47 protein-coding genes are annotated in these 47,094 nt (G+C 64.3%); 7 read left to right on the plus strand and 40 right to left on the minus strand.

From position 1 onward, the window contains the following. The first annotated feature begins 49 nt into the window (after positions 1 to 49). Complete coding sequence (locus RSO01_RS47595; RefSeq protein ID WP_170303453.1) at positions 50 to 220, plus strand: hypothetical protein; 171 nt, start codon at positions 50 to 52, stop codon at positions 218 to 220. A gap of 64 nt (positions 221 to 284) precedes the next feature. Here the strand turns inward: RSO01_RS47595 and RSO01_RS47600 are convergent, their stop codons facing one another. The 7 genes from RSO01_RS47600 to RSO01_RS29940 all read right to left on the minus strand — a co-directional run bounded on the left by RSO01_RS47600 (position 285) and on the right by RSO01_RS29940 (position 5,426). Continuing rightward, on the minus strand, positions 285 to 452 hold the full coding sequence (locus RSO01_RS47600; protein ID WP_170303454.1) for a hypothetical protein: 168 nt from the start codon (positions 450 to 452) through the stop codon (positions 285 to 287). Positions 453 to 923: 471 nt separating this feature from the next. Then, on the minus strand, positions 924 to 1,793 hold the full coding sequence (locus tag RSO01_RS29915; RefSeq protein ID WP_147154228.1) for a helix-turn-helix transcriptional regulator: 870 nt from the start codon (positions 1,791 to 1,793) through the stop codon (positions 924 to 926). A 382-nt stretch (positions 1,794 to 2,175) separates the two neighbouring features. Then, positions 2,176 to 2,808 carry a class I SAM-dependent methyltransferase gene (locus tag RSO01_RS29920; protein WP_147154229.1) on the minus strand — a complete coding sequence of 211 codons (633 nt, stop codon included), beginning with the start codon at positions 2,806 to 2,808 and terminating at the stop codon, positions 2,176 to 2,178. Positions 2,809 to 2,915: 107 nt separating this feature from the next. Then, positions 2,916 to 3,329, minus strand: coding sequence for a nuclear transport factor 2 family protein (locus tag RSO01_RS29925; RefSeq protein ID WP_147154230.1), 414 nt, complete (start codon positions 3,327 to 3,329; stop codon positions 2,916 to 2,918). Positions 3,330 to 3,373: 44 nt separating this feature from the next. Then, the gene (locus RSO01_RS29930) at positions 3,374 to 3,967 is read right to left on the minus strand and encodes a malonic semialdehyde reductase (RefSeq protein ID WP_147154231.1); all 594 of its coding nucleotides are present in this window, start codon (positions 3,965 to 3,967) and stop codon (positions 3,374 to 3,376) included. Between the two features lie 63 nt (positions 3,968 to 4,030). Further along, positions 4,031 to 4,630, minus strand: coding sequence for an NADPH-dependent F420 reductase (locus RSO01_RS29935; RefSeq protein ID WP_147154232.1), 600 nt, complete (start codon positions 4,628 to 4,630; stop codon positions 4,031 to 4,033). Positions 4,631 to 4,691: 61 nt separating this feature from the next. Further along, positions 4,692 to 5,426 carry an SDR family NAD(P)-dependent oxidoreductase gene (locus RSO01_RS29940; protein WP_147154233.1) on the minus strand — a complete coding sequence of 245 codons (735 nt, stop codon included), beginning with the start codon at positions 5,424 to 5,426 and terminating at the stop codon, positions 4,692 to 4,694. A 456-nt stretch (positions 5,427 to 5,882) separates the two neighbouring features. On the opposite strand from RSO01_RS29940, the gene RSO01_RS29950 reads away from it, so the two are divergent. Continuing rightward, positions 5,883 to 7,688, plus strand: coding sequence for a glycoside hydrolase family 15 protein (locus tag RSO01_RS29950; RefSeq protein ID WP_147154234.1), 1,806 nt, complete (start codon positions 5,883 to 5,885; stop codon positions 7,686 to 7,688). Between the two features lie 423 nt (positions 7,689 to 8,111). Here the strand turns inward: RSO01_RS29950 and RSO01_RS29955 are convergent, their stop codons facing one another. The 6 genes from RSO01_RS29955 to RSO01_RS29980 form a co-directional block, all read right to left on the minus strand. Next, positions 8,112 to 8,420 carry a DUF3987 domain-containing protein gene (locus RSO01_RS29955; RefSeq protein WP_147154235.1) on the minus strand — a complete coding sequence of 103 codons (309 nt, stop codon included), beginning with the start codon at positions 8,418 to 8,420 and terminating at the stop codon, positions 8,112 to 8,114. Between the two features lie 82 nt (positions 8,421 to 8,502). Next, a complete protein-coding gene (locus RSO01_RS29960; protein ID WP_147154236.1) occupies positions 8,503 to 10,149 on the minus strand; it encodes a gamma-glutamyltransferase family protein in 1,647 nt (548 codons plus the stop codon). An 82-nt stretch (positions 10,150 to 10,231) separates the two neighbouring features. Beyond that, a complete protein-coding gene (locus tag RSO01_RS29965; RefSeq protein WP_218037498.1) occupies positions 10,232 to 11,359 on the minus strand; it encodes an NAD(P)/FAD-dependent oxidoreductase in 1,128 nt (375 codons plus the stop codon). A 49-nt stretch (positions 11,360 to 11,408) separates the two neighbouring features. Beyond that, positions 11,409 to 12,215 carry an amidohydrolase family protein gene (locus RSO01_RS29970; RefSeq protein WP_147154238.1) on the minus strand — a complete coding sequence of 269 codons (807 nt, stop codon included), beginning with the start codon at positions 12,213 to 12,215 and terminating at the stop codon, positions 11,409 to 11,411. 9 nt (positions 12,216 to 12,224) lie between these two features. Then, the gene (locus RSO01_RS29975) at positions 12,225 to 13,427 is read right to left on the minus strand and encodes an aminotransferase class I/II-fold pyridoxal phosphate-dependent enzyme (protein WP_147154239.1); all 1,203 of its coding nucleotides are present in this window, start codon (positions 13,425 to 13,427) and stop codon (positions 12,225 to 12,227) included. Between the two features lie 2 nt (positions 13,428 to 13,429). Then, entirely contained in the window at positions 13,430 to 14,407 is a 978-nt protein-coding gene (locus RSO01_RS29980) for a Bug family tripartite tricarboxylate transporter substrate binding protein (protein WP_246158923.1), read from the minus strand. Between the two features lie 304 nt (positions 14,408 to 14,711). Between RSO01_RS29980 and RSO01_RS29985 the strand changes: the two genes are divergently transcribed. Then, complete coding sequence (locus RSO01_RS29985) at positions 14,712 to 15,635, plus strand: LysR family transcriptional regulator (RefSeq protein WP_147154241.1); 924 nt, start codon at positions 14,712 to 14,714, stop codon at positions 15,633 to 15,635. Positions 15,636 to 15,667: 32 nt separating this feature from the next. Here RSO01_RS29985 and RSO01_RS29990 read toward each other — a convergent pair whose 3' ends face one another. The 4 genes from RSO01_RS29990 to RSO01_RS30005 form a co-directional block, all read right to left on the minus strand. Further along, a complete protein-coding gene (locus RSO01_RS29990; protein WP_147154242.1) occupies positions 15,668 to 16,285 on the minus strand; it encodes an RraA family protein in 618 nt (205 codons plus the stop codon). A gap of 50 nt (positions 16,286 to 16,335) precedes the next feature. Continuing rightward, the gene (locus tag RSO01_RS29995) at positions 16,336 to 18,174 is read right to left on the minus strand and encodes a TRAP transporter large permease (RefSeq protein ID WP_246158924.1); all 1,839 of its coding nucleotides are present in this window, start codon (positions 18,172 to 18,174) and stop codon (positions 16,336 to 16,338) included. A gap of 44 nt (positions 18,175 to 18,218) precedes the next feature. Then, positions 18,219 to 19,235, minus strand: coding sequence for a TRAP transporter substrate-binding protein (locus RSO01_RS30000; protein ID WP_147154244.1), 1,017 nt, complete (start codon positions 19,233 to 19,235; stop codon positions 18,219 to 18,221). Positions 19,236 to 19,484: 249 nt separating this feature from the next. After that, positions 19,485 to 19,949, minus strand: coding sequence for a M16 family metallopeptidase (locus tag RSO01_RS30005; protein WP_147154245.1), 465 nt, complete (start codon positions 19,947 to 19,949; stop codon positions 19,485 to 19,487). Between the two features lie 511 nt (positions 19,950 to 20,460). On the opposite strand from RSO01_RS30005, the gene RSO01_RS30010 reads away from it, so the two are divergent. Then, positions 20,461 to 21,042 (plus strand): hypothetical protein, encoded by a 582-nt coding sequence (locus RSO01_RS30010; RefSeq protein ID WP_147154246.1) that lies wholly within the window; start codon positions 20,461 to 20,463, stop codon positions 21,040 to 21,042. Positions 21,043 to 21,054: 12 nt separating this feature from the next. Here RSO01_RS30010 and RSO01_RS30015 read toward each other — a convergent pair whose 3' ends face one another. From RSO01_RS30015 to RSO01_RS30045, 8 genes are all read right to left on the minus strand, one after another. Then, positions 21,055 to 21,546 carry a DsrE family protein gene (locus RSO01_RS30015; protein WP_147154247.1) on the minus strand — a complete coding sequence of 164 codons (492 nt, stop codon included), beginning with the start codon at positions 21,544 to 21,546 and terminating at the stop codon, positions 21,055 to 21,057. Then, entirely contained in the window at positions 21,543 to 22,883 is a 1,341-nt protein-coding gene (locus RSO01_RS30020; protein WP_147154248.1) for a hypothetical protein, read from the minus strand. The genes RSO01_RS30015 and RSO01_RS30020 overlap by 4 nt, the downstream gene beginning before the upstream one ends. After that, entirely contained in the window at positions 22,880 to 23,908 is a 1,029-nt protein-coding gene (locus RSO01_RS30025) for a TAXI family TRAP transporter solute-binding subunit (protein WP_147154249.1), read from the minus strand. Before RSO01_RS30025 ends, RSO01_RS30020 begins: the two co-directional genes overlap by 4 nt. A gap of 12 nt (positions 23,909 to 23,920) precedes the next feature. Next, positions 23,921 to 24,097: a hypothetical protein gene (locus RSO01_RS47605; protein WP_170303455.1), complete on the minus strand. Its 177-nt coding sequence runs from the start codon at positions 24,095 to 24,097 to the stop codon at positions 23,921 to 23,923. 38 nt (positions 24,098 to 24,135) lie between these two features. Next, complete coding sequence (locus tag RSO01_RS30030) at positions 24,136 to 25,491, minus strand: HlyD family type I secretion periplasmic adaptor subunit (RefSeq protein ID WP_147154250.1); 1,356 nt, start codon at positions 25,489 to 25,491, stop codon at positions 24,136 to 24,138. Further along, positions 25,488 to 27,317, minus strand: a complete 1,830-nt coding sequence (locus RSO01_RS30035; RefSeq protein ID WP_147154251.1) for a type I secretion system permease/ATPase — start codon at positions 27,315 to 27,317, stop codon at positions 25,488 to 25,490. Before RSO01_RS30035 ends, RSO01_RS30030 begins: the two co-directional genes overlap by 4 nt. Before the next feature lie 369 nt (positions 27,318 to 27,686). Then, complete coding sequence (locus RSO01_RS30040) at positions 27,687 to 27,935, minus strand: hypothetical protein (RefSeq protein ID WP_147154252.1); 249 nt, start codon at positions 27,933 to 27,935, stop codon at positions 27,687 to 27,689. A 721-nt stretch (positions 27,936 to 28,656) separates the two neighbouring features. After that, positions 28,657 to 29,196: a hypothetical protein gene (locus RSO01_RS30045; RefSeq protein WP_147154253.1), complete on the minus strand. Its 540-nt coding sequence runs from the start codon at positions 29,194 to 29,196 to the stop codon at positions 28,657 to 28,659. Between the two features lie 500 nt (positions 29,197 to 29,696). Between RSO01_RS30045 and RSO01_RS30050 the strand changes: the two genes are divergently transcribed. Then, on the plus strand, positions 29,697 to 30,446 hold the full coding sequence (locus tag RSO01_RS30050; protein ID WP_218037499.1) for a response regulator transcription factor: 750 nt from the start codon (positions 29,697 to 29,699) through the stop codon (positions 30,444 to 30,446). A gap of 332 nt (positions 30,447 to 30,778) precedes the next feature. Here the strand turns inward: RSO01_RS30050 and RSO01_RS30055 are convergent, their stop codons facing one another. The 13 genes from RSO01_RS30055 to RSO01_RS30110 form a co-directional block, all read right to left on the minus strand. Next, the gene (locus RSO01_RS30055) at positions 30,779 to 32,047 is read right to left on the minus strand and encodes a M16 family metallopeptidase (protein ID WP_147154255.1); all 1,269 of its coding nucleotides are present in this window, start codon (positions 32,045 to 32,047) and stop codon (positions 30,779 to 30,781) included. Positions 32,048 to 32,054: 7 nt separating this feature from the next. After that, positions 32,055 to 33,494 (minus strand): threonine synthase, encoded by a 1,440-nt coding sequence (gene thrC / locus RSO01_RS30060; protein WP_147154256.1) that lies wholly within the window; start codon positions 33,492 to 33,494, stop codon positions 32,055 to 32,057. Between the two features lie 37 nt (positions 33,495 to 33,531). Next, on the minus strand, positions 33,532 to 33,783 hold the full coding sequence (locus tag RSO01_RS30065; RefSeq protein WP_147154257.1) for a DUF1272 domain-containing protein: 252 nt from the start codon (positions 33,781 to 33,783) through the stop codon (positions 33,532 to 33,534). 9 nt (positions 33,784 to 33,792) lie between these two features. Continuing rightward, on the minus strand, positions 33,793 to 35,295 hold the full coding sequence (locus RSO01_RS30070; protein WP_147154258.1) for a carboxypeptidase M32: 1,503 nt from the start codon (positions 35,293 to 35,295) through the stop codon (positions 33,793 to 33,795). Continuing rightward, on the minus strand, positions 35,292 to 36,050 hold the full coding sequence (locus RSO01_RS30075) for an SURF1 family protein (protein ID WP_147154259.1): 759 nt from the start codon (positions 36,048 to 36,050) through the stop codon (positions 35,292 to 35,294). Before RSO01_RS30075 ends, RSO01_RS30070 begins: the two co-directional genes overlap by 4 nt. Positions 36,051 to 36,060: 10 nt before the next feature. Next, positions 36,061 to 36,423 (minus strand): DUF983 domain-containing protein, encoded by a 363-nt coding sequence (locus RSO01_RS30080; RefSeq protein ID WP_147154260.1) that lies wholly within the window; start codon positions 36,421 to 36,423, stop codon positions 36,061 to 36,063. Between the two features lie 67 nt (positions 36,424 to 36,490). After that, positions 36,491 to 37,363 carry a cytochrome c oxidase subunit 3 gene (locus RSO01_RS30085; RefSeq protein ID WP_147154261.1) on the minus strand — a complete coding sequence of 291 codons (873 nt, stop codon included), beginning with the start codon at positions 37,361 to 37,363 and terminating at the stop codon, positions 36,491 to 36,493. A 2-nt stretch (positions 37,364 to 37,365) separates the two neighbouring features. After that, positions 37,366 to 37,965 (minus strand): cytochrome c oxidase assembly protein, encoded by a 600-nt coding sequence (locus RSO01_RS30090; RefSeq protein WP_147154262.1) that lies wholly within the window; start codon positions 37,963 to 37,965, stop codon positions 37,366 to 37,368. After that, positions 37,962 to 38,099, minus strand: coding sequence for a cytochrome c oxidase system small membrane protein (locus RSO01_RS47610; protein ID WP_170303456.1), 138 nt, complete (start codon positions 38,097 to 38,099; stop codon positions 37,962 to 37,964). Before RSO01_RS47610 ends, RSO01_RS30090 begins: the two co-directional genes overlap by 4 nt. A 5-nt stretch (positions 38,100 to 38,104) precedes the next feature. Beyond that, on the minus strand, positions 38,105 to 39,034 hold the full coding sequence (locus RSO01_RS30095) for a heme o synthase (RefSeq protein WP_147154263.1): 930 nt from the start codon (positions 39,032 to 39,034) through the stop codon (positions 38,105 to 38,107). 62 nt (positions 39,035 to 39,096) lie between these two features. Continuing rightward, complete coding sequence (gene ctaD / locus RSO01_RS30100; protein WP_147154264.1) at positions 39,097 to 40,734, minus strand: cytochrome c oxidase subunit I; 1,638 nt, start codon at positions 40,732 to 40,734, stop codon at positions 39,097 to 39,099. Between the two features lie 24 nt (positions 40,735 to 40,758). Next, complete coding sequence (gene coxB / locus RSO01_RS30105; RefSeq protein ID WP_147154265.1) at positions 40,759 to 41,619, minus strand: cytochrome c oxidase subunit II; 861 nt, start codon at positions 41,617 to 41,619, stop codon at positions 40,759 to 40,761. Between the two features lie 145 nt (positions 41,620 to 41,764). After that, positions 41,765 to 43,330, minus strand: coding sequence for an ATPase, T2SS/T4P/T4SS family (locus RSO01_RS30110; RefSeq protein WP_147154266.1), 1,566 nt, complete (start codon positions 43,328 to 43,330; stop codon positions 41,765 to 41,767). Positions 43,331 to 43,519: 189 nt separating this feature from the next. Here RSO01_RS30110 and RSO01_RS30115 point away from each other — a divergent pair, with 189 nt between their 5' ends. Then, positions 43,520 to 44,068, plus strand: coding sequence for a peptidylprolyl isomerase (locus tag RSO01_RS30115; RefSeq protein ID WP_373867963.1), 549 nt, complete (start codon positions 43,520 to 43,522; stop codon positions 44,066 to 44,068). Between the two features lie 108 nt (positions 44,069 to 44,176). Here the strand turns inward: RSO01_RS30115 and RSO01_RS30120 are convergent, their stop codons facing one another. Both RSO01_RS30120 and RSO01_RS30125 read right to left on the minus strand, forming a co-directional pair. Beyond that, complete coding sequence (locus RSO01_RS30120) at positions 44,177 to 44,557, minus strand: nuclear transport factor 2 family protein (RefSeq protein ID WP_147154267.1); 381 nt, start codon at positions 44,555 to 44,557, stop codon at positions 44,177 to 44,179. A gap of 16 nt (positions 44,558 to 44,573) precedes the next feature. Beyond that, on the minus strand, positions 44,574 to 45,563 hold the full coding sequence (locus tag RSO01_RS30125; protein ID WP_147154268.1) for a zinc-dependent alcohol dehydrogenase family protein: 990 nt from the start codon (positions 45,561 to 45,563) through the stop codon (positions 44,574 to 44,576). A gap of 82 nt (positions 45,564 to 45,645) precedes the next feature. Here RSO01_RS30125 and RSO01_RS30130 point away from each other — a divergent pair, with 82 nt between their 5' ends. After that, positions 45,646 to 47,082, plus strand: coding sequence for a circularly permuted type 2 ATP-grasp protein (locus RSO01_RS30130; protein ID WP_147154269.1), 1,437 nt, complete (start codon positions 45,646 to 45,648; stop codon positions 47,080 to 47,082). Positions 47,083 to 47,094: the final 12 nt, after the last annotated feature.

Here is a 47,094-nt window from a genome sequence, read left to right on the forward strand (position 1 = left end):
CTGTGCAGAGCTACTAGCAGATGGCACGCGTCGTTCCAGGATGGCTACGATGAGTTGTCCAAGAACGCGGAGGGCCGGCGCCAAGTGCGAGACGCTGGAGCTGGTGCGGGGCTACTACAAGATCCGCGAAGGCCGCGTGCGCAAGCGCATCTTCGAGATGGTCAAGGCGGTGGGTGCGGCCAGTCACGCCGAGGTCCTGAGCGGCCGGAATAAGCGATAGGTCCGGCGGGCTTCCAGCTAGTCTAGCAGCAGTTCGGTAGTCGCATTTGTGCGGTGCCCTTTTGTCAGGCGTGCCGCTGATCGTTAATGCCTTGAAACCAAAGGATTATGCCGAAGAACCCCAATCCCTCGGCGAGCACCTCAAGAAACGCCGCCGCGAAGTGGGTCTCCTCCAGCGGGAGGTCGGCGAGCGGATGGCCGACCACACCAAATCCGACGGAAATTCTCAACACCACCGAAACCTTACGCAGCTCTTACCCGGTATTGGGGTCATATCGTCGAATTAATCTGAATTGTTCCACTATCCGGTTAGGTCTTTGAGCGAAATAGTCCTTCAGCCTCTCAACGACATGGTGGCCAAACCAAACTGCGAGCAGTTCGAGATTTTCGACTTCTTCAAGGCGCGCAGGCTTCGATTCTCCCGATCGATAAAGGAACAACTGATTTGAACCGACTGGCTGATGACGATATGCGAGCCACTTCAGGCAGCAAGGTATCATTCCGCTCGATATCTTCGCGGAGCACGTGCTGACGGCGATCACCGGCCACTGACAACACGCGACCTGCTGAACCGTTTTAGATCTATGACCTTCGCACCTCTGGATGGACTGGCCGGTCGCAGAAGACCGGGCGCTGCGTCCGGCAAGATCGGGCAGTCAGAGTTTCAGAATCCCCCAGCCTTCTTCCCGTGGCCGAGCAGCTGATCAGCGCAGGAGAGCAGCCTGGAATGCACCAGGCGTCACGCCCATCGTTCGCCTGAATGTGGCGATGAAGTGCGCTGGCGTCGCAAAGCCAACACCGTCGGACACCTCGGCAACTGACTTCCCGGGCTTTTTCAGCAGCGTAATCCCCCGCTCGAGCCTACGGAGAACGATGTGCCGATGCGGTGTCACGCCGGTTTGTTGGCGGAACGCGCGGATGAAGTGGTTGACGCTCAAGCTTGCAGCGCCGGCCAATTGACTCAAGGTAAGCGATGGGGCGGTCGCGTCCTCTAGTGCGGCGGTGATCATGTCATTGACACGACGATGAGCCGCGCGAGCAAGACCTCCGCGCGCTGGCTGCGCAGACCGGGGATCGCCGCGGACCAACAGGCGGGCCGCGACGCGCCGGACACCGGATTCGAGCAGCAGTAAATCGTCCGGGTCTCCTCGTGTCGCTGAAACGAAAAGCTGCATCGCAGCCGCCTGTAGTTCGCTGTCATGCGAGTTAAAGAGCGGCAAACAGTTAAATGGCGCTTCCAGCGCGGTTTCGAGAAAGGATTCGCGGAGAAATAGCTGCAGGACGTCGGCTTCCCCTCGTACGGAGATCTGATTTCGCTGGTGCGCAGGCGTCACCGAAACACTCCCAACCGCAGCAACATGCGCGCGCGGCGCCGAGTCCCCGATCCTGTGGCGGACGGGCACGCCGTCTTGCAGGTTTACTACGACGCTAACGATATCGGATGCGCCGATGTCGAAATCCCCGCCGCTGTGGCGCCATCGGGCGATCATTGCGCTCGGCGAAGCTTTCTCCCCTATGGAATGCATGAACACTGGCGGACCAACCGCGGCGATCGTTTCGGCGACGGGTTTCATTTGTCATGTCCGAGGTGGTGGTTAGTCGCGCCGCAAGTCTAGACAGCATCCTAAGCGCGAGTCTGTTCGCTATTGACCACTGCAATGACGCCGGTACGGCGCGTTCGCTCGCCAACGAGCAGCAGCGACCAGACTGCTTCTGGCGGGGCTTCGATCTCAATCGTATCTTGCGCGAACACTCTCAGGCGCGGGCGCCGCAATCCGCCAATTCGCCTCGCGCCGCTATGAAGTTTAAGCGGCCTTCGCCGCCTTCGTCGCGCGGGCCCAACAGACGAGTTCATCCCAAGCCGACATCCTGGGGGCAAGCAGGTTGCCTCGATGTCTTCGAGCGGCTTGTTTGCACCCGTTGGGGAGGACGCCATGACGTCGTTGCCGGCACCTGTCAGGGCTTTACGAACCGATAGGCGAAGCGATCTGTCTCGCCCTTGATCGAAGGGTCGAACACTTTGATCAAGTGCGGATCGTCCTTGTTCGCGAGCATGCTGCTTTCCGACTCCAGCACGAGGCCGGCCGCCTCCACCTCCTCGCGGACGGATGCAGGGTCGATCCGATGCAGCGACTGGGCGTCGCCCGCGCCCGCCCCTGCGGCGGCGGCGTGGTCGACGATGACGTAGGACCCACCGGGTTTCAGCCGCCCGTAGACGGCCCGATTGAAGTGGGCCGCCGTCGCACCCTTCTTCTGCACCAGCGCGGTGTGGAGATCGTGGTAGAACAGGTGCAGCCACAGGACGTCTGCAGGTTGCGTGGCCTCCGGCATCGCGACGAGGTCCGCTGAGACGGCTTCGACGTTCTCTCGGCCCGGCTCCTTCGCGAGAGTCCGCATGCGGCCGACCTGATCGGGCTTTAAGTCGGCGATTTCGGTCGGCACGAAGCTGAAGACCCGCCCTTTGGGTCCCACGACGTCGGAGAACAGGCGCGTCCAGTCGCCGTCGCCCGGGTAAACGTCAATGACAGTGGAGCCCGCCTCTACACGTGCGAACCGGATCAACTCGGATAGCTTGGCTTGGTCGTACATCGGGATCTCCGTTACGGTTGGGCATTCGACGAGAGCGCGGCGTGCGGGGCGGCGATCCGCGGCTCGTTCACCGTCGACCCCGGACCGATCACCGCAGACGGCCAGCGCTATGGCCTGGCCGCGTCCACCTGCGCGGCCCGCGCCAATGCCTGCGTGTCGATAAACTCCCGGATGTGGGCCAGCTTGCCGTCCCGGATGGTAATGTCGAAGACGAAATGGTCCTCGAACGCCTTGTTCGTGGCTGTGATCTTCCCCTTGGCAAAGCCGATGACCAGAACCCGATCTCCCTGCGCTACATATTCGGGGGGCTCTGGATAGGAAAACGGCACCTCCTCGGAAGCCTTCTGAAATGCAGCCGCCACCCCGGCGCGCCCGCGGTGCGTACCGGCCAACGGCCAATCCTCGCCCGGAATGATCCACTCGATGTCTTCGGCGACCAGCGCCACCAGCCCCTCCTTGTCGCCGCGGCCGATGGCGGCAAAGAAGTCCTTCACAGTCTGGACGTTGTCTTGAGTACTCATAACAACTTCTCCTTTCCTCGGATCGTGTCCGATCTACTCCATTGTCAGGCCCAACGACCGGCCTCCTCAAAACCAAGGCGAGGATTGCGCGGGAACACGGAAGCTGGATCGCCGTAGCCAATGCTGCAGATAAAGTTCGAGTGGATTCGCGTGCCAGAGAAGAACGCCTTATCCACGCCTGCGTTGTCGAAGCCCGACATGGGGCCGCAGTCCAGCCCCAACGCCCGCGCAGCGACGATGAGGTAAGCGCCCTGCAGCGTTCCGTTCCGCATCGCCGTCACCTCGGCCATCCCCGGCGCCGCAAAGTACTGCTGCATGACCTCGGCAGCGTGAGGCAAAAGCTTTGGGAGCTCGGCGGCGAAATCCAAATCGTGGCCAATGACGATCGTGACAGGGGCCTTCAGAATTTTCGGCCTGTTCGCTTCCGCAGCCAGTCCGGCGAGCCTTGCCTTTCCATCGGCGCTTCGCACCCAAACGAAACGCGCGGGGCTGCAGTTCGCAGATGTCGGCCCCCATTTCATAAGGTCATAGATCTCGCGCACCGTAGCGTCCTCCACGGGACGATCGGCCCAGCCGTTAAACGTACGAGCGGACCGAAAGATCTGATCGAGCGAGTGGTCGGGTAACGCGGCGGTCATGGATAGATCACTTTCATAAGATGCAGATCAGGTGCTTGCGGCGACATCAGCGATCACGATTCATCAGTCGAACTTGACCAGGTCCTGAAAGACCAGCCGACCCCAACTTATTCCGAACGACTGCACAAGCAGCCCGCCTTCGGACAGTCCGCCAAGTGTGATCGGCGCGAAACCAAGTCTTTCCGCGAGCGCAGCAATCTCGGCTGCAGCGTCTTCATGGTCGCTCGCCAGGAAGATGGCTCTCTTGCCACCGTGCACGGCCGGATCTTGGTCAAGGACAGCAGCGAGCAAATGGTTGAAGCCTTTGACCACTTTTGCGCCCGCGAAGGCCTGCGCGACGAACCTGGAAGAAGGCTGTCCTCTCAGTTCCTCAGGGAACACGCCGTGGGCATTGGTCACATCGACGATAGTCTTGCCGTGCCAATTGGGGAGCGCTTTCGCGACATCCGGATGGGACTCGTAACGGACAACCAAGAAGATGATGTCCGCCTTAACCGCTTCCGCCAGGGTCTTGGGAATGATCTGAGGTCCGATAGCGGCCGCATCGGCCGCCATGCTTTCCGGTTCGCGCGTGGTTGCAACGGATACTTCGATGCCATTACGGGCAAACGCCTTGGCCAGAGCCTTACCGGTAATACCGAAGCCGACAATGGCGTAGCTCATAAACTCTTCCTCGAAGTAATCGCGGAACAATCGAATGTCGCGCCCGGCCGGGCATGGCGCGTCACAGTTGCGCCAGGCCGCCGTCGACGGCGACCTCGCTGGCCGTCATGAAGCTGCTGTCCGACGAGGCGAGAAAGGCAGCAGCGGCCGCGATCTCCGCCGGATCGGCCATGCGCTGGAGCGGAGTCATCGCGCCGTAGGCCTTCTGGCCCTGCTCGCCCAGCGCTTCCTTCGCGAGTTCGGTCGCCGTCACCCCGGGCGACAGCACGTTTACCCGGATGCCGGTGCCCTTCAGGTCTCCCGCCCAGGTCCGCGCAAGGTTGCGCACGGCCGCCTTGCTCGCGCTGTAGGCGGTGAATGCCGGGGCGCCCGTGGTGCCGGCGCTCGATCCGGTCAGGATGATCGAACCGCCCTGGCCCATCAGCGGCAACGCCTTCTGGACCGTGAAGATCGTACCCTTCACATTGACGTCGAAGGTTTCGTCAATGTGCTCGGCGGTGATCTGGCCGAGCGGAAGCGGGCTTCCCACCCCGGCATTGGCGAAGACGATGTCGAGGGTTCCGCGCTCGCCCTTCACCGCCGCGTAAAGCCGGTCGAGGTCGGCCTCGTCGGAGACCGAGCCCTTCACCGCGCGGGCATTGGGCCCGAGCCCGGCCACGGCGGCGTCGAGCGCTTCCTGCCGGCGGCCGAAGATGAAGACGAAGGCGCCCTCCTCGATGAAGCGCTTAGCCGCGGCGAGGCCGATGCCGGTAGCGCCACCGGTGATCACGGCGGTCTTTCCATTCAGTCTGGTCACGACGTGCATCCTTTGTTGGCGTTATTCCCTTAGCGTGTGGATCACTAGATCGTATAAGTTCCAACCCTGATCCGCTTCCGCGCGCCACCAGTGATGCCGCCTTCAGAACGTGTGCGATGTGGCTCCGTTCCTAAAACCAAAAGCGAAGGGTGATTTCGCGATACTGCTGCCGTCGACCTCGGCAGCACATCGGCGCATGGTTCTGCTGGAAGCTCGGGCTCCGACCTAGAACCTGAGCCTCAACAAACGTTTGATCCGCGGCAGGGGTTTGGCGCAACTTTTGATTGGAAACACGCAGCGATCGTGGCCTGCTGCTGCAACTTCCGCCGGCGGTTCGTCAGTGATCGCAGCGAAAGAAAGCAGGTCTTGCTGGCCTGGCGCCTGCCAGCGACCCCATAGACAGGCTTAGTCGCTACCGATGCAGCCACTTGCGGCGGAAAGCTTCGAGGAAATCGGGTGCCCGCAGCGATTGAAGACTACGCCTTGATCGGCGATTGCGAGACCTCGGCGCTCGTCGGCCGGGATGGTTCGATCGACTGGCTATGCTGGCCGACTTTCGATTCCGCCGCCTGCTTCTCGGCGCTGCTCGGCGACGAGAACAACGGTCGTTGGATTATTTGCCCGTCCGACGAAGTTGTCTTGACCTCGCGACACTATCGCCGGGACACGCTCGTTCTCGAAACTGCATTTGAGACCGCGGAGGGCTCTGCGACGCTGATCGATTTCATGCCGCCGCGCGGCGACGCGTCTCACGTCGTCCGGATCGTGCGCGGGGATCGCGGGCGCGTGCGGTTTCGGACGCAGGTGATCCTTCGCTTCGGGTTCGGTCTCGATATTCCATGGGTTCGACGGGACGACAAAGGTGCACTGCTCGCGATTTGCGGATCCGACATGACAGTGATGCGAACACCCGTCGACCTGCGCGGGAAAGACATGACAACAGTCGCGGACTTCGAGGTCTCTGAGGGCGATTCCGTTCCTTTCGTGATGAGCTATGGGCCATCCCATCTTGCCCTCCCGGCTTCAATCGACGCGATGGATGCCCTTTCCGACACGGAGGCCTTCTGGATTGACTGGTCGGCCCGCTCAAACTATCGCGGCCAAAGCCGCGATCTGATCATGAGGTCCCTGATCACACTGAAGGCTCTCACTTTTGCGCCTACGGGCGGAATGGTCGCCGCCCCCACGACGTCCCTGCCGGAGAAGCTGGGCGGCACTCGCAACTGGGATTATCGGTTCTGCTGGCTGCGCGACGCGACCTGCACGCTGCTGGCTTTCCAGAACTCCGGATACACGGATGAGGCGCTCGCTTGGTACAGGTGGCTGTTGCGGTCCGTCGCCGGCACACCGGCGAGTATGCAGATAATGTACGGCATTGCTGGCGCCCGTCGGTTGCCGGAGTGGCAAGCAGACTGGCTCGCGGGATATGAGGGTGCCAAACCGGTCAGGATCGGTAACGCTGCACACGAACAACTGCAGCTCGACGTCTATGGTGAACTGCTCGACTCGTTCTATCAGGCGCGTGTCGCCGGCCTGAGCCTGGATGACGGCACCTGGGCCGTCGAGTGCCAGGTGCTGAAGCATCTAAGCGAGATCTGGGGCAGAGCGGATAGCGGGATCTGGGAGCGGCGTGGCCCACCACAGCATTATGTATCGTCGAAGGTGATGAGCTGGGTCGCCTTCGACCGCGGCATCAAGAGCGCCGAGAAGTTCGGCTTAAAAGCTCCGTTAAACGAATGGCGCACCGTTCGGGATAAAATTCATGAGGACGTCTGCACGAACGGCTTCGATCCCGGTCTCAATGCGTTCACGGTGTCTTATGGCACGGCGTTCCTCGATGCCAGCATTTTGCTGATGCCGGTCGTCGGCTTCCTGCCCGCGAACGATCCGCGCGTGATCGGCACGCTGAAGGCGGTCGAGCGTCATCTCTTGGTTGACGGGTTCGTCATGCGCCATGATCGTCGCGACCCTCATTACGGTGGCGAGCATTCCGTCGAGGGCGCTTTCCTCGCGTGCAGTTTATGGCTCGCGGACGCCTGGCTGCTGGCAGGCGACATCGACAAAGCCAGAAGGTTGTTTGATCGCGTCGTCGGGGTCGCCAACGACGTCGGTCTGTTGGCCGAAGAGTATGACGTTGGCGCGGCCCGCCAGGTCGGCAATTTTCCGCAGGCGTTGACGCATATCGCGCTGATCAATACGGCGCAAAATCTGGCCGAAGCCAACCGACAAACGGTCGCCACGCAGCGCGCACACGCTGGATAATTCACACCATTTCTTAGACGCCAGCTGGCCCGTCGGCCAATCGTGCGGCCAGGAAGTCGGTCACCGGGGCCGAAGCTGACCCGGCTAGCATCTGTTGGTAACCTGATCGACCTCTTTCCGGGTCACGTCCCCGTAACGCCAAGATACAAGAACCGTGAAGACGTCGGTGAGTTCATCTAGGCTTCATTTGCGGCGCCGCACGAAGCGGGCCTAGCGGATCTTCGAGATGGTCAAGGCGGTGGACGCCAGCCATGCCAGGGTACTAGGCGGGCCGCCGAGGACGCAAAACCCGGCGCGCTTCCGGTTGATCACAGTGTGGCAGTCACATTTGTGCGGCGCCATTTTGTCAGGGCGTATCGCTCGCCGTTAAGGCCAGGAAACCAAAGGATTATTTCGAAACACTCCAGTCCTTGGGCCAGCATCTCAAGAGGCGCCGCTCGACGCCTCCCCCACCGCCGCCAGCCACAGCACCAGCGGCTCGTCCCAGGCCGGCGTCACGCGGACCCGCACGCCGGCACCGCACATCGCCGCGACGCCTGCCAGCACTGACTGCACGACGTAGTCCGCCGGCGCGCCGGTCGCCCGCTCGGTGTCGGTGGTCCAGTCGCGCCAAGGGTTCGGCAGCAGCGCCAGCGGAACGACCGGCACGGGGCCACGGCGACGATCGAGGATGCTGAGGTCGGGGTCGCGCCAGTTGTCTTTCGACTTTCGCGCCTCGACTGGTCGAGACACTTCCCTGCGGATCGAGGATGCATTCAGCCATGGTGATCGAGCTGCAGCTTTACCCGCTTCGCCAGGCTGCCGTCTAAGCGAGCTACCAGCCGAGCGCGTAGCCGGGTCGCCTCGGATCGGCTCCACCGACCAGAATGCCGGTTTTCATGTCTTTGACGATCGTGCAGACGGCGCCAGCCCGCCAGGACCAGTCGGGCCAGTCGACCACGTCATGTCCAAGCTCTCGAAGGCTGGCGCGGACCTCCGCGGGTATGCGTCCCTCGACCTGCACGCGGCGAGGAAAATAGTCGTGCGGTTCGAAGCTGTCCGGGAAAGAGTACGAAGCGAATCGCGGCGCTTCGACGGCCGTCTGCGGATCCATGCCCCACAGGACGACGTTCAGGAACACCTGCAGCATCATCTGCTGCTGGATGTCGCCGCCCGGCGTCCCGAATGGCATGGCCAATTCCCCCTTCTTGATCGCCAACGCGGGCGCCGGCGTAAGCCGGGGACGTTTGCCAGGCGCCACCGAGCTCGGATGATCCGGCTGCGTCCAACTCTGCGAGCCTCGGGTCGACAGGCACAATCCTGTGCCCGGAATGATCGGGCCGTCGAAGGTCGTATCGGACGGCGACGACGAGAAGACGTTACCTTCTGCGTCGACCACGCAGATGTACGTCGTATCCTTGGGGACCTGCGGTGCCCCGCTCGCTCCGCGCGGGGCCTCGCCGGGCGGCGGCATGCCTGGCCATGCACGCTCACTGTCGATCAGCCGGCGCCGTTCAGTAGCATAAGCGCGCGACAGAAGATGCTCCAGCGGCACGGTCACATGGCACGGGTCACCGTAGTATTTCTCCCGGTCCGAAAATCCGAGCTTGATCGCCTCTATCAGGAAATGGACGTAAGCCGCAGAGTTGTGCCCCAACGCCTTCAACGCGTCGGCATCGATCAGCCGAAGGATTTGCAACAGCACGGGACCCTGGCACCAGGGGCCGCAGGCGAAGACGTCGATGCCATTCCAGTCGACGGTGGTCGCCCGTTCGATCTCCGACTGGAAGTCCGCCAGGTCCTCGTGGCGAAGCCAGCCGCCCTGAGAAAGATGATAGTCGATGAAGCTCGCCGCGAGATCGCCGCGGTAGAAGGCATCCCGGGCGGCCTGCAGACCGGCCAGCCTCCCCTTTGTCGAAGCGGCCTGTTCTTCGTCCGCCATGTATTGCAGCGACCGGCCGAGATCCTTGTTCTGGAACATCTCACCAACCTGCGGGACGCGGCCGTTCGGCAGGTAGAGCGCCGTGTTCGAGGGCCATCGGCTGTAGTCCGCGCGGAAGAGTTGCAGGACTTCAGCCAAGAGCGGGTAGACGGGGAAGCCCTCCGAGGCGAACCGTATGGCCGAGCGCGCCGCCTCGCCGAAGGACCACGTCCCGAATCGCGCCAGGGCCGTGATCCAGGCATCCGGCGCGGCCGGCACGACCGTGCGCAGGATGCCCGGCGGGATCTTTCCCTCGAACTCCTCGATGAACACCCGGGGATCGGTGAGTTTCGGCCAATGGCCAAGTCCCGCGATCGTGAAGACAGTGTCGGATTTCTTCTCGTAGATGACGATGGGCGCCACGCCGGCCGCACTCACCAGATCCGGCTTGAGCACGCCGAGGGCGATTCCGGCTGCGCAACCGGCATCGATCGCGTTGCCGCCAGCCTCTAGCACGCAGAACGCGGCGTGGGACGCCGCGTAGTGCTCGGTCACCACCATATGCCGGGTGCCCCTGATGGCGGGCCGGTAGGACGACAGATCTCCGAGGGCTTTGGGCTTCGTAGTCAGTTTCGTTCCCAATTCATCGAGTCACCTCCCCCAGATCGACGTTGGATCGTCCGGCGGCCCAGCCCGTGACCGTGTCCGCATCGCATTCCCCGACGATGGCCCGCGCAAGGCCGTCCGTGATCAAGGGCTGAAGCTTGAAACCGTGACCCGAGCATGCGCTCACGACCCAACCTGAGGCGCCGATTGGCCGAACGACGAATTGCTCCTTGTCCTCGACGGTGTAGTAGCATGCCTTGCGTTCGAGTTCCGCGTAGCGCTCGAAGCCGAGGAAGGCGCGGCGGACTGACCGCCGGACGGGCTCCAGGTCATCGTCGCTGGCGAGGCGGGGGGCATCCGGATCTCCCTCGCGGGTGAAATTGTGATTGCCGACCTTCATGCGCGTTCCGAAACGTGGCGGCAACGCATAGCACCGAGACTCCTCGCTGAGATCGGCAATGACCGGCGCCCGGCTCCACGCCTCTGCGAGCTCCGGCGGGGGTGCCAGGTAAGCCACCGCTTGCCGAGACGGCGTGACCATGCGCTTCAGCATCGGGATGAGGCGGTCGACCCAGGGACCCGCGGTCACCGCGACCACATCGGCGCCGATGGTCTCCCCGCCGACCGTGATGGTCGCGCGATCGGGGTCGACGGAATCGACCTTCGAATAGGCATGCAGACCCACGCCGCGCTGGCTGAGGAGGACGATCAGGTCGGACATGATTCGATTGGGAAAGAGCATGCCGGCGCCTTCCGTCTCGAGCACGTGCGTCAGCCCCTCCGGATTGATCATCGGAAAGCGGCCGGGGACGTCGGCAATCGGCACCTCCTTGTACGGCACCGCCAGCTGGTTCAACGACGCCAGCGACGGCTCCAGCCAGGGCGTTCCACCGCGCATGAAGTAGACGATGCCGACAGGCTCGTAATGCCGCCGCCCCAGATCGCGGAACAAGGTTTCCCAGATCTGGAAGGCCTTCGGCATCAAGTTGGCGTAACCGGTCATGCTGCCGTACGCGTGGCGGGTGGTGCGATGTTCGTCGAACGACGACGCAATCGGGTTGGGAATGGGCCCCTGCTCGTACACGGAAACGGCATGGCCGCGCCGGGACAGTGCCCAGGCGAGCGTCAGACCTGCGATACCGGCGCCGACAACGATGACTTTCAACGGAACACCTCTCACCATCGCACACCTCCCCTTTCGAAAGGGTCGGCCGTCACTTGAAGCCATAAAGCTGCGCCGGGTTCTCTACGAGAATCCTGTCGAGGATCTTTTCGACGCCGACGAAAGAGCAGAACGCCAAGAACATCGCGACGGTATCGGGCTGGTCCTTCTCCGTCGCGTGCGGCCAGTCCGAACCCCACACCAGCCGTTCCGGCATCGCTTCGACGAACGCCGCCACCGTCCGGGCAAACCGGTCGCTTTGCGTGCCCTTCGTATCCGGCTCCAGATACGGCGACGACAACTTCACCCATGCCCGGCCCCGCTCCACGATCTTCGCGATCGTCGCGAAGGCGTCGGCGTCTTCTCCCTTCGGATCGCGAATCCGGCAGATGTGCTCGAAGACGATCGGCGTCGGCAAAGACTCCAGGATCCCAGCCATCTCTACAATCTGGCTCGGGCCGGCATAGACCTGGACGTGCCAGCCGAAGCCGGCGATGCGGCGGGCAATGGGCGCCATGTCCTCGATTTTCCAGGGACCTCCCTGGATGCAGTTGAACCGGGCCGCCACGAAGCCCGCCTTGTTCAACTCAGAGATTTCGGCGTTGCTGGAGTCCTTCGTCAGGACCGCCGTTGCTCTGGCCGGAATGCCGAGGGAGACGATCGCGTCGCGTGAACAGCTATTGTCCGAGCCATAGATGGAAGGGCCTGCCACGACGCAGCGCGCAATACCGATTCTTTCCCGGACCTTCGTGTAGCCCCCCACCAAAGCATCCGGCGGATTCAACGCCGCGCCCGACCACAGGGGGTAGCGATGGTCGAGGATATGCATGTGGCAGTCACAGATGTCGCGCATCGCCATCCCATTCCGTCAGTGAAGCCGCTTGCAGGCTTCGACGATGCGCAGACAGCCTTCCTCGATCGCCTCGAGCGAGTTGGCGAACGACAGGCGGAGATAGGGCGACAACCCATAGGGCGTTCCATCGAGCACGGCCACGCCGTGATCGAGCAGGTACATCGCCACATCGGTGTCCGTCTCCAAAATCTTGCCCGCCGGCGTTCTGCGGCCGATGAGTCCCGCTACCGACGGATAGAGATAGAAGGCGCCCTCGGGCTTGGTGAGGCGAAGGCCCGGCGCCTGTCCCAGCAGCGCCATCATGCGATCACGCTTCTGCTCGTAGTCCCTGACCGCCTGCCGCACGTGCGTCTGGTCACCATCGAGGGCGGCAATGGCTGCGGTCTGGCTGATGGACGACGCGCAGGAGGTGCTCTGGCCCAGGAGCTTGGCGATCGCGGCAATCAGCGCAGCCGGCCCCGCGGCGTAGCCGATGCGCCAGCCGGTCATCGCGTAGCCTTTCGACATGCCGTTGACGAGCAGCGTGCGCGAGGCCAGGGACGGATCGACCTGCACCGGATTGAGGGAGACATTGCCGTCGAAGGTCAGGTACTCATAGATCTCGTCGACCATCACGCCGACATGAGGATGGCGCGCCAGCACTCGCGCGATCTCGCCCATCTCGTCACGGCTGTAGACGGCACCCGACGGATTGTTCGGCGAATTGAGAACCAGCCACCTGGTGCGGGGCGTGATGGCTTTTTCCAGCCCGTCGCCGCGAAGCTTGAAGCCGACATTCTCGCCGCATTCGACAAGGATGGGCTTCCCGCCGTTCAAGCGCACGATCTCCGGGTAGGAGACCCAGTGGGGCGCCGGAATGATGACTTCATCCTGTTCGCTCAAGGTCGCCGCGAAGGCCTCGAAGATGAGCTGCTTGGCGCCACACCCGACAACGATCCGGTCGATGCCGTATTGGAGGTGATTGTCCCTCTCCAGTTTCCGGCTGATGGCCTGGCGAAGGGCGGGCTTGCCCCAGGCCGGCGTGTAGTGGGTATCGCCCGCCTTCATCGCCTCGATGGCGGCCGCGACGATGTGCGGCGCCGTATCGATGCACGGTTCGCCGATCGTGAAGTCGACGACCTTGATGCCGGCTGCCGCCAGCCGGACGACCTTCTCCTGCGCCTCGATACTGGCCGAGGCCTTGAGACGGGTGACGCGCTCGGCAAGCACAAACGACATGATTACATTTCCACCTTGATACCGGCCTTCGTGATGACTTCACCCCACTTTGCCACTTCGTCGACGAAGAACTTTGCCGCTTGCGCGGGGGTTGAGCCGACCGGCACCAAGCCCATTTCCGAAAACTGCTTGGTCAGCTCCGGGCTCTTGACTGCTTTTTGGACCTCGGCCGAAAGACGTTGAATGATCTCCGCAGGCGTTCCTGCAGGCGCCAGGAACATCACCCAACTGGAGGACTCGATCGCCGGTCCACCCGCTTCGACGATGGTCGGAATCTCCTCTACGCCTGGAGCTCGATCCTTCGAGATCATGGCCAGCGCCCGAATTCGCCCGGCCCGTACGTTTGAAAGCGCATTGCTCGGTCCGTCGACGAGCACCTGGATATTTCCTGCAGCCAGATCCGCGATGGCCGGGGCGGAACCCTTGTAGGAAATGTTCTCCATCTGGATGCCGGTGGCTTGCTTCAACATTTCCGCCGTCAACTGTCCCGCGGAGCCGACGCCTGTCTCGCCATAAGATAGTTTCCCCGGGTTGGCTCTCGCGTAACTGATCAGCTCAGCGACGTTCTTCACGGGCAGTGAATTCGTGACCAGAAGCATGGTGGGCGTGGTGGCAATCAGCGACACCGGACTGAAGCTCAGTTGATGGTCGAACTTGAGCTTACCCGCGTAGAGCGTCTTGTTGATGGCATGAGCGGCCACCACGGTGATGAATGTGTAGCCATCGGGCCGCGCATGCGCGACCAGTTCGGTCCCGATCAGCCCGTTGGCGCCAGGGCGACTATCAACGACGAAAGGCTGACCGAGGTCGAATTTGCTGAGCACCAGACGCGTGAGAGAGTCGGCGAAACCGCCGGGCGCATAGGGAATGATCCAACGGATTGGCTTGTCGGGCCACGTTCCAGCACCGGCATTGCGAGCGCCGGACGCTACACCGACGGCAAGCGCTCCTCGAATCGCCGTACGTCGATCTAGCTTCATCACGAACGATACTCCGCTTTACTGTTTCTTGCCGACGCCAGAGAACTCGATGACCGGCGGCAGCGGATCGGGGACCTCGACGTTGCTGCGCACCGCGCCGAGAACGTACCACTCGCCGAACGCGGGGTTCCGATGGAGAACTCGGCGGGGCGCCGGGCGAGGTACCGGCTGGCCGGCACTCGACAGGCGCCGCCCAGATCGTCGCGATCAGGCATGATCGAAACAATATGGATCGGCATCTCTGCACAAAAGAGATAGTTTGTTATAGGATTCCATCTCTTTTCTGCATGTCATACGGTTCAGGATGATCACGTTGAAACAACTCGAGGCGCTGCTCTGGATCGTCGAGCTCGGCACCTTCGAACGCGCGGCGGCCAAGCTGAGCACATCGCAGTCGGCAATCTCGAAGCGCATGCACGAGCTTGAAGCATCGACTGGTATCGCGATCTTCGACAGGCGCGAGCGCAAGGCGCAGCTGACCGACGAAGGCGATCAGGTCCTCGTCCTGGCGCGCCAGATGCTGGCTTTGCAGGATCAGATCGTCACGCTCAAAGGCGGCGAGAATTCACCCTTCCGCAAGCTCAGATTGGGCGTGACGGAACTCACGGCTTTTACGTGGCTGCCGAGCCTCGTGTCGGCCATTCGCGTCAACTACCCGAACGTGACGCTGGAGCCGCAAGTCGATTCGACGCGGGCCCTCTGCGAGAGCCTCGCCGACGACAAGATCGATATCATCGCCGTGCCCGGGACGTTGTTCGATTCCGCGTTCACCTCGGTACCGCTGGCCAAAGTCACCAACGTGTGGATGGCACGACCCGGGCTCGTGAAAAGAAAACGCTCCTTCAGGCTCACCGACTTGTACGAGTACACGATTCTCATGCAAGGGCGACGGTCAGGGTCGGGTTTGTTTCTCAGCAAATGGATGGAGGCGCGCGGCGTGTTCTTTCCACATTCCATTTCAACCGATAGCCTCCCCGCCCTGGCTGGCCTGGCTGTCGCGGGGCTTGGCGTCGGCTATCTGCCGCGCCAGTGTTTTCAACCCCTCTTTTCCAAGAGGATGCTCACCATTTTGCCCGTCAAGCCGGCGTTGCCATCCGTTCCATACTCTGCCGTGTATAGACACGACAGGCCATCGGCTCTGACGTCAACGATCGCCGAGCTCATGCGGGCCGTCTGCGACTTCGATCGTGAGTCGCCTGCCGAGCCGCTGAACTCGATCAAGCCCTGACCGGCATCGCCTTAACGTTCAGCCGACCGGCTTCAGGAATAAGCGCCAACGTAGGTTCCGTTTGCGACGCTTCGGATCATGTCCGCTTCCTTTTCGGCTTGCTTCTTCGTTGCGGCGAGGAGGTCCCCGGCGATGTCCGGCGAGAACGCGACGATCCCATCGGCGTCCCCTACGATGATATCGCCCGGATTGACCATCATTCCGCCAACGCCGACCGGCACGTTGATTGCGCCCGGCCCGTTCTTATAGGGACCCAGGTGAATTGAAGAGCGGGCGAAAACAGGAAAGTCTCCCACGGAAATCTGTTCGACGTCCCGAATCGCCCCGTCGATGACAAAGCCGGAGGCGCCGCGAGATTTCGCGATGGCGGCCATGATCTCGCCGATCAAGGCCCTGCCGTCGAAGCCGCCGCCATCGACAACGATGACAGCCCCCGGAAACACCTCGTCGAGGGCTTTGTGGATGAAAAGATTGTCTCCCACGGCGGTCCGAACGGTCAGCGCACGGCCAACCAGCCTCGTCCTCTTCGAGAATGGCCGGATGCCGACAGCTCCGATAGCGCGATCGAGATTATCGCTTATGTTGGCCACCGAGCATGTCCCCAAGGCTTCGATTATCTCTGAGACATTGGCTTCGACCCGGAATGTCATTTGTCGACTTCCTCACTTGATCGGGTAAGCAGGGGTGGCGGTGCGGGACGTCACAGGAAGCCGATCGACAGCCAGGGGAAGAGCACGATCAGCACGACGCCGACCAGTAGCGCGGCGAGGTAGACCCAAACGCGGCCTAGGGCGAGGTCGGGATCGACCTTGCCGATGGCACAGGCCACGTAGAAGCCGACGCCGAGCGGCGGCGCGAACAGGCCGAGGCTCATCGACAGGATGGCGACCATTGCATAGTGCACCTCGTTGACGCCGACCTGTCGGGCGATCGGGAACAGCAGCGGCCCGAACAGGACGATGGCCGGAATGCCCTCCAGCACCGAGCCCAGGATCGCAAAGGCGACTACCGACACCGCCAGGAAGCCGAGCGCACCGCCCGGCATGCGGGTCATCACCTCGGCGAGCTGCCGCGAGAAGCCGGACTGGGTGAGCGCCCAGCCCATCGCGGTGGCAGCGCCGATGATCAGCAGGATGGCGCCGGTCAGGGCAGCGGTCTCGACTAGAAGCGGATACATCGTGCGCAGCGGGAAGGTGCGGTAGACCAGGATGCCGATGATCGCGGTGTAGACGATGCCGATAGTCGAAACTTCGGTGGCCGTCGCCACGCCTTCGACCACTGCGGTGCGGATGACGACGGGCAGGATCAGGGCCGGGATGGCGACCACGAAGGCCTTGCCGATGGCGCGGGCGCCTGGACGCCCTACGGCGGACAGGTCTTCGCGGCGCGAGCGGAAGTAGGCGACGACGGCCAACAGGAGCGCCAGCAGGAGGGCCGGCAGCAGGCCTCCGGTGAAAAGCGCGGCGATCGAAACGCCGGTGACCGAGCCGATGGTGATCAGCACCAGGCTGGGCGGGATCGTCTCCGACATCGCGCCGGAGGCCGAAAGCAACGCCACCAACTCACCGGGATGGGCACCGCGCTTCTTCATTTCGGGGAACAGGACCGGCGCGACCGCGGCCATGTCCGCGGCCTTGGCGCCGGAGATGCCCGAGACGAGGTACATGGCGGCCAGCAAGACGTAGCTCAGGCCGCCGCGCACATGGCCGAGCAGCGAGGCGAGGAAGCTCACCATGGCGCGCGCCATGCCGGTCACCTCGATCAGCAGGCCGAGGAAAACGAACAGGGGCACGGAGAGCAGGATGAGGTGGGACATCCCCTCCTCCATGCGGCTCACGACTACCGTGAGCGGCACCGAGGTCATGAGCGCAAGGTAGCTCAGCGTGGCGATGCCGAAGCCGAAGGCGATGGGCACGCCGATGGCGATGCAGACGGCGGTTAACCCGCAGAAGAACACTAGCAGATTGAAGTTGCCCATCGCCAGCAGTAGTGGCTGCAGCAACCACAGGCCGCCGGCTGCTACGGCGCCGACTGCCGCCACCGCGAACAGCCGGGAGGGCCGCGCCTGCTCGGCCATACGCAGGAGGACGACCGCCATCATGAGGACGGCGCAGACGACGATCGCGCTGGTGCGCCAGCTGTTGGCGACCTCGAGCGCGGGCGTGGTGATGAAGCGTTCGGCGGCGGCATACTCGGCGGCTGGCACGATGATCAGCGCGACGAACAAAGCGATGACGAGCGAGCCTGCGGCTTCGAGCCAGGCGCGCATTGCCGGCGGAGCAAGATTGACGAACAGGGTGAGGCGCATGTGGGCGCCGCGGCGCAAGGCGATGGTCGAGCCCAGCATGGCGAGCCAGAGGAACAGGATCGCAGCCAACTCGTCCGACCAGATGACCGGCTGGTGGAAGACATAGCGGGCGACCACGCCGGCGAACAGCAGCGCGGTCTGGACGAAGATCAGGATGGCAGCCGGGACCTCGGTAATCAGCGCCAGGACGCGATCGGCGCGGGAGCACCAGGCTTTGATTCCCGCCGGAATCTCCTCATTCCGATCGACAGTCGCCGCCGCCGTCGCGCGCTCCGTCAGGATAGCTCACCCGAATATTTCTCGAGGAGGTGCCAGGCCTCGTTGCCGAACTTCTCGTGCCACTCGGCGTAGAACTTGGCCTTGGCCAGGGCGGCGCGGAACGAGGCAATGTCGGGTTTGTTGAAGACCAGGCCCTTCTTCTCGAGATCGGCCTGCAGGCTCTGGTTGAGGCGCAGGTTCTCCTTGCGTTGGTCGAGCGCGGCACGGTTGATGTTGCGCGCCACGATCTCCTGCAGGTCCTTGGGCATGCGATCGAAGGCGCGGGTATTTGCGAGGCACAAGTAGCCGTCCCACATGTGGTTGGTGAGCGAGCAGAATTTCTGCACCTCGTAGAGCTTGGCGGTATCGATCGAGACCAGCGGCGTCTCCTGGCCGTCGACCACCTTGGTCTGCAGCGCCGAGTAGACCTCACTGAAGTTGATGGCGGCGGGCGCCGCGCCAAAGGCCTTGAACATCGAGGTCCAGAGCGGACTGACCGGCACGCGGATCTTGAAGCCCGACAGGTCGGCTGCCGAAGCGATGGGCTTGGTGCCGCTGGTGATCTGGCGGAAGCCGCCGTCCCAGATCTTGTCCATGGGCGTGAGGTTGCGCTGGCGGATCTCCCGCCGCACCAGTGCGCCGAGGTCACCATCCATCGCCGCCCAAGCGGTCTCCGAATCCTTGAAGGCGAAGCCCAGCCCGGTGATCGCCGCCACGCTCACCAGCGACGACAGGATCAGGGGCGAGCTGGTGAAGAACTCGAGCGCACCAGAGCGCAGTTGCGATAGCATGTCGGTGTCGCCGCCGAGCGCGCTGTTGGCGAAGACGCTGATCTCCACCCGGCCGTTGGTCTCCGCCTTGATGCGTTCCACCGCCTGCTGGAAGCCGACCGTGACCGGATGATTTGCCGGAACCTGGTTGCCGTACTTGAACGTGAACTCAGCGGCGCGTGACTTGAGAGGAAACAGGGCGACCACGGGCGCCGCGAGGCCGGCATTGGCGAGCTTCAAGAGTCTGCGACGCGTCGCTTTCATGGACCATTTCCTCATGGGTTCCCCTGAAGAAGCGGAACGCACAGACGATATGGAACGGTGTCTCTGCATAAAAGAGATAGTTTGTCATAATATTCCATCTCTTCTTCGCATGTTTCGCAAAGAGATCGAAGCGCGTGGTTTTCGCGGAACGACGCGTCCGGCGGCAGTTGCGCCCCTTCGGGACTACGCTGTCGTACCTTGTCGCAGGCGCCGCACCCTTGACTGCCTCCATCAGACAGTCCGGCACGACTACGCCGCGAGACGGGCGGCGATCTTGTCCAGGGATTCGAGTTCGTCGATCGGCCCGAGCGCGGCGAGCGTGAGCTCGCCCTGCAGGAGCCGGCGCACGACCCGCTGCACGGCCGCCTGATCGACCGCCTCGATGCGGGTCACGATCTCGGCATAGGGAATCGGCCGGCCATGGATGATGAGGTGACGGGCCGCCTGCTCCGAGCGCGCGCCGCTCGATTCCAGTGCCATCAGCGTGCCGGCCTTGATCTGGTTGCGCGCGCGCACCAGCTCGGCCTCGCTGAGCGTATCGGCGACGCCGGCGAATTCCTCGCACACCGCCGGCGCCAGCTCGCCGAGATCGTCCTCGCCCGTGCCGGCATAGATGCCGAACAGGCCGCCGTCGGCATAGGCGGTGTTGAAGCAGTGGATGCCGTAGACCAGCCTCCGCTCCTCGCGGATGCGCTGGAACAGGCGCGAGGACATGCCGCCAGGGGAACCGCATCATTATAGACGCGGATATACCCGGCCAGTTGGGCCGCTTGGCGCGTCGGGTTCTGCGCCGCAGCCGCCGGCGCTGGGCTGGCATTTTCGGCCGTGGCAATCGAGTGGCCGACCACGGCCGCGACGGTTTTGCGGACAAAAGCCTTTCCGATCACATGCGAACTGCGGGCAACAAATGCCGATCTGCTGCCATTAATACGGCACCGCCGGGGTACAGGTGTCGCGTCTAGTCGTCCAAGGTCTGTTGGCCGGGTCTCTCGATCGTCCGCGGGTCTTGCCAAGTGAATCAGGGACGCGGCGCCTGCAGTGGCGGTACGTTGTGTGTGTGGGCACAAATACCGCGGATCCGGTGAACCGCATTGTGCGGCAGGCGGCTCCCAATCCGTGCGTTTGGCGTGCTTTACAGTCGGAAGTCTGCGTTTGGACGAAACTCTTCGCAGTACGGTGACCGCCGCCAATAGCTCGGAACATACCGGCCGCTATGACGAAGGTAGTGGATCTGCTCACGGAGGGCGCTCGTGTCGTCGCGCGGGTGAAATTGCTGGCGTCGGACATGCAAGCCAAATGGGAGCAGCTGCGCAAAGCGCGCACCGGCCTTCAGCGTCAGCGCGCCGAACTGCTTGCGGTAGGGAAGGAAGTTTCAAACGAGCTCGGTAATCTCAAGGGACTGAGAAAGCGCCTCCGCGCCGAGCTGAGCGAAAGCAACGACATCGAAGAAGGCCCGGCGGCCGATGGTTTCGCGCAGATGGAAGCAGAGATCGAGGCGATGATCGCTTCGTACTGGCGGCCCGACCATGAAATGCCCACGGATCTCGAAGAGCTGATCCGCGTGCTCGACACACTCGACATCCGGGCGGGTTTGCAAACCTCGCACGACGGTGTGAGTATCTGGATCAGCGATCGGAATTACCGAACCCGACACGAGTGTCTCGTCCAACGAGACCGGAGTGGACTCATTCCGGGAGTCGCTACGGTCGCGCAGTGCCTTCATGAAGCAGCGATGCAGCTGTTTCCCAAGTATGCAAGCCTGCACAAGGCTCAGCCGCAAAGGCCCGCCACGAACCGCCGAGGCTAGCGTGTCGCGCCATCAGGGCCTGATATAGGACCAGCCCTGCTCCTGCAGCTCCATCAAGCGAACGACGCCTGACTTGACGAGCTTGGCCTGTGAGACGAGGCGAATCTCCTTGTTCTCCGCCTTGTGCATGTTTTCCTGCGTGTTGCTGCAGGCCTGGAATGATATCGAAGGTTTCGTCTCGGCGATCGTTTTGATGCGATCCTTCACGGGTGACGTGTCCTCTCGCAACATGTGCAGGCCAGCGCCGAAAACGACAACCTCGATTTCCACCTTCTCGCCGCGGTTCTTGTAATACTCCTCGACGTTGGTGGCGTTGTTGAGCGCAAGATTCAAAGCGACTGGCTCAGCACTGTTCACCTGAATTGCGAGCCGATGCACCTTGCCGGCAGAGATTGAGAGGCGCGCATTAGGCTCACTTGTTTCATTTGCGGCCAGCGGCACCATGAGCAGCAACCCTGCAAGGCACACGACAGCTGTCTGCATGGTTTGTCGAAAGAACATCATTTCGACCTCCCTTGCTGTTCGCCTCTACTGAACTCTGGCTCCAGCCCGCTTGCGCCCGGCCATCGGCAGGGACGGGCGAGGCGGCCCAGGGTCGACTTGAGCGCTGGAAGAGCATAGCGGCTCTCCAGCGTCGGACCGGGACGGGCAGTGATGCGGAAAACGAGGGTGCCCTCGGCGGGCAACGCCTGCAGCAAACCGACGACGTCGCCCTTGAGTGCAATGCCTCTTCCCGAGGGCGGCGCCATGACGGCGACCTGCACCGGACGATCGTCGTCGATGCTGTAAGAGATCGCATAGTCTTCGGGTTGACCCATCACCGATACGCCACTGAACACGGCATCGGTCCGTCCACGTCGACACTGGATCGAAAGCTTGATGGGTGACCCCCAGATCGCATCCTTCGACTCCTCGGTCGCGATAGCCACTGGAGAATAGTCGACCGGAGACGTCGTCTCGCTGACCAGCCAAGTGGCAGGCATGGCTGGCCGCGAATCCAATCGTGCCGTCCCGGCGGCCGTTGCCGCCGTATATGGACTCATGGGCGGCGTCGCTGTCGGAATCGCTTTCGCTGCCTCCATAGGCTGCGCGCGGACTGGCGGTAGGCTCGCAACCGAATTGGTGGCGGGACCATGCGCGGTCGGCGGATCGGTTGGTGAGGAGGCGGCCACGCTGGAGGATGCAGGTGGAGCCGGCGTCGCATCCGTCGCCACGGTGCTGAATGACGGGCTCGACGGTGGCGTCACGCTCGGTGGTGCTGTCCTGGCGGCCGCTCGTTCAGGCGCAGGTTCCGAGGGCGGCATGCTGGCCGTCGCGCTTGACGACAACGGCCCGTCGTGCGCCCTGACGCGTGCTGGATCGCCGAACGGCGGGAGTGTTAGCGGGCGTGTGTCGGTCGCCGCGATGTTGAGCATCTGCTCGGTCGCACGTTCGACCAATACGGGCTCGACCAGCGTGGGGTCCAGCAGGCTGGGCTCGATGATGGCGGTTGTGCCGGACCCGGGCCTGCTCGACGAAGGCAAACTCGATGACGCCGGGCTTGTCACGGCCGTTGCCCGGGCACTCGCGGCACCGGTGCCGGTTGCCATCGGACGCGATGTCGGGGGCACGACGGCCCCGGCGCTTCCGCTTATCGAAGGGCCTGGCGTCGCCGCCGTCGGGTCGGGTATCGGCGGCACGGTGATTTCACGTGAAATCCTTTCCAGGCAGTCGACGCGTTCGAGGATCGGCAGTTGCGCGCAGGCTTGGATCTTCTCCTTCATGGTCCCGGTCGGGCCTTGCGCCAGGGCAAGGCCGGAGGGCGCGGCCGCGAGGACCACGCAGATCCAGGCGGGCTTCATGGCTTCACCTGTGCGCCGCGAGATCGGCCTTCCAGCCACTCCTGCGCCGCCGGGAACCGATCGAGCCCGGGAACCGTCGCGCTTACGTCGAGTGTCTGCCACTGCGGGTCGAACCCTGGTGCCCGCAGCTTGTCGACTCGGCGATAGAGATAGTCGATGAAGCGCGCGACTCGCTGATATCGGTTGGAGCCGGGCGGCCAATTGTACGCGACTAAGGCCGTCGGCACCGCGACGGTCTCGATGCGTTCTCCTTGCTTGATTAGCGCAGGATAGTCGGCTCGCTCGAGCTGGGCCGGCAGGTAGTAATCTTCGAACCGCTTGTCATAGGGCACGGGCAGGAACTTGAAGCCCGGCGGCCAGGTGCCGCGTGTAAAGGCGTCGACGGGCTTCGACGTGACGAACACGACTGCCGCCATACCGTCTTCGCCTTTGCGCAGCTGCTGCAGCGCTATCTGATGCGGTATGAAGGTCTTTTCGATGTCGATACCCAACCGGCTCAGCATCAGGGGGCCGGAGTAGGCCGCAGCGGTGCCCGGCGTGTTGAAGTTCACCTTCCTGCCAGCGAGCTCTTGCAAGCTCTGGATCTCCGGTCGCACCAGCACATGCAGTTCGGACGGGAAGAGGCTGAAGAGATAGGCGATGTGCCGACGGATATCAGGGAATTCGGTTCGGTATTCCTCCAGGACGTCGGCGTTTATCATCGCAAGGTCGACGCCGCGCAGATAGAGCAGCGCATTGACGTTCTCGGTTGGGCCGCGTGTCACGATGGGCAGCACATGCATGTTCGACCCATCGTCGACCACGCGCGCGATCTCAGTCGCAAGCCTGAGCGGAGCGCCTTCAATGCGCCCGGCCGCCAATCCGACGGTCCAGGCGTTGACGCGTTCTTGGTGCGCCTCGTACGTCATCGGGCGCCGCGGTATCGTTTGGGTTTGCGCCTTGGCTGAAGCTGCTTGCAGCGCAATCAGAGCCGTCGCTGATGCCATCAGCCGACGGCGCGTGCAGTTGGCGAATCTCGTGATCATGAGCACCTCCTGTCAGCAGGTCGGAAACTTTTCGGCGTTGTGCAGCAAGTCGACGGCCTGGGTAAGCTTGTGCTGGATCTCGTAGGCGAGCTGGCACAACGCATCGACTTCCTCCCCTCCGATTTCTTGCGGCGGCGTCGCAGCAAGTGTTATCGACAGGGCGAAACTCAGCGCCCGGGACTCTTCCACGAGCGGCACCGCCTGGGAGAGGTAGGAGCAAGGCATGTCTAGGTCTCGCGAAAACTGCGCCACAGCGCGTCGCGGAACGGCTTGCTCAGGTAGTCAATCATCGTCCGCCGCTCGGTCACGATCAGTACTTCCGCCGGCATGCCGGGAATGAGTTCGACTGTGGGAGCCAGCTTGATCACGAGGCTCCGGTCGATCGCGACGCGCGCCAGGTAGTATGGCTGGTGCGTGGTTTCGTCCATCAGCCTGTCGGCCGAGACGGTACGGACGGTGCCGGCGATGGTGGGCACGGTGCGGCTAGAATATGCCGTCAGGCGCACCTTGGCCTCTAGCCCGCTATGGACGCTCTTCACGTCCGTCGGTTGCAGTCGCGCCTCGATGATCAGTTCGTCGCCCGCCGGAACGATGCTCATGATCGGCTCGCCGCGCTGGACGACGCCGCCGATCGTCCTGAACTTGACGTCGGCCACAGTTCCATTCACGGGTGCGACCACGACGGTTCGCCTCACCACATCGGCGCTTGCCTGCAGCTTCTCGTTCATCTCGGCCAGCTCGGCGCGCACCTTGTCCTGTTCGCCCGCGATCTGGTCGGCGCGTTCCGCCTCCACGCCGAGGACCTGCATCTTGGTTTCGCCGATCTGCTGCTGGGCCTTGGCGATTTCGGCAATGTATTCGGCCCGCTTGCCGGCAATTTCTGCGTCCGTGCGCTTCAGGCGCAGCGCTTCTGGTTTCGGGACCAGGCCGCGGCCCAACAGGTATTCCTTGGCGCGCAGCTCCTCGGATACGAAATCGATCTGCCGGGTCGTGCTCTCGACCTGTGATTCGTAGCCCTTGATCTGATGCAACAGTTGCTCGATACGCTGAGCCAGGATGTCGAGGCGCGATGCGTGGGTGGACCGACGCGTCTCGAATATCTCCTGCTGCGCCATCACGACGCTTCTGACCTGCAGATCGGTGGCCTGCAACTCGGGTGGCAGCTGGATGCGGCTGGCGTTCCCCTTCTCGGCTTCCAGTCGAACCTTGCGGGCCAGCAACGACAGGCGCTGCTGCACCAGCTGCTCGTGTGCGGCGCGTGCCTGCGTGCTCTCGAGCACCGCCAGTGGCTTCCCGGCCTCGACCTTCTCGCCCTCGTGAACGGGCAGTTCGGCGATGATGCCGCCTTCCAGATGCTGGATCGTCTTCTTGCCGCTGTCCGGGTTGATCACGCCGGGAGCGATGGCGCCGCCGTCGAGATGGACGAAGCCGCCCCAGCCCGCGAACGCCGCTCCGAAAATCAGGATCAGCAGGATGCCGAGCCGCGCAGGGGCGCGTATCTCGGGTTTGCGCGGCGCGAAAGTCACGGCTGTCGAGGAGAGCCGTGCTAACTGCGGGGGAATGCGCTCGACATAGTAGGTCATGACGCTTCCGCCATTGCCTTGGTGTTGCTGTTTGCCCCACTTGCGGGAACGGTGCCGCCCGGGGACAGGCGGCGGGGCGCCTTTTCGCCGCCGTCGGTCGGCAGTGGCTCGGTGGCCTTGGCCTTCAATGCCTCGAGGACGTGATCGCGCTCGCCGAACATCACGGCCCGCCCTCCCTGCAGGAAAAGGACCTTGTCGGCGACGGACAAGGTCGATGGGCGATGGCCCACGATGACCAGGGCGACGGCGGCGCGCTTGAGGTTGTCGATCGCCTCGGCAAGCGCGGCTTCGCCCGCCTGATCGAGGTTGGCATTGGGCTCATCGAGCACGATGAAGCGTGGGTTTCCGAAGACCGCGCGCGCAAGACCGATCCGCTGACGCTGCCCGCCCGACAGCCGCACGCCGCCATCGCCGATGGGCGTGTCGTAGCCTTGCGGAAAGTGCTGGATCATGTCGTGTGCATGAGCGAGCTGCGCCGCTTTCACGACCGCCGCGTCGTCCGCTTCCTGCATGCGTGCGATGTTGTCGCGCACGGTTCCGGGGAACAGCTCGACATCCTGGGGCAGGAAGCCGATGTGCCGGCCGATCTGCTCGCTGTCCCAATGGTGAATGGGCGAGCCGTCCAGCCTGATCTCGCCTACGTTGGGCACTGCCAGTCCGACCATCAACCGGCACAATGTGCTCTTGCCTGCTCCGGAGGGGCCGATGATGGCCAGCGCCTCGCCCGGTTCGACCGCGCACGACACCTGGCTCAGGATGAGATGCGCCGTGACGGGCGTAAGGTAGGTGAGGTCTGCCACCTCGACTTTTCCTTTGGGTGTTGGCAGCAAAGTGCGTGTCGGCGGCGGCGGATTGGCGTCAATGGCCGTCTTCAGGCGATCGTACGAAAAACGCGCGCCCATAAAGTTGCGCCACATGGAGATAGCGAGCTCCACCGGCGCCAGGGCCCGCCCGAGCAGGATGGAGGCGGCGATCATCGACCCGGACGTCAGCTCCGAACGGACCACCAGCCAAGCGCCGACTCCCAGGATCGCGACCTGCACGAAGAACCGCACGAACTTGGTCATCGCGAGCACATAGCCGCCGATATCGCCCGCCTTCCGCGTGCCCTCCACGACTGCACCGTTGATCGACGCCCAGCGTCGCGTCATGGCCCGTAACATGTGCATCGCCTGAACGATCTCAGCATTGCGGATGGTGACATCGGCGAGCAGAGTCGCCTCGATCTGCTTCTTGTTCGATGTCTCGGTCGCCTTGCGCGTGGCGAATTCGTTGGCGATGCTGAGCAGGAACAACACCACGGCCGCGCCGACAGCGACGCTGCCCAGCAGCGGATGAAGAATCCAGATCAGGCCGACGAAGATCGGCACCCATGGCGCGTCGAAGAAGGCCGTCAGGCCCTGCGTTGCGACGAAATTCTGGATTTGCGAAATGTCACGCAGATGCTCGACGCCGGCACTTTCTCCGATCAGTCGACCGCGTACGCCGCAGGCGAGATAGGCCGGGCCGAGCTGCTCGTTCAGCCAGCAGCCGATGCGGATAGTGACCGACGTGCGCAGCGTGTCGAGGGCGCACATGACCGCGAGGCCGACCGTCGCCATCAGCGTCAGCATCACCAGTGTCTCGATGCTGCCCGTGGTGAGAACCCTGTCATAGACCTGCAGCATGTAGATGGGCGACACCAGCATGAGGAGGTTGATCATCAGGCTGAACAGCGCGCAGACGCCGAACGCCGAACGGCAGGCCCAGATCGCTTCCGCAAGTTCGGTCCGATCGGTCGAGCGGTGGTCGGTGGAAGGGCGTCGGTCGGACGATCTCAGCGGCATGGTCGAACCTGCGCGGAACCTGGTGGATGAGCGGCGCCGGAAATCTCCTACCTTGAGAGCTTGAAACTGTGTCGTCCGCCCGTTGCGGCCGTTGAGCCTGCAGCGCCGTTGGTTGGACCCGTCTCTGTCTGGGCGACGCTCGAGATGCGCCCGCTTCCCGTGGCCACACTGCGAGCGCGGCTGCGGATCCCGCTGCCGTCGGCACGCGCGGCTCTCAGCTCGAGAAGGATGGTCTCGCTTTCGTTGCCTGCTTGGAGACGGACCGTTTGGCCGTCGACTCGATAGTGCGGGCGCATGCTGATCACCTTGTTCCGCTGACGTTTCGAGCGCCGGCAGCGGTCATCCCGCTGCCGGCAACTGTCCGTTCGATCAGTGGTGCCAGACGAAGTGTGCGCCATTGGTGGCGGACAGCGATTCGGAGACCGAACTCGAGCCGACCCCCTGAACGGCCGTCGTCTGAGTGAGTGTCTCGGTCGTCGAGTTCGGGCCGATTGCATCCGCGGTAGCGTTTGCCAGGGCAGAATTGCCAACGACATACGCGCGCACGTCAATCGACTTGTCGATGTCGACATTCTCGCGAACGTTCACGTTCTTCAGAAAGCTGACGTCAAAGGTCATCTCACTCTCCTGTTTTGTTCGACAACGGCCGGTTCAATTATCGCGCCGGCCGCACGACACAGGCTACGAACCGCGATTCGCGGCAGCAAAGGTTCATCGGGTCGATTGCCTTTCGGCCTAGCGCGTACGACTTTGGTGTATGGTCTGGGAGGTTCGGTCATTCGGATGCCGACTGGCGAATCGACCATTGCCTCTTGGGTTGTTGAAATCCCATGCGCGTGTTCACGCCGCGAAAAGGGGCCGGTCAGGAATCAGCGAGCGACGAGGCTACCGAGCCTCGCAGCCCGCGATTGCCGCCCCGAAAGCCTCTTAGAGCAGACCGTGTAGCGACGGCGCCGTCAGCCCGTATCCGGAGAGGGCGCTGCTGTCGCCATAAGACGACGCGCCCGTGATCGAAACATCGACCGATACCGACGTCGGCCCGTAAGGATAGTCGACCGACCACGTCGAAGTATGAGAGCTGGAGATGTTCCCTCCGGACGCAAAGCCCGCAGTGGAGGCGCTCGTTTGGGGAGTCGAGGGCGCCGTATCCTGGGCAACGGCAACGGCGGCGCCATACCCGACTGCGGTCCCGGACCAAGCCGCGCTGCTCGACACCGTTGACGCGGTTGTCGTATCGCCAAGTGCCGTTGCTTTGCTGGTGAGTCCAGCCGAGTACGAGGATCGGGACACGGCGTGATCTCCCTCTTTTGGCCGCGATCAGTATTGGATTGCGCTACCTTCAGACTGCGACCAGTGCCGTCGCATCGACGAACGAGAACTGGTTTTCGACCGTGATTGCCGTAGCGGACGTGGCAACCGCCGTGTGATCCCCATGGGCATCTGCGGCCGCTGACACCGCGGCGACATTGCCCGGGCCAGCTCCTGTCCCCGACAGGTGGTCATTATCCGATTGCTGGACATGGACCACCATGGGGCCGTGTGATGAATTGCCGGGATTGTCGATGGCGACATAGCGGAGGATCGACAGGGCCGTCGCATCGGAGCCGTCCAGCGTATCGACGCTCCTTTCATGCACCACGATACGGTCGGCATTCGACACGAACAGGAAAGTCGTGGCGTCGGCGATAGGGCCGGTATCGGCCGATGTAGCCTCGGCTTGAACGATCGCATCGCCCTTGGCGATCGACGCGTGGCCGTTGCCGTGTGCGGTATTCTCAATCGAGATCGTCGCCGAAGTGTTGTTTCCGACTGCAATCGCGGTGCCGCCTATAGCCGTGATGAGGTTTCCGCCGGAATCCGATTGGTCTTGCTTGGGCATGGCCGAGCTCCCCTGATGCGCGTTGGATGCGCCATCTTAGAGTTTATCGTGTCGCCAAGGCCATTGACCTCATGGCCTATGTCTTTGGTGTAGGGTTCCATTCCGCGCCCTCTCCAAAGGGCATAGGTTCTTGCGACGCCCGTCCTTCATGAGCTCCCGTTGCCTCGTTGCCAATCTGTGGCCTCGGCGAAGCGAACCAAAAAGAAAAGTCGGCACAAGGAAATACAGGACTAACTTCAACCCGCCGACAGTGCCTCCATTTTCTTGTTTCAGATAAGAAAGAGGAGTAGGCGTACAGTTCGCAAATTGAACAGAAGCAAGGGGGATTAAGTCCCGAGTGGACTAGGGGGTACAGCTTACAATTGGTGGTTGTCCTTGGGCCCAAAGGTGTCAGCCAATGCTGAACAGCTTGGGGGGGTGTCATGCCTAGCTTGTTGGGGTCATCGGAGGAATCGACTGTCCTCATCGTCGATCCTCTGCCATTGCGGTATCTCGGGCTGATGAGTGTCCTGGAGCGGCTGTCGCCGTACCGCAAGTTCAAGGTTGCATCGCTGGTGCCAGGCGATGCGGAAAAGTGGATCCGTGCCGAGGCAGTCTGCAGTCTCATCATCTACAATGTCGGCGGCGGATCCCTTGCAGATCACAAGCATTTGAAAACCGTCCGGACGCTGCTTCGCACATCGCGGGGAAGCCCGCCTTTGGTCGTGTTCTCCGACAACAACGCTCGCAAGGAGGTGCTTCTCGCGCTGAATGCGGGGGCCCGGGGGTTCATCTATGCCGGTACGGAAGTGCATCTTGCGCAACAGGCGCTCGCCTTCATCCTGGAAGGAGGTTCCTGTTTCACTGCCGTTCAACAGTACCGCGAACGCCTGCCGGAGCCTGCCGCCGTGAGCGTCTTGTCGGACCGGCAATTGCCCCCGGTGGGAGCGGGTCAAGGTGCTGGCGAGACGGTCACCGCGGCATGGGCGAAGCTTGATTTGACCACTAGGCAAAAGGCTGTGCTCGAGCAGCTTACCCATGGGGATTCGAACAAGGCTATTGCGCGCAAGCTGGGGATTCGGGAAGGAACCGTTAAGGTGCATGTTCGGCAGATCATGCGCAAACTTGGCGTCACGAACCGAACACAGGTAGCCATTGTCTGTTCGGGCGGCACGACACTTGAAGGCGGCTCAGAAGGGCCAAAAGACAGATCCGAGATCCAGGCGTCGGGTTCTCAACGCGGGCTCGGGCTCACCCCTCTGCCAAGCTGATGGGCGGCAAAATGCTTCGTCGCGACCGCTAGAGTGCGATCCTCCATTTTCTCGAGCCCCCAGCGCTCGACGCTCCAAGATCAAACGAATATCGCCCGGCTGTGCAAGCGCTGGGCTTTGGGGCGTGCAAGTGGTGACGCGACCGAACCCGATGGCTCGGAATCCCAGGTCGTGGGGTCAGATCCCCTACCTCCTGACGTCCGACGCAGCGGTCTTTAGCTCGGCTGATCTCTACCGCGTTCCGACTCGATGCCCGCTGCAGAGCCATCCGGAGCGCCTCGCCTCCGTCTTGCACCGCGCCCCTGATTGCCCCATCAGACCGGCCGGCACGACTACGCCGCCAGGCGCGCCGCGATTTTTTCGAGAGTCTCCAGTTCGTCGATCGGCCCCAGCGCGGCGAGCGTGAGCTCGCCCTGCAGGAGCCGGCGCGCCACCCGCTGCACGGCCGCCTGATCGACCGCCTCGATGCGGGTCACGATCTCGGCATAGGGGATCGGCCGGCCATGGATGATCAGGTGGCGGGCCGCCTGCTCCGAGCGCGCGCCGCTCGATTCCAGCGCCATCAGCGTGCCGGCCTTGATCTGGTTGCGGGCGCGCACCAGCTCGGCCTCGCTGAGCGTATCGGCGACGCCGGCGAATTCCTCGCACACCGCCGGCACCAGCTCGCCGAGGTCGTCCTCGCCCGTGCCGGCATAGATGCCGAACAGGCCGCCGTCGGCATAGGCGGTGTTGAAGCAGTGGATGCCGTAGACCAGGCCCCGCTCCTCGCGGATGCGCTGGAACAGGCGCGAGGACATGCCGCCGCCGAACAGGGTCGAGTAGACGGCAAGCGCGAAGTAGTCGGGATCGCGATAGCCGATGCCCTGGCAGCCCAGCACCAGGTGGGCCTGCTCGAGCACCCGCGATTCGCGGCCGTCGCCGCCGACATAGGCAAGCGGCACCGGCGGCGTGGCGTTGGCGGGCGTACGGGGCACCGAGCCGAAGTACTTCTCGGCGAGATCGATGATCTGGTTGTTCTCGACACGCCCGGCCGCCGACAGGACCATGTTCGACGCCGTGTAATGGCGGGCGAGGAAGGCGAAGAGATCGTCACGGCCGATCGCCTCGACGGTCTCGGCCGTGCCCAGCACCGGCCGGCCGAGCGGCTGGCCGGGAAAGGCCGTGACCTGGAACTGGTCGAACACCAGGTCGTCGGGCGTGTCGAGCGCCTGGCCGATCTCCTGCAGGATGACGCCGCGCTCGCGCTGCAGCTCGTCGGGATCGAACACCGAGTTGCGCAGGATGTCGGCCACCATCTCGACGCCCAGCGCCACGTCCTCCTTCAGCACCGAGGCATGGTAGGCCGTGATCTCGCGGCCGGTATAGGCGTTCAGGCTGCCGCCGACATTCTCGATCTCCTCGGCGATGGCGCGGGCCGAGCGCGTGCGCGTGCCCTTGAAGGCCATGTGCTCCAGCATGTGCGCCATGCCGTTGAGCTCGGCCGATTCATGGCGCGTGCCGCAGGCGACCCAGATGCCGAGCGCCGCCGATTCGACCTCGGGCATCGCGTCGACCGCGACGCGCAGGCCGTTGGGGAGAGTGGTGACCTTGACGTTGCTCATATCCGTCCTATCGCCTCGCCGCACGAGAAGGTTGCCGCAGTGCCGCCATGCGCTCGTCGATCAGGCTCTTCAGTGTTGCGACATCGTTGGGAAGCCCGTCGACGCGCTCGGTACGCTCCATCAGGTCGGCAAGCCGGGGCGGCAGCGCCGGCCGCTCGCCGACAGCCTTCTCGACGGCATCCGGGAACTTGGCGGGATGCGCCGTCGACAGCACGACCATCGGCACCTTGGGATCGCGCCGGTGCTGCTGGGCCACGGCGTAGCCCACTGCGCTATGGGTATCGAGCGTCACGCCAAACCGCTTGCGGCAGTCGACGATGGCTTTCAGCGTGCCCTCGTCGTCGAGCCGGCCGGCGTCGAACAGCTCGCGCACGCCGCCCAGCGCATTGGCACCGACCTTCAGCGTGCCGCGGCTCCTGAAGCCCGCCATCGCATCAGCCAGCGCCTTGCCGTCGCGGCCGTAGAGGTCGAACAGCAGGCGCTCGAAGTTGCTGGAGATCTGGATGTCCATGCTGGGGCTGTAGGTCGGCACCACGTCGGTCATGGTCATGCCGCCCGCCTCGAAGAAGCGCGCCAGGATGTCGTTGCTGTTGGTCGCCACGACGAAGTGCGAGACCGGCAGGCCCATCTGGCGGGCCGCGTAGCCCGCATAGACGTTGCCGAAATTGCCTGTCGGCACCGTGAAGGCCACGGGGCGCTCCGGCGCGCCGAGCTTCACCGCCGCCCAGAAGTAATAGACGATCTGCGCCATCACGCGGGCGAAGTTGATCGAGTTCACCGCCGTCAGGGCATGACGATCGCGGAAAGCGAGATCGTTGAAGCACGCCTTAGCGAGGTCCTGGCAGTCGTCGAACGTGCCCTCGATGGCGACGTTGTGCACGTTGGGCGCCAGCACCGTCGTCATCTGGCGACGCTGGACCTCGCTCACCCGGCCGTGCGGGAACAGCATGAAGATGTCGATGGTCCTGCGGTCGCGCACCGCCTCGATGGCGGCCGAGCCGGTGTCGCCCGAGGTGGCGCCGACGATGGTGGCGTGCTGCTGCCGCGCCGTCAGCGTGTGATCGAGCATGCGGCCCAAGAGCTGCAGCGCCACGTCCTTGAAGGCGAGCGTCGGGCCGTGGAACAGCTCGAGCAGGTGAAGACCGCTTTCGCCCAACGGCTTCACCGGCGCCACCTCCGGCGTCTCGAACGAGGCATAGGCCTCGCCGATCAGGCGACGGAAGGTCGCCTCGTCGAAGGCATCACCGATGAACGGCCGCATCACCCGATAGGCGACCTCGCCATAGGGCTGGCCCCTGAGGGAAGCGATCTCGGCCTTGGAGAATTGCGGCCATTCGGCCGGCAGGTAGAGGCCGCCGTCGCGGGCGAGGCCCGCGAGCATGACGTCCTCGAAGCCAAGCGGCTGGGGATTTCCCTGCGAGCCGTGGCGCGTGCTGATGTAGCGCAAAAGAAAAACTCCGACTGGGCAGCCCTACGCCACTTGCCTAAGCCACTTGGCGGCAGGGCGCATGATCCTTGCGGACCCTCTTGGTCGAAGCGGGGTGTTTCTCCAGCATCCGCGCCGGGCGCGTCGGACGCTTCACGAGGTCACCGCCGCAATTGGGGCAAAGGCCGCCCAGCCGAGTTCGGGCGCAATCCGCGCAGAACGTGCACTCGTAGGTGCAGATCAGCGCGTCAGGCGCGCCGTTGGGCAGGTCCTTGTCGCAGCATTCGCAGTTGGGGCGGAGATCGAGCATGGCTTCCTCTTACGCCGACAGGTAGCGGGTTTCCAGATGGGCCTTGAAGGCGGCGGTCCCGAGGCGATCGCCGGTCGCCTCGACCAGGACCTGGTCGGTGCTCTCCAATGAGCCCTTGCCGTGCACATTGGCCCGCAGCCAGGCCAGCAAGGGGGCAAAATCGCCCTTGCCGATGGCCTCCATCAGGCCCGGCTCGGCCCGCCGGGCGGCGGCGAAGAGCTGGGCCGCGGCCATCGCGCCCAGGGTATAGGTCGGGAAATAGCCCCAGCCGCCATCCGGCCAATGGATGTCCTGCAGGCAGCCCAGCGCGTCGTCGGGCGGCTCGATGCCCAAAAGATCGCGCATGCCCTCGTTCCAGGCCCCCGGGAGATCGGCGAGCTCGAGGTCGCCTGAAAGCATCGCCCGCTCCAGCCGGTAGCGCAGCATGATGTGCAATGGGTAGGTCACCTCGTCGGCGTCGACGCGGATGTAGCCCGGCGCGACCCGCGTGTAGATCCGATGGATGTTGTCGGCCGTCCAGGCCGGCCCGTCCTTACCGAAGGCGGCGCGCATGCGCGGGGCTGCAAACGCGAGGAAGGCGTCGCTGCGGCAGGCCTGCATCTCCATCAGCAGCGACTGGCTTTCGTGCAAGGCCATGCCGCGCGCATTGCCAACCGGCTGGCGCCGCCAGTCGCGCGGCAGGCCGAGCTCGTAGAGGCCGTGGCCGGTCTCGTGCAGCACGCCCATCAGGGCGCGCGCGAAGTCGGCCTCGTCGTAGCGCGTGGTGATGCGAACGTCGTCGGCCGTGCCGCCGGTGAAGGGGTGCGCCGAGACATCGAGACGACCGTGCGTGAAATCGAAGCCGAGCCGACGGCACATCTCCTCACCGAGCTTGCGCTGCTGCTCGACCGGAAATGGCCCGTCGAGCGCGAGCGGCTTGCCCGCCTTCGCCTGGCGCTCCATGACGCGGCCCAGAAGGTCGGGCAGGAAGGTGCGCAATTCGCCGAACAGCTCGTCGATGCGCGCCGAGCGGCCGCCCGGCTCGAACTCGTCGAGCAGCGCGTCGTAGAGTGAGGTGCCGAGCGCGGCAGCCTTGGCCTCGCCGACGCGGCGCATGACGGCCAGCACCTCACCGAGCATCGGCAGCAGCGACTTGAAATCGGCGTTCTTCTTGGCCTCGCGCCAGACCATCTCGCAAGCCGACGTGGCGCGGGTGCGCGCCTCGACCAGATCGGATGGCAATGCGCTCTCGTGCACCCACAGTCGGCGCATCTCGCGCAGGTTGGCAGCGCGCCATTGGTCGAGGCCCGTGGCCCCCTCCTCCGCCCGCGACAACAGCTCGGGCATGTCGGGTGCGGCGATCATGCCGTGGGCGATGACGCCCAGGGTCGCGAGCTGGTCGGCGCGGTCCTCGCTGGCGCCCGACGGCATCATGGCCGAGCGGTCCCAGTTCAGGATCGAGCTGGCGCGATTGACGGCGCTCAACCGCGCGAAGCGGCGTTCGAGCTCGGCATAGGGATCGTTGGCGATCATGGCGCGTCCTTGGGCTTGACCTTCGTGCGGCCGGCGACGGTGAGGCGGCCGTTCTCCCAGTGATAGGCGAGATAGACGCCGGCCAGCGCCAGCGCGAGCAGGAACCAGGTGATGGCGTACTGCAGATGGTCGTTGGGGATGTCGAGGCGCGTCTGGCCGCCGATCGGCACGCCGCCGGGGTTGGGCGCCGCATCGGCCTCGAGGAAGAAGGTGTCGAGCTTGGGATCGGGCTTGCCGCCCGCCATGCTGCGCATCAGCGGCACGTCGACATGGAACCACACGTTCTTGTCCGGCACGTTCTCGGGCGCGAACTGGCGGCGCTCCTGGTTGCGGCGGACGATGCCGGTGAGATCGACGCGATCGGTCACCTGCCCTTGGGCGCGCTTGGCCGGATCCTTCTGCTCCTGGGGAATCCAGCCGCGGTCGAACAGCACGATGCGGCCGTCGTCCGTCCTGAGCGGCGTCACGACCTGCAGGCCGACCTTGTTCTTGAGGTTGCGTGCGGCGAGGTAGAACTCCTTGTCGTTCAGGAGCGTGCCCGACACGGTCACGCGGCCGTACTCCTGGCGCAGCGGATTGCCGCGCAGCAGCTCGTCGAGCGTGATGGGAGCGGCTGCCTGGTTGACCTCGATGCGATGCAGGATGTCGCGCTTCCATTCGCGGCGCTCCATCTGCCAGAGGCCGAGCCCCAGCGAGACCACGAAGATCGGCAGCGAGATGAGGGTGGGCCACAAGGCTGGCCTGAGCCGGATCATACGCCCTCTCCTATTCGTCCAGCGCCGTCGAGCGATGGGTGTACTGCTGGGCGATCAGCCACGCCTTCAGCACGCGCAGCATCCATACGGCGAGTCCGACGGTGAGCGGTCCCCAGATCAGGACATGCACCCACCACGGCGGCTCGAAGCGGAACTCGACCCAGAACACCAGGATCATGACGATGGCGCCCAGGCCCAGGATGACGAAGACCGCGGGGCCGTCGCCGGCATCGTTGCCGCGCAGGTCGAGGTCGCACTCCGAGCAACGTTCGGCAACGTTCAGCAGACCGGCGAATAGCCGGCCACGGCCGCAGCGCGGGCAGGCCCCGCGCAGGGCGACGTCGACAGGCGATTGCCGCGGCCAATCAGACATCACGTGCCTCCCAAAGGCGAACCGCCGGGGATCACCCGGCGGTTCAAACATAGTCTGTGGCGCTGCGTCAGTGCAGGGCGATCGGCGCCTTGCCCGAGCCCCACCAGTAGATGCAGAAGAACAGGAACAGCCACACCACGTCGACGAAGTGCCAGTACCAAGCGGCGGCCTCGAACCCGAAATGCTGGTTCGGCTTGAACTGGCCGGCCATGGCGCGGAACAGGCAGACCAGCAGGAAGGTCGTGCCGACCAGCACGTGGAAGCCGTGGAAGCCGGTCGCCATGAAGAACGTCGAGGAATAGATGTTCTCACGGAAGCTGAACGGCGCGTTGAAGTACTCGTAGGCCTGGATGCCGGTGAAGCAGATGCCCAAGATCACCGTCAGCGTCAGCCCGCGCACCGCGTCGCGCTTGTTGCCCTCGAGGATCGCATGGTGCGCCCAGGTCACCGTGGTGCCCGACAGCAGCAGGATCAGCGTGTTCATGAAGGGCAGGTCGAACGGCGCGATGACGCTGATGCCCTTGGGCGGCCAGACGCCGCCGGTCGCCTCGGCGCGCACCGGCATCTCCGGCGAGTTCGGGAACAGCGAGGCGTCGAAGAAGGCCCAGAAGAAGGCGGCGAAGAACAGCACCTCCGAGGCGATGAACAGGATCATGCCGTAGCGCAGGCCGAGCTGGACCACCGCCGTGTGGTACTTGCGGGATTCGACGATGACGTCGCTCCACCACCAGAACATCACGGCGAGGATCAGCGCCAGGCCGGGCGCAATGATCCACCACTGCACCGCCTTGACGACGTTGGCGACGCCGGTGCCGAGTATCTCGGGATGCATGCCGAGCCCCGCCCCCAGCGCCAGCAGGAGCGCACCCAGCGCACCCAGCGCCGGCCACGGGCTGGGATCGACCAGATGATAGGGATGCTTGGGAGTGCCGTCGGCCATGATCATCCACCCTTTCCAGTGGCGTCGGCAGGAACGCTGCCGAGCAAGGTCTTCGCCCGCTCCGTCTTGGCCTCGAAGAAGGTGTACGAGAGCGTGATGGTGCGGACGTTGTCGTAGCGCCGATCCTTGTCCATCTCGGGATCGACGAAGAACACCACGGGCATGTCGACCGACTGCCCGGGCAGCAGCAACTGCTCGGTGAAGCAGAAGCATTGCAGCTTGTTGAACCACGGCCCGGCGTGCTCGGGCGTGACGTTATAGGTCGAGGTGCCGACGATCGGGCGCTGCGAAACGTTGGTCACGCGGTAGTGGACCAGCTTCTCCTCGCCCAGCTTGACCTTGACCTCGCGCTCGAGCGGCGTGAAGCGCCACGGCAGGTTGGCATCGACGTTGGAATCGAAGCGCACGTTGACGGTGCGCGACAGCACGGGGCGCCCCGCTCCATCGGCGCCCTGCTCCACGGCGACCTTGGGCGTGCCGCCGAAGCCGGTGGCGCGGCAGAACATGTCGTAGAGCGGCGAGGCCGCGTAGGCCAGCGCCAGCATGCCGCCGACCGTGGCGGCGAGCGTCCAGGCGAGCCGGGCGTTCTTGTCGCCGCTCATTGCTGCGGCCCCATGCGCACGATGGTGAGCACGAAGAAGATCACGACCAGCACCACCAGGAAGCCGGCCACGACAAGGTTCTTGCCGCGCTGGCGGCGGTGGATGTCGGAATCGCCGGGGCGGTTGTCGGCCATCACGCTCATCCGGCCAGCATCCGGGACACCAGCTGGTCGACCGGCAGCGCGGCGAACAGCGCGGCGAGATAGATCAGCGAGAAGCGGAACATGCGACGCGCCGGACCATGGCCGGTCGCGTCGTCGGCCGCGCGCCACACCGTCACGGCGTGGCCGATGAAAGAGAGGCTCAGCACCAGGGCGACGGCGCCGTAGAGCCAGCCGACCGCGCCCATCAAGGTCGGCACCAGCGCCACCGGCAGCAGCACGAAGGTGTAGATCAGCATCTGCCGCTTGGTCTCGCGCGGCCCCGCCACCACCGGCAGCATGGGCACGCCGGCGCGGCGATAGTCGTCGCTGCGATAGAGCGCCAGCGCCCAGAAGTGCGGCGGCGTCCACAGGAAGATCAGGCCGAACAGGGCGATCGAGATGAGCGAGACGTCGCCGGTGACGGCAGCCCAGCCGATCATCGGCGGGAAGGCGCCGGCGGCGCCGCCGATCACGATGTTCTGCGGCGTGCGGCGCTTCAGCCACACCGTGTAGATGAAGACATAGAACAGGATCGCGGCGGTGAGCAGCCCGGCCGCGACGAAGTTGGTCGACACCGCCATCAGCAGGACGGAGAAGATCGACAGCAGCACGCCAAGACCCAGCGCGTCGTCCGGCGCCACGCGGCCGGCCGGCAGAGGCCGGTTGGCGGTGCGCGCCATCAGGGCGTCGAGGTCGCGCTCGTACCACATGTTGATGCAGCCGGCGGCGCCCGAGCCCAGCGCGATCGCCAGCACGGCGAGCGCGGCGGTGAAGGGATGCAGGTGGCCCGGCGCGATCATCACGCCGACCAGGCCGGTGAAGACAACCAGCGACATGACCCTGGGCTTGAGCAAGTCGACGTAGTCGCGCACGCGCGTCGGCGGCGCCTCGTCGAATGCCCTCAGGATCTGTGTCGTGTCGCTCATTGCTCAATCAAGGCGAAGGCGCCGACCTCATGAATCCTGGAGGGGGCGCCTTCGCTCCTATCTCAGTGGTGCGCCGTCGGGGAGATGTGCGGCAGTTCCTCGAAGGTGTGGAACGGCGGCGGCGAAGCCACCGTCCATTCCAGCGTCGTGGCGCCGTCGCCCCAGTAGTTGGCGCCGACCCGCTTGCCGGCCAGCATTCCGCCGAACACGACGAAGATCAGCCAGAAGATGGTCGAGCCGAAGGAGATGAAGGCGCCGATCGAGGAGATGTAGTTCCAGTGCGACATCGCGTCGGGATAGTCGACGTAGTGGCGCGGCATGCCGGCGAGCCCGCTGAAGTGCATCGGGAAGAACGTCAGGTTCACGCCGATGAAGGTCGTCCAGAAGTGGATCTGCGCCGCCCACTCCGGATACTGCCGGCCGGTCATCTTGCCGAACCAGTAGTAGAAGCCGGCGAACATGCCGAACACCGCGCCGAGCGAGAGCACGTAGTGGAAGTGCGCGATCACGTAGTAGGTGTTGTGCAGCGAGTAATCGACGCCGGCATTGGCCAGCACGACGCCCGTGACGCCGCCCACGGTGAACAGGAAGATGAAGCCGATCGCCCACAGCATCGGCACTTCGAGGCGAATCGAGCCGCCCCACATGGTGGCGATCCAGGAGAAGATCTTGATGCCTGTCGGCACCGCGATCACCATCGTCGCGGCGACGAAGTAGGCGCGCGTATCGACATCCATGCCGACCGTGAACATGTGATGCGCCCACACCACGAAGCCGACGACGCCGATCGCCACCATCGCGTAGGCCATGCCCAGGTAGCCGAAGATCGGCTTCTTGGAGAAGGTCGAGATGATGTGGCTGACGATGCCGAAGGCCGGCAGGATCATGATGTACACCTCGGGATGGCCGAAGAACCAGAAGAGGTGCAGGAACAGGGTCGGATCACCGCCACCCTCGGGCTTGAAGAACGAGGTGCCGAAGTTGCGGTCGGTCAGCAGCATGGTGATGGCGCCGGCCAGGACCGGCAGGGCCAGCAGCAGCAGAAACGCCGTCACCAGGATCGACCAGGCGAACAGCGGCATGCGGTGCAAGGTCATGCCCGGCGCCCGCATGTTGAAGATCGTGGTGATGAAGTTGATGGCGCCCAGGATCGAGGACGCGCCGGCGATGTGCAGCGAGAAGATCGCGAGATCCATGCCCGCGCCCTGGCTGATCGTGAGCGGCGGATAGATCGTCCAGCCGGTGCCGACGCCGCCGCCGATCACGGCCGAGGCCAGCAGCAGGAGGAAGGCCGGCGGCAGCAGCCAGAAGCTGATGTTGTTCATGCGCGGGAAGGCCATGTCGGGCGCGCCGATCATCAGCGGCACGAACCAGTTGCCGAACCCGCCGATCAGCGCCGGCATGACGACGAAGAACACCATGATCAGGCCGTGCGCCGTGACGACGGTGTTCCACAGGTGGCCGTTCGGCGTGCCGTCCGGACCGTTGAAGTACTGCACGCCGGGCTGCAGCAGCTCGAGACGCATGACCACCGAGAAGGTGGCGCCGATCAGGGCGGCGAAGATCGCGAACACAAGGTACATCGTGCCGATGTCCTTGTGGTTGGTGCTGTACAGCCAGCGCTTGATGCCCGTCGGCGTGTGATGGTCGTCGTGACCATGAGCGTCGTGTGAGTGGGCGGCGCCGTACCCGGTGGCCATTTTATCTCTCCTGCGGCGAAGCGCTTAGCGGTTGGCGGGAGTGGCGGAAGCGAAGTCGGTCGCCGGTGCGAGGCCGGCCGCCTTCTTCTTCTGCTCCACCCATTTGTCGAAGACGTCCTTGGAGACCACGCGCACCGCGATCGGCATGTAGCTGTGATTGTCGCCACAGATCTGCGAGCACTGGCCGAAGTAGAAGCCCTCTTCCTTGACGTTGATCCAGCCCTCGTTGAGGCGGCCGGGGATCACCGTCTTCTTGATGCCGAAGCCGGGAACGGTCCAGCCGTGCATCGAGTTGCCGACGGCGGTGCCGATGATGCGGACGGTGGTGCCCTTGGGGATCACCATCTCCTCGTCGACCGCCAGCAGGCGCGGCACCTGCGGCTTCTGCTTGATGCGGTCGGCCTCGGGCAGGATGCGGCTCTCGACCGTGAAGTCACCCTGGTCGGGATAGTTGTAGGTCCAGTACCACTGGTTGCCCGTCACCTTGATGGTGAAGGCGGGATCGACGGCCTTGTCGCTGTAGTAGAGCAGCCGGAACGACGGGATGGCGATGACCACCAGGATGAGGATGGGCACGACCGTCCAGGCGATCTCGAGCACGGTGTTGTGGGTCGTCGTCGTCGCACTCGGGTTGCGCGAGGCATGGAAGCGCCACACCGCGTAGATCAGCAGGGCCAGCACGAAGATGCAGATCAGCGTGATGATGACCAGCAGGAGGCCGTTCAGCGATTCGACCTTCTCCATCACCGGCGTGAAGGGCGGTGGGAAGTTCGTCTGCCAATCGTGCGGCACGCCGACGATCGGCTGCGCCAGGGCGCTACCCGCGAACCCAAGCGCGGCGCTCACCACCATCCCGAGAATGCCCAAAACGCGCTTGCCGTTCATGCAATCGTCCCTTCAGCAGGCCGCTCTCTCTGGAGGGTTCCGACCCGCAAAATCCCCCGCATTTCAAAGCGGTTAGTACCAGATATAGGCCTGTGACGTAACGGGTTTTCGGCCTTAATCGGTATGTGGCGGCCGGTCGCACTCGTTAATGAAACACGCTGGAAAGCGCCTCGCCGTAGCCTGCCTCGTGCACGGTGCGGGCGAATGACGGCGTGCTCGCCCGACGCTGGAAGCCACCGTCCTTCTGATAGGCGAAGAGCTCGGCGCCGGTTGCATCCTCGATGGCGGTCACGACGAACGAGCCGCGCAGGCGGCCGACGCTGACCAGGAGATCGACAGATTGACGCGGCACGCCGGCAACCGCCCGCGGCTCTCCGGCGGCGAGAATGCCGCGCGCTCCTGCCGACAATAGTTTTTCCAGCGCCGCGGCGTCGGCTGGCTGCAGCGAGTCGACGACCAGCAGATCGGGGCGGAACTGATTGCCGGCGGCTAGCAGTGCACTCAAGGATACCTGCGCCGAGGCGACCAGCTCGACTTTCGCCATCGATGCCCCTGCCATCGATATTCCCCGGAATTCGCGGTGCGGTGCCACGGTAACAACCCTGACATCGGCAAGATCGCGCGTCAGGGCCGCCAACAGGGCGGTCTTGCCCGCTTTTTCAGGTCCGACCACGAGGATGTTCAGGCGGCTGCGGATGGCGATGCGCAGCAGGTCGGCCATCCTCCGGTCGAGCCGCCTGGCTGCGACCAGCCGTTCGAGGGTCGCCTCACCGGGCTCGCCGCGCCGCAGCGCCAGGACGGGCCCCGCCGGCGCCGCCGGTGGAAACAGCACCACACCCTCGCTGCCGTCTCTCAGGCTGACCGCCACTGCCGGCGACGCGCCCGGCCGCGCAAGACGTCCGACGATCTCTTCGAGATGGGCTCGATCGCGAAACCTCTCCTGCGACGGTTCGATGACACCCGCACGCTCGACTTGGATCGAGTCCGGCCCGTTCACGAACACGGCGCGGATCGAGCGATCGGCCCACAGGCGATCGATCGGCCCCAGGCCGCAGAGCTCGCTCAGTGCCAGTCGCGTCAGTCGATCGCGCTCTTCGGGCGCCGAGTCGACGAGCACCGATGCAATGGCGTCGACCACGACCTTGCGCGGCAGGCTGAACGGATCGCCGACGAGCCTGCCGCGGACCTTGGCCACGACGTCGGCGATCTCGCGCGGCGTCATCGTCACGAGACGCGACGGTGGCCCCGCGAACACCGCATCGCCGACCGGCGGCGGTGGCGCTGCGGCGTCGGCGCCGGTCCACGATGTCGTCGCTGTCGAAGGTTCGTTGGCGAACTGCACGAGCGGGCCGCTCGCCCCGCCGCGTCCGCTCTGCCGTTGCACGAGCAGCTCGGCGACCAGGCGACGCAGCTCATAACTGGTGAGCGTCACCCCGCGGGTGCGGAAGGTGTTGTGCACGACCTCGCCGATGGCATAGGCGATTTCCGGCGGCGAGCGGCCGCCATCGAAGGCCGCCGCTACCTTGCCCATCATCCCGACCACGAAGGCGCGCCAGGTCTCCTGCATCAGGCGTGCGCGCCCGGCATTGCCGCGCAAGGGGAAGATTTCCTCGAGCGGACGCGCGCGACCGTCGGCGTGCGGCCGTTCGAGCACGGAGTTCAGGGCGGCCGGGCCCTCATCGAGCCGCTCTCCGCCATCCATGGCGGTCATACGACAATCCGATTTATCAATGACTTCCCACTATTCCTGCACTCTAAGCGCCGGTTTCGCCGAAACTCCACGGGAAACGATGCACACCCCGACGCCGGCCCGATCGGCGGCCGACTTGAGGCTTGTCTTTCCGGGATCGGCCAGTATGGTCGCGCGCCGACCTATCGGCGTGGTGAGAGTGAGGGCCCCATGATGCGTCTGGCACTGACGCCGTTATTCGTCGCCGTCTCTTTAATGTTCGCAGGAGCGACCGCCGCCATGGACAAGGAAAACACGCTCTATATCGATCTCAAGGATGGCCGCGTGGTCATCGAGATGCGTCCGGATCTGGCGCCCAAGCACGTGGCTCAGATCAAGAAGCTCGCACGCGAGGGCAAGTACGACGGCGTCGTGTTCCATCGCGTGATCGACGGCTTCATGGCCCAGACCGGCGATCCGACCGGCACCGGCTCGGGCGGCATGGGCGAGACGCTGCCGGCCGAGTTCTCCAAGGAGCCGCATGTGCGTGGCGCCGTGTCGATGGCGCGCACCAGCGATCCCAACAGCGCGCGCAGCCAGTTCTTCATCGTGTTCAAGGATTCGAACTTCCTCGACAACCAGTACACCGTGTGGGGCAAGGTCACGTCGGGCATGGAGTTCGTGGACAAGATCAAGAAGGGCCAGGGCCAGTCGGGCTCGGTCCCGGCGCCGCAGGACAAGATGATCAAGGTCCAGGTCGCGGCCGACGCGAAGAATTAGGAGCCACGAAGACGATGTCATCCCGAGCGCAGCGAGGGACCTTTAGGCAACAGGAAAGGTCCCTCGCTACGCTCGGGATGACAGTTTTGCTGTCGCCGACGCCGTGCCTCAGCTTTCCTTCGTCACCGTATGGAAGGTCTTGGAGATGATCTGCCAACGACCGTCCACCTTCAGCAGCGTCAGATAATCCGTGAAGTAGCGCGGCGGCAGCTGGCATTCGACCTTGGCGATCGCCGTGGTCGGGCCGGAGAAGTCGATCGACACGATGCGGTCGGCGCGCGCGCTGCCCTTGGCCTTACCGGACGGCCGACCTTCCACCATCTTGAACCACTCGCCACGCGGCCAGTCGGTGGCCTTGCCGTCGCCGGCCGCGGCGTAGAGATGCGAGGCGGGATGGAACGCCTCGCCCAGCTTCTTGGTGTCGCCTTCGTAGAGGCCGTCGAAATAGACCTGCAGCATCTTCTCGACTGCCGAGACCTCCGAGCTCATTGCTTGTCCTCCGTGTTCAGATCGCCCCATTCGGGCTGACCAGGATCTTGCCGTTGCGGCCGCCTTTGTCGGCGTGCGCCAGGGCGTCCTTGATATTCTCGATCGGATAGACCGTGTCCACCGGCGCGGAAAGCTTGCCCGCCATGACCTGTCCGCCGAGATCGGCGTAGATCGCGCGGATCTCGGCGGGACTGCGCCGCGCCAGGAAACGACCCAGCATGAAGCCGGTGAGCCGTATGCCTCGATAGATGAAGTTGTTGCGCGTGACCTTCGGGTCCTCGCCGCTCATCGAGCCGTAGTGGACCAAGGTGCCGTCGGTCGCGAGGCAGTCGGCCAGCCGGCCGGTGGCCGCGCCGCCGATCGCCTCGACGCCCAGCATGATCTTGGCGTCGCCCGTCACCTCGCCGACGTGGCGCGCCAGGTCGCTGCTGTCGACCACCACGCTGTCGGCGCCGAGCGCCTCCAGCTCGCCGGCCAGATCGGCGCGGCGCACGACATTGACCGTGCGCAGGCCGCGCTGCTTGGCCAGCACGATCAGCAGTCGGCCCACCGCGGAGTTGGCGACGTTCTGGATCACCCAGTCGCCGGGCTTGAGGTCGACGAAGTCCGACAGCATCAGCTGTGCAGTCGGCGGGTTGATGCGCACCATCGCGGCCTGCCTGAGGTCGATGCCGGCCGGCAGCGGGATCGCGTCGTCGCCCTTGACCTTGCGGCGCTGCGCCCAGTTCTCGCGCTGCAGGTTGATGACAAGGTCACCCTTCTTGACGTGATTCACGGCCGACCCGACGGCGACGACACGGCCGACGCACTCGGCGCCCGGTGTGGCCGGCAGCGGCGGCTTCAGCCGGTAACTGCCGCGGCAGAACCACATGTCGGCCGGATTGATGGGGAACGCCAGCACGTCGAACACGACTTCGTCGGCGGCCGGTTCGCCGACATCGGGCACATCGGCGCAGCGCGCGACGTCCCAGGGCGTTCCATAGCGGTCGATCTGGACCTGCTTCATGCTGCTCCTCCCGACGTTTCACAGGCGCTTTGTTGGCCCGTCGATTGCTTATATTGTGATTCGACAGGGGGTGAAATGCCGGATGGCGGCCAAGGCATTCGATGAAATGAATTCAGGCGCAGCGGACGCTGTCCGCGCGCCCTATCGCGCCGTCGCCAACTGGCTGGCGCAGACCTCGCCCGAGAAGGTCGCGGCAACGCGGCATGAGGTCGACGTCTTCTATCGCCGGCACGGCATCACCTTCGGCGCCTATGGCGCCGTCGACGGCGCGGAAACGACGATCCCCTTCGACATCATCCCGCGCGTCATCGCCTGGGACGAATGGGAGTACCTGCACAAGGGCCTGGTGCAGCGCGTGCGCACGCTCAACGCCTTCCTGGCCGACGCCTACGGCGCGCGCGAGATCTGCCGCGCCGGCGTCATCCCCGAGCAGCAGGTGCTGATGAACGCCGAGTTCGTCGCCATGGCGCAGGGCCTCGACTTGCCGGGCGGCGTGCACGCCCACATCGCCGGCATCGACCTGGTGCGCGTCGGCGAGAAGGATTTCTATGTCCTCGAGGACAATGTGCGCACGCCATCGGGCGTGTCCTACGTCCTCGAGAATCGCGAAGTGATGATGCGGCTGGCGCCCGAGCTGTTCTCGGCCATGCGCGTGCTGCCGGTCGCCGACTACACCGAGGAGCTTTTGGCAACCCTGCGCTCGGTGTCGTTCAGTGACGATGCCGAGCCCAACGTCGTGCTGCTGACGCCGGGCCACTACAACAGCGCCTACTTCGAACATGCCTTCCTGGCCGACGAGATGGGCATCGAGCTGGTCAAGGGCTCCGACCTGTTCGTCGACGAGGGCCGCGTCTACATGCGCACGCCGCGCGGGCCGCAGCGCGTCGACGTGATCTACCGGCGCGTCGACGACGCCTTCCTCGATCCGCTGGCGATGCGGCCGGATTCCTTCCTCGGTGTCGCGGGGCTGCTGGGCGCGCTGCGCGCCGGCCGCGTCAACATCGTCAATGCACTGGGCAACGGCGTGGCCGACGACAAGTCGACCTACACCTACGTGCCGGAGATGGTGCGCTTCTATCTCGGCGAGGAGCCGATTCTGAACAACGTGCCGACCTGGCGCTGCGATCGCGCCGACGACTTCAAGTACGTGCTCGAGCGCCTGCCCGAGCTGGTGGTCAAGGAGATCCACGGGTCGGGCGGCAAGGGCATGCTGGTTGGCCCCACGTCGAGCAAGGCCGAGATCGAGGAGTTCACCACGCTCTTGAAGGCGCGGCCGGACAACTACATCGCCCAGCCGACCTTGGCGCTCTCGACCTGCCCGACCTTCGTCGGCCAGGGCGTGGCGCCGCGCCATGTCGATCTGCGGCCCTTCGTGCTGTCGGGCCGCAAGACCACCATCATTCCCGGCGGCCTGACACGCGTGGCGCTGAAGGAGGGTTCGCTGGTCGTCAATTCGAGCCAGGGCGGCGGCACCAAGGACACCTGGGTCCTGGCGCCCGGCGCGGCGGCGGGTGATTAACATGAGTTCATG

The organism is Reyranella soli (genome assembly GCF_007992495.1).
GTDB lineage: Bacteria > Pseudomonadota > Alphaproteobacteria > Reyranellales > Reyranellaceae > Reyranella > Reyranella soli.

Coding starts and splice junctions, on each gene's coding strand:
- RSO01_RS30115 (WP_373867963.1), top strand. CDS start 43,520: ATGATGCGTCTGGCACTGACGCCGTTATTCGTCGCCGTCTCTTTAATG.
- RSO01_RS30040 (WP_147154252.1), bottom strand. CDS start 27,935: ATGACCTTTGACGTCAGCTTTCTGAAGAACGTGAACGTTCGCGAGAAT.
- RSO01_RS29975 (WP_147154239.1), bottom strand. CDS start 13,427: ATGTCGTTTGTGCTTGCCGAGCGCGTCACCCGTCTCAAGGCCTCGGCC.
- RSO01_RS47610 (WP_170303456.1), bottom strand. CDS start 38,099: ATGGCCGACAACCGCCCCGGCGATTCCGACATCCACCGCCGCCAGCGC.
- RSO01_RS30030 (WP_147154250.1), bottom strand. CDS start 25,491: ATGACCTACTATGTCGAGCGCATTCCCCCGCAGTTAGCACGGCTCTCC.
- RSO01_RS30025 (WP_147154249.1), bottom strand. CDS start 23,908: ATGATCACGAGATTCGCCAACTGCACGCGCCGTCGGCTGATGGCATCA.
- RSO01_RS30090 (WP_147154262.1), bottom strand. CDS start 37,965: ATGAGCGGCGACAAGAACGCCCGGCTCGCCTGGACGCTCGCCGCCACG.
- coxB (WP_147154265.1), bottom strand. CDS start 41,619: ATGAACGGCAAGCGCGTTTTGGGCATTCTCGGGATGGTGGTGAGCGCC.
- RSO01_RS30075 (WP_147154259.1), bottom strand. CDS start 36,050: ATGATCCGGCTCAGGCCAGCCTTGTGGCCCACCCTCATCTCGCTGCCG.
- RSO01_RS30130 (WP_147154269.1), top strand. CDS start 45,646: ATGGCGGCCAAGGCATTCGATGAAATGAATTCAGGCGCAGCGGACGCT.
- RSO01_RS30120 (WP_147154267.1), bottom strand. CDS start 44,557: ATGAGCTCGGAGGTCTCGGCAGTCGAGAAGATGCTGCAGGTCTATTTC.
- RSO01_RS29915 (WP_147154228.1), bottom strand. CDS start 1,793: ATGAAACCCGTCGCCGAAACGATCGCCGCGGTTGGTCCGCCAGTGTTC.
- RSO01_RS30080 (WP_147154260.1), bottom strand. CDS start 36,423: ATGTCTGATTGGCCGCGGCAATCGCCTGTCGACGTCGCCCTGCGCGGG.
- RSO01_RS30050 (WP_218037499.1), top strand. CDS start 29,697: ATGAGTGTCCTGGAGCGGCTGTCGCCGTACCGCAAGTTCAAGGTTGCA.
- RSO01_RS30065 (WP_147154257.1), bottom strand. CDS start 33,783: ATGCTCGATCTCCGCCCCAACTGCGAATGCTGCGACAAGGACCTGCCC.
- RSO01_RS30005 (WP_147154245.1), bottom strand. CDS start 19,949: ATGTCCTCGCGCCTGTTCCAGCGCATCCGCGAGGAGCGGAGGCTGGTC.
- RSO01_RS30110 (WP_147154266.1), bottom strand. CDS start 43,330: ATGACCGCCATGGATGGCGGAGAGCGGCTCGATGAGGGCCCGGCCGCC.
- RSO01_RS30045 (WP_147154253.1), bottom strand. CDS start 29,196: ATGCCCAAGCAAGACCAATCGGATTCCGGCGGAAACCTCATCACGGCT.
- RSO01_RS30070 (WP_147154258.1), bottom strand. CDS start 35,295: ATGATCGCCAACGATCCCTATGCCGAGCTCGAACGCCGCTTCGCGCGG.
- RSO01_RS30035 (WP_147154251.1), bottom strand. CDS start 27,317: ATGCCGCTGAGATCGTCCGACCGACGCCCTTCCACCGACCACCGCTCG.
- RSO01_RS29970 (WP_147154238.1), bottom strand. CDS start 12,215: ATGGCGATGCGCGACATCTGTGACTGCCACATGCATATCCTCGACCAT.
- RSO01_RS29925 (WP_147154230.1), bottom strand. CDS start 3,329: ATGAGTACTCAAGACAACGTCCAGACTGTGAAGGACTTCTTTGCCGCC.
- RSO01_RS29930 (WP_147154231.1), bottom strand. CDS start 3,967: ATGACCGCCGCGTTACCCGACCACTCGCTCGATCAGATCTTTCGGTCC.
- ctaD (WP_147154264.1), bottom strand. CDS start 40,734: ATGGCCACCGGGTACGGCGCCGCCCACTCACACGACGCTCATGGTCAC.
- RSO01_RS47595 (WP_170303453.1), top strand. CDS start 50: ATGAGTTGTCCAAGAACGCGGAGGGCCGGCGCCAAGTGCGAGACGCTG.
- RSO01_RS30000 (WP_147154244.1), bottom strand. CDS start 19,235: ATGAAAGCGACGCGTCGCAGACTCTTGAAGCTCGCCAATGCCGGCCTC.
- RSO01_RS30020 (WP_147154248.1), bottom strand. CDS start 22,883: ATGAAGCCCGCCTGGATCTGCGTGGTCCTCGCGGCCGCGCCCTCCGGC.
- RSO01_RS30095 (WP_147154263.1), bottom strand. CDS start 39,034: ATGAGCGACACGACACAGATCCTGAGGGCATTCGACGAGGCGCCGCCG.
- RSO01_RS29985 (WP_147154241.1), top strand. CDS start 14,712: ATGATCACGTTGAAACAACTCGAGGCGCTGCTCTGGATCGTCGAGCTC.
- RSO01_RS30055 (WP_147154255.1), bottom strand. CDS start 32,047: ATGAGCAACGTCAAGGTCACCACTCTCCCCAACGGCCTGCGCGTCGCG.
- RSO01_RS30085 (WP_147154261.1), bottom strand. CDS start 37,363: ATGGCCGACGGCACTCCCAAGCATCCCTATCATCTGGTCGATCCCAGC.
- RSO01_RS29920 (WP_147154229.1), bottom strand. CDS start 2,808: ATGTACGACCAAGCCAAGCTATCCGAGTTGATCCGGTTCGCACGTGTA.
- RSO01_RS30015 (WP_147154247.1), bottom strand. CDS start 21,546: ATGATGTTCTTTCGACAAACCATGCAGACAGCTGTCGTGTGCCTTGCA.
- RSO01_RS29960 (WP_147154236.1), bottom strand. CDS start 10,149: ATGGTGGTGACCGAGCACTACGCGGCGTCCCACGCCGCGTTCTGCGTG.
- RSO01_RS29935 (WP_147154232.1), bottom strand. CDS start 4,630: ATGAGCTACGCCATTGTCGGCTTCGGTATTACCGGTAAGGCTCTGGCC.
- RSO01_RS29980 (WP_246158923.1), bottom strand. CDS start 14,407: ATGAAGCTAGATCGACGTACGGCGATTCGAGGAGCGCTTGCCGTCGGT.
- RSO01_RS30125 (WP_147154268.1), bottom strand. CDS start 45,563: ATGAAGCAGGTCCAGATCGACCGCTATGGAACGCCCTGGGACGTCGCG.
- RSO01_RS29990 (WP_147154242.1), bottom strand. CDS start 16,285: ATGACATTCCGGGTCGAAGCCAATGTCTCAGAGATAATCGAAGCCTTG.